35 protein-coding genes and 5 pseudogenes are annotated in these 46,570 nt (G+C 59.6%); 19 read left to right on the top strand and 21 right to left on the bottom strand.

What is annotated here, in order from left to right:
• Positions 1–359: 359 nt before the first annotated feature.
• Positions 360–2,939 (bottom strand): non-homologous end-joining DNA ligase, encoded by a 2,580-nt coding sequence (ligD, locus tag NKJ17_RS29235; protein WP_352691211.1) that lies wholly within the window; start codon positions 2,937–2,939, stop codon positions 360–362.
• Positions 2,940–3,332: 393 nt separating this feature from the next.
• Between ligD and NKJ17_RS29230 the strand changes: the two genes are divergently transcribed.
• Complete coding sequence (locus NKJ17_RS29230) at positions 3,333–3,989, top strand: Crp/Fnr family transcriptional regulator (protein ID WP_352691209.1); 657 nt, start codon at positions 3,333–3,335, stop codon at positions 3,987–3,989.
• Positions 3,990–4,551: 562 nt separating this feature from the next.
• The gene (locus NKJ17_RS29225; RefSeq protein ID WP_352507591.1) at positions 4,552–5,310 is read left to right on the top strand and encodes a LuxR C-terminal-related transcriptional regulator; all 759 of its coding nucleotides are present in this window, start codon (positions 4,552–4,554) and stop codon (positions 5,308–5,310) included.
• A 139-nt stretch (positions 5,311–5,449) separates the two neighbouring features.
• On the opposite strand, the gene NKJ17_RS29220 is transcribed toward NKJ17_RS29225, so the two are convergent.
• The 4 genes from NKJ17_RS29220 to NKJ17_RS29205 all read right to left on the bottom strand — a co-directional run bounded on the left by NKJ17_RS29220 (position 5,450) and on the right by NKJ17_RS29205 (position 8,630).
• Positions 5,450–5,716 carry a hypothetical protein gene (locus NKJ17_RS29220; RefSeq protein ID WP_352507555.1) on the bottom strand — a complete coding sequence of 89 codons (267 nt, stop codon included), beginning with the start codon at positions 5,714–5,716 and terminating at the stop codon, positions 5,450–5,452.
• A gap of 156 nt (positions 5,717–5,872) precedes the next feature.
• On the bottom strand, positions 5,873–6,526 hold the full coding sequence (locus NKJ17_RS29215) for a PIG-L deacetylase family protein (protein ID WP_352507554.1): 654 nt from the start codon (positions 6,524–6,526) through the stop codon (positions 5,873–5,875).
• Positions 6,523–7,338 (bottom strand): sugar phosphate nucleotidyltransferase, encoded by an 816-nt coding sequence (locus NKJ17_RS29210; RefSeq protein WP_352691208.1) that lies wholly within the window; start codon positions 7,336–7,338, stop codon positions 6,523–6,525. The genes NKJ17_RS29215 and NKJ17_RS29210 overlap by 4 nt, the downstream gene beginning before the upstream one ends.
• Positions 7,335–8,630, bottom strand: a complete 1,296-nt coding sequence (locus NKJ17_RS29205; protein ID WP_352691206.1) for a methyltransferase domain-containing protein — start codon at positions 8,628–8,630, stop codon at positions 7,335–7,337. Before NKJ17_RS29205 ends, NKJ17_RS29210 begins: the two co-directional genes overlap by 4 nt.
• Positions 8,631–8,969: 339 nt before the next feature.
• Here NKJ17_RS29205 and rfbC point away from each other — a divergent pair, with 339 nt between their 5' ends.
• Positions 8,970–9,509, top strand: a complete 540-nt coding sequence (gene rfbC / locus NKJ17_RS29200) for a dTDP-4-dehydrorhamnose 3,5-epimerase (protein WP_352691204.1) — start codon at positions 8,970–8,972, stop codon at positions 9,507–9,509.
• Positions 9,510–9,546: 37 nt separating this feature from the next.
• Here rfbC and NKJ17_RS29195 read toward each other — a convergent pair whose 3' ends face one another.
• Both NKJ17_RS29195 and NKJ17_RS29190 read right to left on the bottom strand, forming a co-directional pair.
• Positions 9,547–10,869, bottom strand: coding sequence for a DUF4910 domain-containing protein (locus tag NKJ17_RS29195; RefSeq protein WP_352691203.1), 1,323 nt, complete (start codon positions 10,867–10,869; stop codon positions 9,547–9,549).
• A gap of 5 nt (positions 10,870–10,874) precedes the next feature.
• Positions 10,875–11,936, bottom strand: coding sequence for an NAD-dependent epimerase/dehydratase family protein (locus tag NKJ17_RS29190; RefSeq protein WP_352507549.1), 1,062 nt, complete (start codon positions 11,934–11,936; stop codon positions 10,875–10,877).
• Between the two features lie 190 nt (positions 11,937–12,126).
• On the opposite strand from NKJ17_RS29190, the gene NKJ17_RS29185 reads away from it, so the two are divergent.
• Positions 12,127–12,264, top strand: coding sequence for a hypothetical protein (locus NKJ17_RS29185; protein WP_352691201.1), 138 nt, complete (start codon positions 12,127–12,129; stop codon positions 12,262–12,264).
• Between the two features lie 295 nt (positions 12,265–12,559).
• Here the strand turns inward: NKJ17_RS29185 and NKJ17_RS29180 are convergent, their stop codons facing one another.
• The 3 genes from NKJ17_RS29180 to NKJ17_RS29170 all read right to left on the bottom strand — a co-directional run bounded on the left by NKJ17_RS29180 (position 12,560) and on the right by NKJ17_RS29170 (position 16,165).
• Positions 12,560–13,144: a polysaccharide pyruvyl transferase family protein gene (locus NKJ17_RS29180; RefSeq protein WP_352691218.1), complete on the bottom strand. Its 585-nt coding sequence runs from the start codon at positions 13,142–13,144 to the stop codon at positions 12,560–12,562.
• Positions 13,145–13,359: 215 nt separating this feature from the next.
• Positions 13,360–14,790 (bottom strand): DUF4214 domain-containing protein, encoded by a 1,431-nt coding sequence (locus NKJ17_RS29175; protein WP_352691200.1) that lies wholly within the window; start codon positions 14,788–14,790, stop codon positions 13,360–13,362.
• Between the two features lie 307 nt (positions 14,791–15,097).
• The gene (locus NKJ17_RS29170; protein WP_352691199.1) at positions 15,098–16,165 is read right to left on the bottom strand and encodes a glycosyltransferase family 2 protein; all 1,068 of its coding nucleotides are present in this window, start codon (positions 16,163–16,165) and stop codon (positions 15,098–15,100) included.
• A 269-nt stretch (positions 16,166–16,434) separates the two neighbouring features.
• On the opposite strand from NKJ17_RS29170, the gene NKJ17_RS29165 reads away from it, so the two are divergent.
• The 5 genes from NKJ17_RS29165 to NKJ17_RS29145 all read left to right on the top strand — a co-directional run bounded on the left by NKJ17_RS29165 (position 16,435) and on the right by NKJ17_RS29145 (position 23,460).
• Positions 16,435–17,544 carry a hypothetical protein gene (locus NKJ17_RS29165; protein WP_352691197.1) on the top strand — a complete coding sequence of 370 codons (1,110 nt, stop codon included), beginning with the start codon at positions 16,435–16,437 and terminating at the stop codon, positions 17,542–17,544.
• Positions 17,541–19,034 carry a lipopolysaccharide biosynthesis protein gene (locus NKJ17_RS29160; RefSeq protein ID WP_352691195.1) on the top strand — a complete coding sequence of 498 codons (1,494 nt, stop codon included), beginning with the start codon at positions 17,541–17,543 and terminating at the stop codon, positions 19,032–19,034. The genes NKJ17_RS29165 and NKJ17_RS29160 overlap by 4 nt, the downstream gene beginning before the upstream one ends.
• A gap of 485 nt (positions 19,035–19,519) precedes the next feature.
• On the top strand, positions 19,520–20,416 hold the full coding sequence (locus NKJ17_RS29155) for a glycosyltransferase (RefSeq protein WP_352691193.1): 897 nt from the start codon (positions 19,520–19,522) through the stop codon (positions 20,414–20,416).
• A 1,017-nt stretch (positions 20,417–21,433) separates the two neighbouring features.
• Positions 21,434–22,387, top strand: a complete 954-nt coding sequence (locus tag NKJ17_RS29150) for an oligosaccharide flippase family protein (RefSeq protein WP_502906578.1) — start codon at positions 21,434–21,436, stop codon at positions 22,385–22,387.
• A gap of 80 nt (positions 22,388–22,467) precedes the next feature.
• Complete coding sequence (locus tag NKJ17_RS29145; RefSeq protein ID WP_352691216.1) at positions 22,468–23,460, top strand: glycosyltransferase family 8 protein; 993 nt, start codon at positions 22,468–22,470, stop codon at positions 23,458–23,460.
• Here NKJ17_RS29145 and NKJ17_RS29140 read toward each other — a convergent pair.
• Positions 23,411–23,747, bottom strand: a pseudogene (locus NKJ17_RS29140) (glycosyltransferase family 2 protein). The gene NKJ17_RS29145 and the pseudogene NKJ17_RS29140 overlap by 50 nt on opposite strands.
• Before the next feature lie 137 nt (positions 23,748–23,884).
• A complete protein-coding gene (locus NKJ17_RS29135) occupies positions 23,885–24,922 on the bottom strand; it encodes a glycosyltransferase family 4 protein (RefSeq protein ID WP_352507542.1) in 1,038 nt (345 codons plus the stop codon).
• A 429-nt stretch (positions 24,923–25,351) separates the two neighbouring features.
• On the opposite strand from NKJ17_RS29135, the gene NKJ17_RS29130 reads away from it, so the two are divergent.
• The gene (locus tag NKJ17_RS29130; protein WP_352691191.1) at positions 25,352–26,482 is read left to right on the top strand and encodes a glycosyltransferase family 4 protein; all 1,131 of its coding nucleotides are present in this window, start codon (positions 25,352–25,354) and stop codon (positions 26,480–26,482) included.
• Here the strand turns inward: NKJ17_RS29130 and NKJ17_RS29125 are convergent.
• Positions 26,475–27,707, bottom strand: coding sequence for a glycosyltransferase (locus tag NKJ17_RS29125; RefSeq protein WP_502906577.1), 1,233 nt, complete (start codon positions 27,705–27,707; stop codon positions 26,475–26,477). The two genes, NKJ17_RS29130 and NKJ17_RS29125, sit on opposite strands and share 8 nt — an antisense overlap.
• A gap of 246 nt (positions 27,708–27,953) precedes the next feature.
• Between NKJ17_RS29125 and NKJ17_RS29120 the strand changes: the two genes are divergently transcribed.
• Both NKJ17_RS29120 and NKJ17_RS29115 read left to right on the top strand, forming a co-directional pair.
• Positions 27,954–28,826: a glycosyltransferase family 2 protein gene (locus NKJ17_RS29120; protein ID WP_352691213.1), complete on the top strand. Its 873-nt coding sequence runs from the start codon at positions 27,954–27,956 to the stop codon at positions 28,824–28,826.
• A gap of 13 nt (positions 28,827–28,839) precedes the next feature.
• The gene (locus NKJ17_RS29115; protein WP_352691189.1) at positions 28,840–30,147 is read left to right on the top strand and encodes a polysaccharide biosynthesis/export family protein; all 1,308 of its coding nucleotides are present in this window, start codon (positions 28,840–28,842) and stop codon (positions 30,145–30,147) included.
• Positions 30,148–30,608: 461 nt separating this feature from the next.
• Here NKJ17_RS29115 and NKJ17_RS29110 read toward each other — a convergent pair whose 3' ends face one another.
• Entirely contained in the window at positions 30,609–31,409 is an 801-nt protein-coding gene (locus NKJ17_RS29110) for a sugar transferase (protein ID WP_352691187.1), read from the bottom strand.
• Positions 31,410–31,588: 179 nt separating this feature from the next.
• Positions 31,589–33,406, bottom strand: coding sequence for a GumC family protein (locus tag NKJ17_RS29105; protein ID WP_352691186.1), 1,818 nt, complete (start codon positions 33,404–33,406; stop codon positions 31,589–31,591).
• Between the two features lie 823 nt (positions 33,407–34,229).
• On the opposite strand from NKJ17_RS29105, the gene NKJ17_RS29100 reads away from it, so the two are divergent.
• From NKJ17_RS29100 to NKJ17_RS29090, 3 genes are all read left to right on the top strand, one after another.
• On the top strand, positions 34,230–36,536 hold the full coding sequence (locus NKJ17_RS29100; protein ID WP_352691184.1) for an AGE family epimerase/isomerase: 2,307 nt from the start codon (positions 34,230–34,232) through the stop codon (positions 36,534–36,536).
• A 278-nt stretch (positions 36,537–36,814) separates the two neighbouring features.
• Entirely contained in the window at positions 36,815–37,069 is a 255-nt protein-coding gene (locus tag NKJ17_RS29095; RefSeq protein ID WP_352507536.1) for a DUF982 domain-containing protein, read from the top strand.
• Positions 37,070–37,619: 550 nt separating this feature from the next.
• The gene (locus NKJ17_RS29090; RefSeq protein WP_352691182.1) at positions 37,620–37,847 is read left to right on the top strand and encodes a hypothetical protein; all 228 of its coding nucleotides are present in this window, start codon (positions 37,620–37,622) and stop codon (positions 37,845–37,847) included.
• Positions 37,848–38,349: 502 nt separating this feature from the next.
• On the opposite strand, the gene NKJ17_RS29085 is transcribed toward NKJ17_RS29090, so the two are convergent.
• The 3 genes and pseudogenes from NKJ17_RS29085 to NKJ17_RS29075 form a co-directional block, all read right to left on the bottom strand.
• Positions 38,350–38,625 carry a hypothetical protein gene (locus NKJ17_RS29085; RefSeq protein WP_502896123.1) on the bottom strand — a complete coding sequence of 92 codons (276 nt, stop codon included), beginning with the start codon at positions 38,623–38,625 and terminating at the stop codon, positions 38,350–38,352.
• Positions 38,626–38,788: 163 nt separating this feature from the next.
• Positions 38,789–39,456: pseudogene (locus NKJ17_RS29080) on the bottom strand (ATP-binding protein); the annotation flags it as partial.
• Between the two features lie 107 nt (positions 39,457–39,563).
• Positions 39,564–40,339, bottom strand: a pseudogene (locus NKJ17_RS29075) (Mu transposase domain-containing protein); the annotation flags it as partial.
• Positions 40,340–40,365: 26 nt separating this feature from the next.
• On the opposite strand from NKJ17_RS29075, the gene NKJ17_RS29070 reads away from it, so the two are divergent.
• The 3 genes from NKJ17_RS29070 to NKJ17_RS29060 all read left to right on the top strand — a co-directional run bounded on the left by NKJ17_RS29070 (position 40,366) and on the right by NKJ17_RS29060 (position 43,637).
• Positions 40,366–40,653 (top strand): DUF5372 family protein, encoded by a 288-nt coding sequence (locus tag NKJ17_RS29070; RefSeq protein WP_352507533.1) that lies wholly within the window; start codon positions 40,366–40,368, stop codon positions 40,651–40,653.
• A 167-nt stretch (positions 40,654–40,820) separates the two neighbouring features.
• Complete coding sequence (locus NKJ17_RS29065; RefSeq protein WP_352691180.1) at positions 40,821–41,300, top strand: helix-turn-helix domain-containing protein; 480 nt, start codon at positions 40,821–40,823, stop codon at positions 41,298–41,300.
• Positions 41,301–41,558: 258 nt separating this feature from the next.
• The gene (locus NKJ17_RS29060; RefSeq protein ID WP_352691178.1) at positions 41,559–43,637 is read left to right on the top strand and encodes a recombinase family protein; all 2,079 of its coding nucleotides are present in this window, start codon (positions 41,559–41,561) and stop codon (positions 43,635–43,637) included.
• Here the strand turns inward: NKJ17_RS29060 and istA are convergent.
• From istA to NKJ17_RS29045, 3 genes and pseudogenes are all read right to left on the bottom strand, one after another.
• Positions 43,638–44,341 (bottom strand): annotated as a pseudogene (gene istA, locus NKJ17_RS29055) (IS21 family transposase); the annotation flags it as partial. It abuts the gene before it with no gap.
• A gap of 66 nt (positions 44,342–44,407) precedes the next feature.
• Positions 44,408–44,722: pseudogene (locus NKJ17_RS29050) on the bottom strand (tyrosine-type recombinase/integrase); the annotation flags it as partial.
• Between the two features lie 32 nt (positions 44,723–44,754).
• Positions 44,755–44,922, bottom strand: coding sequence for a phage integrase N-terminal SAM-like domain-containing protein (locus NKJ17_RS29045; RefSeq protein ID WP_352691176.1), 168 nt, complete (start codon positions 44,920–44,922; stop codon positions 44,755–44,757).
• Positions 44,923–45,294: 372 nt separating this feature from the next.
• Here NKJ17_RS29045 and NKJ17_RS29040 point away from each other — a divergent pair.
• Positions 45,295–46,570: family 16 glycosylhydrolase (locus tag NKJ17_RS29040; protein ID WP_352691174.1), on the top strand; the 1,276-nt coding region annotated here is incomplete at its 3' end.

Below are 46,570 nucleotides of genomic sequence, written 5' to 3'. Positions count from 1 at the left end.
AGCGCCCGTCGCTTCACCCGCCCAGCAGGGCACAACCCACGCCGGAAACGAACTCAAAACTGGATAGAAACTGGGGGCAACGTCAGTTGTCAGCGGCCTTAGTATAGAGGCAATGACTACGCTCTCAAGTTGGAGCGCCCAAACAGAGCCACGGAAAAGCCGTTCATCGGAACCCGGATCTCATGAGATCCGGAGCGTCCACTCTCCGCCACCGCAATCGAAATCCGTTGTTTGTGAATATCCAAACCAACAAATCAGGTATCTTCCATGAGGCTCGTCTCCTATGCATGAGGCCCTGTGCCGGCCAGCCGGCTTAACTACTTGCCTTTTTTGAGGGTTCGGCGCCTCGATGTTCCGGCCTAGGCGGGGCGTTCGGCTCCCAGGTCTTTTGCTGACTTGTCGTCGCGCAAACCTTTGAACGCAGCCTGCCTAACATTGCCACCGCGTGTCCAGCCCGCCATTTCGATTTCTGCAACAAGTTCCGGTCTGGTCCAAAATATGGCCGGATCTTCTTTTGGGGCTCCATTGCCGGCGAAGGGCGACGTCTTAGCCTCGGCAGCCTTTAGACGTGGGAGAAGCTGCTTGACCTTCGCCTTACTGTAGCCCGTCCCTACCCGGCCAATGTAGGCGAAATGGTCACCGCGATTGACGCCAACCAACAACGACCGAAACTTGCCGTTGGTGGATGACCACCCCCCGATAATCACTTCATGGCCAGACCGACATTTTGATTTCGCCCAGCCATCGCTTCTGCCCGACACGTACACCGCATCGATCTTCTTCGAGATGATGCCCGCAACTCGCAGGGCCGCATGACCGCTATTTGCGAAGTGTTCCACATAACGGACGAGCTGACTGCCCTCCCCATGATGAACATTGCTTAGCATCTGTTTCAGGCGCTCCTTCCGGGCGCAGAGCGGCATTTGCCGCAACTCGCCAGCGTCATCGAACAATATGTCAAAGGCAAAGAAGACAAGGTCATTGGTTCTCCTCAGCGACAAAGCGGCCTGTAGGGCGGAAAAATCCGGCGCTCCGTTTTCGCCATGCGCCACGATCTCGCCATCGATGATGACATCGGGAAGGCTTGACGCCTCTTTTGCAATTGCCGCAAACTTGTAGGTCCAATCCAGGCCTTTGCGCGTCTTCAGCGTGACGGCGCCGGCTTGAACACGCAGCTGGATTCGATAGCCGTCGAGCTTAATCTCGTGGACCCACTCGCGCCCACCAGGGGGTCGGGACAGGGTCTCGCACATTTGAGGGGCGATGAACTCCGGCATTCTTGCCTCGGCAGTGCGCGAGGCAGCTTTCCGGTGGGGCTGGGACGGCTTTGCTTTTTTGGTAGCACGCTTGTCCCTGGGGGCGCCCGGGTTACTGTCCCACACGACGCCGCCATTGCCTGCTGCGAAGCCGCTCATCGCAAAAGGTTTTGTGCCTGCACGCTTTCCGGCGCCCATCGTCGCCACAGTTCGGCCGGAGGCCTCCGCCAAGACCGCTTCGCCATCACCGTCGCGAGCTTGTTGATCGCTATGCTTGATCAGTAGCCAGTTTGATCGTTTTACTGCCATGGTGCGCCGAGCATGCGTCCTCGTGGCGGCAACGACGGCAAATGCGGTGAAGAAGAGAATGCCTGGATCGGCGCCGCCACCTGACACTGAGCCGGCAACTATGCTGGCGAGGGAAGCGTTTCTGACGCTCGTCACGACTGCATCGGTCTCCGGGTCCACCCATTTGCGTACCCGGCCCATTCCGCGGACGACGACACCGAGCATGATGGTCATCAGGAGCGATCCGAAGACGCCAAGCTGGGACAGAACTGCGATCGGCCAGCTCGATGCCCTCGAACTGCCGAAACCGACGCCAAGGCCACTGGTGTCCAGGAAGGATTGCAGGCTCTTGATGTTCCAGTAGGTGCGCTCCTCGCCGGAGGCAGAATCCGCCTTGTTGATAATGGTGGCGTTTATTAGCTTGACGAACGGTTCTAGGACCTCGGCATTGTAGAGGCTGATGCCTATTATGGCCACCACGCCTGTGGCCATTAGCGCGGTTATCAGTATCTCCTCGCGCTGAACCTTCCCCCTGAGGACCGAAAGCAACGTCGAGAAGGCGACCGGAATGCACAGGAGAATCAGACCAGCGTAGGCGGTCGATGATGTCGACAGAATGGTCAGGAAGAGCAGGACGCCTGCCAGCCACTGGGCAAGGCGTGATTTAGTCTTTCTCCAGTACGTGTAGCAGAATGCCAAGCAGGCGAGGGAAACGCCAGCGAAGGAAGAGGCCTCCGAAAAAGGTCCCGTGATCCGAACGAATCCTGCCTCGACCGCCTCCGTTATAAGGGCGTAGTTCGCGGTTCTGATCGGGGAGAGCAAATCTCCCGCCCCAGCGTTCTTGCCAATGAAATCGACCAGCCCCATGCCTGTGTGCAGACCGCACCACAGAAAGAAGCCGCGGCGGACCTGATCGATCCTGTTGGAGTGCAGCAGCAGCGCACAAAGCGCGATGGCGGTGAGCCCGCCAAGAATGAAGTAGCCCGTCTGGGAAACGTTGCCCGAAACCGGCGCGAGAGAAGCTTCGACGACGGCGCCGCGGGTTTTCGACTGTACGAAGACGGCGGTCTGTCCTGCGAAGAATCTTGGAAACAGCCATGCTCCGATGATTGCGTACGCTATGAGGCTCGTGAGAACCCAAACAGGGCGGATGCTTCCGAATACGCTGCCAAGGTCGAACCAGATGCGACGCCTTGCAGTAACCGCCATGACGAGCAGGGCCGCAAACATGGTGTAGATCAGTGGAGATGATCCACCTAAAAAGGTCAGGGTCATGAGGGCCGTCGCGCCGAACGCCTGGGAAGCTATCAGGCCTATGATCAGCATTCCCCTGGAATAGTAGGCAACGACCAAAATAGCCGCGCACACCAGCAAGCCCGGTAAAGAGACCTGCATTGTTGATCGGCCCTCCCGCTTGGTTTGGCCCTGGTGTGCGCACGCAGGACGCTGTCCGACGGCTCATCTTTCGGCAGGTGGGTATTCCGGGCAAGAGAGCCAAAGGGCGTAGCCTAAGATCCCGCAACTGCAGGACGCGGCAGGCACTCCTCCTTACGGTGGATACTCGGAGGCTTAACCGCCCTTGCAGCACCCCTAGCTAGACGCAGTTTACCTCATTCAAACAGACGAGGACAGTGGGCCAGCCTGCCCCTAGGGTAAGAGGTCGTTCTGTCGAAATTATCCGGGAGATAATGGAGATTACATTGAAGGTGATGGGAAATAGAAGCAACCTCGTGATACTCCATGCAAACATTATTGCAGTTCATAAGCTCTCATCCCATAGGGGGGACATTGTCAAAGAACGAGTGGGGCAACGACGATTTTCTCGGTGTTACCGCAAAAATCTACAAACCCCATTCGGTGATATGCCGCCAGGATGACGACAACAGCGAGATATTCATCGTAAAATCGGGTTGGGCCATCCTTTACCAGGGATTACTGGACGGAGAACGGCAGATCATCGACACTCCTCTTAGGGGGGACATTGTCGGTTTCCGTGGTGCGGACGGACCCCGTCTAGCGTCACTGGCGGCCCTAACCGAACTAGCCGTTTATGAAATTTCCAGTAAGGAACTGGTAGAGGCGATCTTGTCGGACGGCCGCCTCGGCAAGAAGATCGCCTACTCCCTGGCCCGCCTGAACGCCATCCTTGCCGAACATCTTATGAATACCGGGCGGCGGAACGCGATGAGGCGCACGGCCCATTTCCTGCTCGAGTTGGAGGAGAGGCTCTCCATGGTTGGGCTGTCGGCCCATGGAAGATATGATTGTCCCCTTACCCAAAATGAACTGGCCGACATTCTTGGAATGACCACCGTTCACGTCAACCGAACATTAAGGGAACTTCGCAAGGCCGATCTCGTCTCTTTCAAGTCAGGCCATGTAGAGGTGATCAACCGCAAGAAGCTGGTTGAAACAGCCGGATTCGATAAAGAGTATCTCAGGTAACGGGTATCTCTGTTCGAGCGGCAGCGCATCGGCCATCAGTAAATTTTCCGCTGGGAGACACGACGTTTGCGGACAACTGGTCGTGCGCCGCATACCTGGCAGGGCCGCGTATGTCTCGACGGCGGCAGCCGCGACGGCAACACGGTCTGTCGCGAGGACCGGCGCACTGCCGAAATATCTGCAAGTGCCCACATAGTACGGGTAGACCAAGCGTTCTCGAGCTAAAGCGTTGGGCCGCTTGGCCATCGCCAGCAGGCAGTCGAACGTCGATCGCTAGTGCCTGCGGCGGTCCATGCCTGCGTCTTCAGCCAGATTGCAGTCCAGCTCGGCATGGGATTGTCTGAAAATTATGAAAAGACAACCTATGTTAGAGACTGCTTAATAATAAACCTTACACTTCCCAAGCTGGTCTCGCTGAGGGCGGAGAACTGCAAAAGGGTTTAGTGGGGTAATCGAGCCTCGACCTTTCACAAGGCGTGGTATCAAACCTTCAATGCTAGGGAATGAGGATACTATATCGGCCGCCGCAAGGCGGCTTGTTCGGGAAAGAGTGGGTATTGATATGGATTCCACAGCAGAACTGCATAACTACACTTCGGCCAATCGGTCAGGAGTTCCGTCCGACGGAACGGAAAGCGTCCGCGGGCAAGCAGGCAGGGAATGTCTCCTCATCCTAGACGGAAGAGCCTTAGACCGCGAGTGTCTCGCATCGGCTCTCGTGGACCACGATCTCGGCATGCAGGTCGTCGCCATGGGTTCGATCGGCGAATGGCGCGTGAAGAAGGGTTCGGCCCTTCCCCTTGCAGCCATACTCTTCAACCTTGGCGGCCGGAAGGTCACCGATCATGGCATCGCAGACGAGATCAGTCATATTTCGTCCGAGTTCAAATCAGTTCCTGTGGTCATCCTGGCCGACACCGAAGAGCTTGCACAGATACTGACCGCTCTCGAATGCGGCGCACGCGGCTACATTCCGACCTCAGTCGGTATCGACGTCTGTGTCGAGGCTATCAACCTTGCGGCAGCGGGCGGCATCTTCGTGCCAGCGAGCAGTGTCCTTTCCATGCGGCACCTGATAGATTCGGGCAGTCGCGACACGCAGCCTTTGACAGGCATGTTCACGCTCAGGCAGGCCGAGGTTGCCCAAGCGCTTCGGCGCGGCAAGGCGAACAAGATCATCGCCTACGAACTGAATCTGCGCGAAAGCACCGTGAAGGTCCACATCCGAAATATCATGAAGAAGCTGAAGGCGACCAACCGCACGGAAGTCGCCTACAAGGTCAACGATCTCCTCGCGGAAGGAACTCTGGCTCAAGAGTGACCCAGGCATAATGCTGCCTGCCTTGGGTCCCGGAAGTCGAAGGGCCTCCGTCATGGGTCTTCGGCACGATCGTCAGTTTGCCCAGTTGAGCGTAAGTCGGGTTAATTGCTGCCGCGGAATCGGCCGCTCAATCTGCAGTCTAAGCAGGCTCGGGATAGGTGTGTCTGCCAACCCATCGTATGGCCTCCTCGATCGTGTCGAAATTCTTGTGCTGCCCGCTCAGCAGCCCGAACCCCGTCTCGAGAAACCATTTGCCTTTCGTGGAGTAGACTTCCTCGTCGATCTGGGTAAGGACCGCCACCAGTTGGTCGCGTTTCCACACCAGAACTCCGGCTTCTCCGCCCTCGACCGTTCCGATCCGGACTTCGCTGAACGACAATCCAGAAGCTATTTTTGCTTTGCCCATTTTGATGTGAACCCCTCAAATTCAAAATGGTAGTAAAAATTCGGTATATTTAATGTATGTATTCTTTTTCTTATCAACTCAGGCGGTGAATACAAGCTGTTTCACTCGATCAATTCGTTGATCCACCCTTATTCACAGGAGAATATGGGCCAACTGCTAAAGAATTTTGATCTTCCGGAGCGTGAAGGCCTCGGCGAAATGCTCTGGTGCTCGGCATTCCATTCCGCGCAACCTCGCAAGCCCGGCGAATGTCTCGCGGTCGAACCAGTCCTTGGAGCGCTGCGTCCCGAAATGTTCGTAGAGGAGCTCGATCTTGCGCTTCAGCACGTCGGCCGTGAGCGGCACGTAGGCATTGGGCTGGCAAAGGTCGCCATCCCATTTCGGGATCTCGTACTCGAGCACTAGATGATCGCGGAAGACGTTCCAGGTCAGTTGGTTAACCTCCCGGTGGTCCTGATGGGCGTCGAACCTAGCGTGGGTTAACACCACGTCGGGATCAACCCGTGATCTTACATCCGTCAGCCACTGCTTGATCGATCGGCTATGGGCAGGGAAGTAGCTGTCTTCGAAATCCGCAACGTCGACCGTGGACGAGCTCGATCCTTCGAGGAACGCTTCGGCCGAAGCCCTGGCTTCCGCGACCCGTCGACCGCCTGCGCTCAGCACGCACCAGCGGACGTCTAGTTTGACGCCCGACGCGATCAGGCCGAGTATCGTGCCTCCCGCACCGATTTCGATGTCGTCGGAATGGGCACCAAGGCAGAGGATCGAGAGTTCCTCCCCGCGACGTGCGAGGCCAAGCCCCCTCATGATACGGCCAGCAGCACATTGCGCCTGTTTTTCTCGGCGGTGACCTTCATATTCCAGGGCATGTCGCCCTTTTCGACCATGTCTTCAAGTGATTGCCAATCGCGCAGCGTGTCCATCGAACGCCAGAACCCTTCGTGCTTGTACGCCATCAGCTTGTTGTCAGCGATGAGTCGTCCGAAGGGTTCGAGAACAAGTTCCTCGCCGTCGCGTATGTAGTCGAAGATTTCGGGGCGGAATATGAAGTAGCCGCCATTGATCCAGACCTCCGACGTTTCCGTCGTGCGGAACTCGCGCACGCGGCCGTCTTCCGCGATGTCGGCCAAGTGGTATGTCAGCGGCGCGTGCACGGCAAGGAAGCAGCCGATCTTGCCGCTGGCCTCGAACTTCGCGATCATATCGTCGAGGTCGACATCGGTCAGGCCGTCGGAGTAGTTGGCCAGGAACATCCTCTCGTTCCTGACGTGATCCCGCGCGGCCCAGAGGCGCTCTCCGATGTTGCGCCAGATGCCCGTGTCGAGCAGGGTAATGCTCCAGTCCTTGACGATGTCGCCAAGCAGCTTCACGTCCTGGCCACCATGCGTGACCACGCAATCGGAAAAGGTCTGTGGCCGGGTGTTCAGAAAGAAATCCTTAATGACGGTTGCCTTGTAGCCCAGGCACAAGACGAATTCGTCGTGTCCGTAATCGCTGTACCACTGCATGACGTGGCGCAGGATCGGCTGCTGGCCGAGCGGAATCATCGGCTTCGGTATGCTTTCGGAATAGTCCCGGATCCGGGTCCCGCGGCCTCCGCAGAAAAGGATGACTTTCATCTTGGTAACTCCGATGAATCGATCACTGTCACGAAAGGAATTGGCACCACGAATTTCGCGCCCCAAGCGGCGACATGGTGCATCTGCTGGACGATCTCGTCCTTCAGGTTCCACGGAAGGATTAGGATGTAATCTGGCTTGGCCTGATCGATCGCGTCGATGGGCTTGATTGGGATGTGCATGCCCGGCGTGAAGCGGCCGTGCTTATATGGATTGCGGTCCACCGTGAAATCGAGGAAGTCGGTGCCGATAGCGCAGTAGTTGAGCAGCGTGTTGCCCTTGCCAGGCGCGCCGTACCCGCAGATCCTCTTGCCTTCGTTTTTAGCCGAAATCAGGAACGCTAGGAGATCTCGCTTCGCGCGCTGCGCCTTGTAGCCGAAGGAGGTGTAGGTCGTCATTACAGTCAGCCCGTGCCTCTTTTCACGGTCGAGGAGTTCGCCGACATTGTGATCCACGGCCCAGCTGCTGACCTCGTTGGCGAGATAAACACGCAGCGAGCCGCCATGGGTGGGCAGTTCCTCGACATCAATGAGCCGCAACCGGTGGCGGGCCGCCATCAGATCGATCGTCAGCAGCGAGAAATATGAAAAATGCTCGTGGTAGATGGTATCGAACTGGTTCTCGGCCATCAGCCGCTCGATGTGCGGGAACTCGAGAGTGATTACGCCCTCTGGTTTGAGAAGGATTTTCATTCCCGCGACGAAGTCGTTGAGGTTCGGCACTTGCGCCAGGACGTTGTTGCCAATGATGAGATCGGCGTGAAGCCCTTCGGCCGCCATTTCATTTGCCAGCCGCGCTCCAAAAAAGTCGACTCGGGTAGGCACGCCCTTCTCGACTGCAGCGCGCGCAACGTTGGCCGCCGGCTCGACGCCAAGCACGGGAACGCCGAGCGGCAGGAAGTGCTGCAGCAGGTAACCGTCGTTGCTTGCCAGTTCCACCGCAAAGCTGTGAGTTCCAAGCCCAAGCCGCTTCGTGATCGCCTCGCAATAGGCTTTCGAGTGGGCTACCCAACTTGTCGAGAAGGAAGAGAAGTAGGCATATTCGCTGAAGATGGTCTCGGGGCTCATGTACTCCTTGAGTTGCACCAGGTAGCAGCTGTCGCAGACCAGTACTTTGAGCGGGTAATAGAGTTCCATCTGGTCGAGCTGGTCGGCCCGCAGGAAGCCCTCGCAAGGAGGCGACATGCCTAGATCAACTAGCGTGTGGCACAGGCGCGATCCGCAAAGTCTGCAGCTGGCAGTCCGGCGTGCCCCGTTATGCTCGCGAACGATTTCGACAGCCTGAATGTTCATTCCGTGCTCCTGTCCCGCCGGTTTGAAAAGACGGAGACCCATTGGCCTGACCAAGAACCTTTGCCGCCGCGCTCCGCAGGAGGTGCTTCTTTTATGGCAGCGGCAGCTTAGGACGGTGCGCGCGCGGGTTCGATTTGCCAATCCGTTGGGTTGCCTTAATCCTAATAGGCAAACCGTAGGGGCAGTGAAGCCGCCAAGACCCTCGATCGGGTAAGCGACCGGCCCGGCATACCGCCATCGGAGAAGCCACCTAAGACTTAGGTAGCTCTTCCAGCCCGAGCGGGCGATGCCAACAATTGGACTGCCGGTCCTTACCCGGCAACTGGGGCTAAGGTTGACATGCAGTTTACCGAAACGGAGCTGAAGGGTGTCTGGCTGATCGAACCGACGCCGGTGATTGACGACCGCGGTTCCTTCACCCGCCTGTTCTGCGAAAAAGAAATGGCTGATTGCGGGCTGGCGACGCGCTTTGTCCAGCACAGCCGCGCTCATTCGGTCGAAAAGGGAACCCTCCGGGGGCTGCATTATCAAGAGGATCCGTATGCCGAGGTAAAGCTTGTCTCCTGTGTCCGCGGCGCGATTTTTGATGTCGTCGTGGACTTGCGCCTGAACTCGCCGACGCGCTACAGCTGGCTGAGTTTCGAGTTGACGCCCGAAAACATGAAACAGGTCTACATCCCTGCCGGGTTCGCCCACGGGCTCCAGACCCTGACGAACGATGCCGAGGTCTCGTATCTCATATCGCAGTTCTATACACCCCACGCATCGAAAGGCGTCCGCTACAGCGACCCCGCCATTTCGATAAACTGGCCTTTGATGCCGACCTCCATGTCGGAGAAAGACAGGACGTGGCCGCTGGTCAAGAAGCCGGTCCCCTAATGAACCGAAAGACTGGAAGCGAAAGGTTCAACAGCGCTCATGGAGGCCCCTCGGCCAGGAGACCGTGATCTGACAGTAATCTCGCGGCGGCGGCCAATTCCCTGAATGGCAGACCCGAGCACTCCGCCATGGAAAGAAGCGAATGCTGTCCGTCGGCGAGATTGAGCACCCAAAGCAGGGACATCGAGGTTGCTCCCGAAGACTTCTGCCCTCCCAGGGCTGCGTAGAGGCCGCGTCTGCCGAGCTGTGGTTCGCCCTTGGGAAAAAGGTTCGAAGGCGTCCAGTCCCCTTCGACGATGTCGATCACATCCGTCAGAATCCGGAAGGAGTCTTCCAGGTGCTCCGGGCCGATGAAGTCGAGATTGTCCGCCGACGTGTGGTATTCGGGGAAGGTGCCGTGGACGCTTCGCTGAAACATGCCGACTGGAAGATTGAAGCCCGGCGAACAATATTGCCTCTCATCATAGCCGTAAGGGGAGAAATCCATCAACGTTGCCCCTGCTTCCTGCCCGAGCACATGGGCCATGGCACGGTCGATGAAGGCGTCGCCCTGACGACTGCGCTTATATGCCGGGCTAGCGGCATCGCCAACGCATGACAGCACCAGACCGTGGTCGATCAGATGTGTCCGGTCCTCGTTGAGCGACAGCCATGCGATCGAGCCGATCGTGCCCGGAGCGAACAGGAAGCGGTAGCTGTATCTTGTTTTCCTTGCCTTCAGGCGTCTAGCAAGGGTTGCCAGCAGGGCCAGGCCTGAACAGTTGTCGTTGGCCAGTGAGGGGTGGCAGATGTGTGCCGAAAGAAGGAATTCCCGCTCCGTCTGCCCGCAGTGCAGGTATTCGCCGTAAGTGAGACTGCCGTCCTTGAGTTCGGCATCGATCTCCACGCGATAGAGCCCGTCGGGCATCTTGGCGACACGTTCGTAGGCAACGCAGAAGCCCCATGCCGGGGCGTAATAGCAGGTGCGGTAGGGGATCACCTCTGGCTGTTCAGGCAGCGTATGGATGTGCGGCCGCAGTTCGTCGAGCGGCAGGACTCCCTTGAAGGGTACGCTGTAGTTGACGACGTGCAAGTTGGAGTCGGCGAAATCCACGACCGTTTTCCCGTCCGGGCCGGTGATGCTCGCCGAGCGGATGTTCCACTCCCTCGGAACAGTCCAGTCGAGCACCTGCGTCCCGGTGGGCACTTCGTGCCTTTCCAATTCAACGTGTCCCGATAGGATATCCAGCGTTTGTCGCACCCCGTCTCCGGTGATGCTCCTGCAGATCGGAAAGAGACGTTCGACCAAGGCATAGATTTCCTGGCCAACGCCGAAAGAAGACGGCGGCGGCCCGAGTCCGTAGGGGTTCAGGTGTTCCATTCCGATTACTCGGCTGCGACATCCAGCGTTGTCGAACGTTCAGCGACCCGCATGCGCCCGACTAAAAGTCCGTTGGCCAAAAGGTACCGGATATGGCCGATGCGCTGGAAGCGGGGCCCCTCGAATTCCTCGAGAGTAACATTCGACTTGCGGTAAGCTTGGTAAAGCTGCTCGGCACCCTTACGCGCATCCCATTGCGGTTTGAAGGCAGGCAGGGTACGCGCAATTTTGTCGAAGCTGACGCGATAGGATCGTTTGTCGGGTCCAGCATCGGACGCGAATTCGAGTCGGCAGCCCGGCACGACCTCGGCGACGATCTTGGCTATATCGCGGATCCTGTAATTGTGATCCGTCCGACCCACATTGAAGGCTTCGTTGTGAATGATCTCGCGCGGTGCTTCCAGTCCGGCAATAAACGCCCTGGAAATGTCCTCGATGTGGACGATCGGCCGCCACGGTGTCCCGTCGGATTTCAGGAGGATCACCCCTCTGGTAACGGCCCAGGCGACAAGATTGTTCAGCACAATGTCGAAGCGGAGCCGGGGCGACAGCCCGTAGGCCGTGGCGGGCCGGAAATAGGTCGGAGAGAAGCTGCTGTCGGCCAGTTCGGAAATATCCCGTTCGGAAAGCACCTTGGACCAGCCGTAGGGCGTAACCGGCTTGAGCTCGCCCGTTTCGTCGACCATTCCGTCGCCCGCCTGTCCGTAATTGCTGCACGATGACGCGAAGAGGAAGCGCGACACGCCCGCCTCCTTGGCCGCCTTCGCGAAGCGGACGCTACCCTTGTGATTGATCTCGTAGGTGATGTCTGGATCGAAGTCGGACAGCGGGTCGTTGGAAAGAGCCGCCAGGTGAATGACGGCGTCGAATCCTTCGAGGTCGCGCGCTTGCACGTCCCTGACGTCCTTTTGGATGGACGGGACGGAAGCCTGCTCTCCTCCCCAAGCAAAGGTGCAGCGCCGGTACAGGTCGCTATCGTAGCCTGTTACCGAATGCCCAGCACGGAGCAGCATCGTCACCATCACCGAGCCGATATAGCCTTGATGACCGGTTACTATGACTTTCATCGCACACCTCTTCTCGGGCGGATATGATCACGCAGAGGCTACGTGGGCTGAGAGGAGTGGGGGAGAACGCCAATGGGCGATCAGGATGCCCCGTTGGACGAAGCCTTACCGTCGGCTACCTCTTTCGGGCGGTGAGCCCCTAGTCCTTTCGACGGCTTTTCCGTCAAAGGATGGTCGAGAGCAGGAATTCGTGCTGGACTTCGAGGCTCTCCCTGAATTTTTCGACGCTGTTACGGACCCTGCGCGCATGTTCTTTCCCGATCGCCACAAGCCACTGCCTGATCAAGATTTCGACATCGAAGCTTTCGACGCGCTGGCAAAATTCTGACGGAACCGCTCTGACCGGGCAATTGGTCGTTCTTCAGCGCATAGCCCAGTGATATCCCGGGCTTTCCCGCCATCAGGGCGGCCACAATACTGGAAGCGGATCGCCACCACGAGATCGGTCAGGGCGAGTTGGCCGAAGACGTCGCGAAGGGAATGGACGGGTGGGCACGAAAGCCCTTGGGTATCAGTTTCGCCCAGGGCCGCCAGGACCGCCTCGACCGCGGGAGTATCACCTTCGTCGCCTGTGCGAGGGCGGACATTGTAGCCGCTGGCCAGGAGGTAGGTGACGAATATCGCTACTTTGGCAAATAAGATTCAGAGATGCCCAGCCCGCGCTCCTCGAAACCGCACCAGCCGCGGTAGTTCATTACGCCGACACCGACCGTGAGCGGGTGTGAAGGGTCGGCATTGGCAGATTGCGGAACGGGCAGCGTGAAAGCGAGATCGGGATCCATCGACTCCCGGCTGGTGTCGACGCCGACGCTTGCCATGAATTCCCTCGAGGCAGTGTCCCTGTAGCTCCGGTAGTCCGCCATGCGGGCCGCGCTTGTTATCAGCCATCGGCTGAGGCGATGTCCCACCGGCCCGGCACCTACACTGACAAAAGCAATGCGCGTTCCCGCGAGATGCGCTGCAAGGCACCATTTGAAGACGTCGAAGGGCATGCCCAACGGGCGGTCGCCGAAATAGTCAAGGATTCCCGTTCCAGGCACGACTATGACTTTCGCCTTGCGGATGTGCCGGACTGCACGGAGGAAATCCATCACCTTGCGGGGGATTTTCAGGAAAATGCAGTCGAGAAGGCCGGCGATCCCCTCTCCTCTCGCGATCCGGATCGGGAGCGTTTCGATGCCGAAAGTTTTGGCTACGGCTTCGGGGATCTGGCAGATGCAGAAGAGCCGCGCGTTGGGTCGCTTCTCCTTGAGGAACAGAGCATGGATTCGGGCGAGCCGTCATTGCCAAGGTTGCCGCAGCCGAACAGGCCCAAGATGGCGATGCCCGGTTCCCTGCCGCCGGCGGTTGCCGCTGCCTCGCCTTGCGGTCGTGGCAAGGCCGCGACCTCCCGTGGCTCACGTATGGCGCTCATTGGCTCTGCTCACTCAGGGTTCGGCACCGTGGAGGTTTCGCGGATGGCGGCGTGCCTGGATTTGAACTCCGCCGAAGTGATGATTCCGAAGGCCACGGCCTCACGCGTCATGGAGCCCGCACGCAACTGGCGGGCGTAGCTTTCCAGTCCGTAACCGTCCGCGGGATGGTTCAGAAGCAGCAAATACAAAAAACCGACATAGTCGCGGTCCGTTAGGCCGATCGTGGCATATCTGGTTTCGTATTCGTCCGAGCGCATCATTTCCATGATCATGTCGGCGAGTTTGGTGTCTCCGCTTTCAAGTGCCGCCGACCATTGATTCACGCTGGCCGTGTCGCCCTTGTGGCCAAGGATGAGGCAGTAGACGAAACTTGCCTGCCGCACCTGCGTGGACTGGTCTGCAGCCATGGTCTCGGTGTCGCAGTCCCGATGCGGCTTGGTCATCGGCAAAGGACCGCGGGTGAAGTCCCGTACCGTCTTGTAGGCAGGCTTCGGTTCACCGGTCACCCATTTGCCATCGGAGGGACCCACGAGCCTCACCAACCCCATATTGGCTTCGAAGCTCGGGGCCCAGTAGGTCTCATCGAGCAGTTCGTAGATGTGTGCGGCCTCGACCTTGTACTTCTCCTTGAGTTCGCGAAGCCGCGTCATTGCCTGCTTGATACCGTCGGCCTGCTGCCGCTCGCTGCGCTGACTTCCGGAAGGATTGTTGAATTCGGTGACCCAGATCGGCTTGCCATAACCAGAAATTTCGCGGAAAGCCCATTCTGGATCTTCGCCGTACATGTGCCAGACCGAGATATCCCAGGCGATCCCGTCGTGCTTCATCCGCGCGAACGCGCCGGTGTGGCCCCATCCGGCGGTGCCCAAAGCCTTCCTGATCCCCGGGTCGACCTCTGTCATGCCGTCGGACAGGCCTTTGAGGACGGCGCTCACCTTCACCCAGCGCGGGCCGAAGTAGTCGAGCGTTCCCGTTCCTCCTGCCGGCCCCCATCCACATGGATATTGCGAGCCGTCGTCGCGTTTCTCACAGGGCTTGATGATGGCATAGTTCTCCATCTCGTTACCGAGTTCCCAAACCCGAATGTCGTTCTTGAACCTGGTGCCGAGGGTGACCGCCAGTCTCCGGGCATTCCCGTAGAGCTCGTCCGGGTTGTCCTTGTCCAGGTCGACTCCGGGCGTGATGAGGGGCAGGATCTCGATCCCTCTCGTCTTTCCCGCTTCGACAAGGTGGGCAAGGCTATCTACCTGGTCCTCTGCCGTGACGTTGACCCGGTACGATTTGAGGCCGAGATCCTTGATGAAATCGAGTTGCCTTTCGACCGGGATGCCCGGATAGGAAACTATTGGATGGCCATTGATGCCCCAGAGGAAATCGGCGGATGCAGGCGCAGCTGTTGCGAGCAGGCAGGCCGCAGCGATTGCAAGACGAAACGACACGGCACACGGGCCTCCCTACCCCACTTCGAAATTCGGGATAGTGGGGATTGCGTACGCTGGGCGCAATTTGCTCATACGGTTGAGTGGAAGCTCTCGTTACCGCTTTAGACGGTGTTCATTCTCTAGCCTATTTGGACGGCATGACCTTTAGACGGTGTTCATTCCCTAGCCTATTGGACGGCATGACCTTCACCCGGTTTGTCAGACTATCCGAGCGGGACGCAGAGGAAGTGAAAGATTCTCCGATTTCTGTCTGCCGGATCTCTTTAAAAGCGCGTTGCGCCTGGCAAGATTCACGCGGGGTACTTCAAGTCTCTGTTTTTGTGCAATGCTTGCGGTTGGCACTCTGGTCCGCTGCACTAATACTTGGTCCATACGAGGCGGCACGACCTCTCTTATCAGCCCGTTCAAATACCTCGGAGAATACCACTCGGATCCGAGAGAGAACATCCTTTCTCCTGAAAAGATGAGCAACGGGAGGGAGGACTGCCAAATGCGGCGACAGGCTGAAGGCGAACTTGAACAGACCAAAGGCCTCACGATACCTACCCCGGATCAGATGTGATACGGCCGACCAGTAGGCATCACAGGCCAAACTCACTCGCGCGAGCATAAGCAACTTGCCTGATTGGTTTTTGACCATGCTGTAGGACGATAAGAAGGTCTCGATGGCCATATACACGGAATCCAGTCTAAGCTTGAAGTCCTGCCAGTAAGCGCTCGAAATATTGCTCCTGTGCTCCCTTCGAATTCCCTGAATAGTATTTGTCTCAGCAACATCCCCGATACTGGCCAGCCGCATCAGCATCTCAAGGTCATTGGTGAACGGCAATTCCCTGATGTAATAGCCTGCACGTTTCTGCGCGACCGTTCGTACCAATATGAACCCGACCGGCCGTTGCAAGGGGCGGCGGCAGACATCCTCTATATATTCTGATCCAGAAATAATTGTCCAAGCCGGCGGCTCTGCAGCGGTCAACTCGGTCGGCAGAGCACTCTCGACATTAAGGATTTGTGCCCCCCCTTGCGCGACGGTCAGTGTAGGATGTTTCTCCATTATAGAGATGGCACGTGACAGACTGTCGGGCACAAGAATATCGTCGGAACAAAGTATCATAAAGTAATCCGCTCTCGCCTGGTCGATGCCTTCGTTCATGGAGGCCATAAGCCCGACATTGACCGGATGGGCGATAACTTGGATCCGCGGATCGGCGGCCGCTAAAGCACGGGCTACCTCGAGGCTGTTATCAGTCGACGCGTTGTCTATGACGAGCACGCGCAAATTCTCTACATCCTGCGACAGCACACTTTTGATACAGCCGGGCAGGAAGCGCCCGAACTGATAGTTCGGAATGACTACGTCGACGCTGGGCATGAGCACACTCCAGATTATTGCACAGCGTCGGGAAACCGCTCCGCACTAGCGATCCGACATCTTCGCACCGAGCCGCTTTCGGTGGTCAGGAAGCTTCTGCGTGGGCCCACGTTTGCATCGTAACAATAGGATAGCTACTGGTCCACTCAATCAAAAGTGGAGGGTAGCTACCGCTAATTCGGGGCCGGCTGTCAGAGTCTAGAGATGGTATGGTTTTGACACTAGGCAAATGACATTGTTCCGGACCGCGCTGTGAACGGGGGTGCTGCATGTCACTGAGGGTCGGAGACTGGGTCGAGGTGCGGTCTAAGGAAGAAATCCTTCGTACACTCGACAAAAATGGTCGGCTTGAGAAGCTCCCTTTTATGCCACAAATGTTTCGATATTGTGGCCTCCGCTTTCGTGTTTACAAGCGCGCGCACAAGACATGTGACACGATCAACTTTGCTGGCGGACGTAAGTTATCCGGCGTCATCCATCTTGAAAAACTGAGGTGCGACGGCAACGCGTTTGGAGGCTGTCAGGCGGCGTGCCTGGTTTTCTGGAAGGAGGCATGGCTTAAGCCTGTGGACTCGCCGTCCTCGAATGGGGCTGTCTCGCTTCCGACTAAGATGGCGGACGGAAAGGGTTGCACAGAAAGCGATGTGCTGGCTGGTGCGCGCGCCAAGAATCAGCCTTTGTCGGGTGGTCCGAGATACTCATGCCAAGCCACAGAACTTCTGGAGGCGACTACCCCTCTTCCTTGGTGGGATGTTCGGCAATATGCGGAAGACTATGCATCGGGAAATGCCGGCGCATGGCGCCTCTTCGCCGGGTTCGTCTATGCAACGATATTCAGTTGCTATCATTACACGCGCCGTTTAGGCCTCACCAGGTTGTCCTTGGGTGTCAGCTGGGTTTATGACAAGGTGCAGCGCCTCTATGGTGGCGTTCCTTTCCCGCGATATCGGGGATCAATCCCTGCCGGCCAGCCGGTTCCGACTGTCAAGCTTGATCTCCAACCCGGCGAGTTGATCAGGGTTAGATCCTATGAAGAAATCCTCGCGACCTTGGATGCCGACAACAAGAGCCAGGGTCTTACTTTCGATGCGGAGATGGTTCCCTATTGCGGTCATATCTTCAAAGTCAGATCACGCGTGACAACGTTCGTTAATGAAAAGACCGGACTTCTTACCAATCTCAGAGGGCCGGCCGTTATCTTGGAGAAAGTCTGGTGCAACTCGCGGTATAGCGATTGCCGGATGCAGTGCCCAAGAGCCATCTATCCTTGGTGGCGAGAGATATGGCTCGAGAGGGCCTCTGGCGACATGACTGATCAGAGAAGGCACGCGCAGACCGCTCAAACGGAGCCAAGCGCACATGCAGCCAGTGATACATGACCGACAAGACCCCGACCGCGAAAGGCGAGCGCCGTAACCTTAAGAGCGAAGCCATTCAAAGTGGCGTTGCCAGGATGGTGAGCCAGGGCGCGAACCTGATGCTCAGGGTGGGCTACATTGCCATATTGGCACGCCTGCTCAGCCCTAACGATTTTGGTCTGGTCGCGATGGTGGTGGCACTCACAGGCATTTTGGATGTCTTCACCACCGCCGGGCTTTCCTCCGCGACCATCCAAAGGCATGAGATTTCGTTCGAGCAGGTCTCGGCCCTGTTCTGGATCAATGTACTGGTAGGGATCCTCCTCACACTGGTCTGCGCCGCAAGTGCCTACCTCATCTCCACCTTCTACCATGAGCCGCGCCTGCTCTGGATCACCATCGCGATCGCTCCAGGTTTCCTGCTTAACGCGGCCGGTGTGCAGCATGCCGCTCTGCTGGAGCGCAATCTGCGTTATGTCACCCTGAGCGGAATCGATACAGGCGCCCTGTGCCTGGGCATCATGGCCGGTGTGCTGCTGGCGTTCCGTGGCGATGGGTACTGGGCACTGATCGCCCCGACCCTTATCTCACCGGCGGTCAGCAGCCTGGGCTACTGGATCGCCACTGGGTGGATTCCTGGACTCCCTCGGCGCGGCGCCAATATCGGCTCGCTCTTGCATTTCGGTGGAATTGTCACGCTGAACGGCCTTGTCGTCTATATTGGCTACAATGCCGAGAAAGTCCTTCTCGGGCGGTTCTGGGGCGCCGGATCACTTGGATTATATGCCCGGGCCTTCCAGTTGATCGGCATTCCCACGGCGACCATCAACAGCGCCGTCGGTGCGGTACTGTTCTCGGCGTTATCGCGGATGCAGCATGATCCCGCGCGGTTACGGAACTTCTACCTCAAGGGATACTCGATCGTCATCGCGGTAACGGTTCCCATCACAATGTTCTCGTTCCTGTTCGCACACGAAATCATCACCGTGGTGCTAGGCTCGCAGTGGACGGAGGCGGCGACTATCTTCCGGCTGCTCACCCCTACCATCTTGGTGTTCGGGATCATCAACCCCACATATTGGCTGCTCATCTCGACCGGCAGGCAGAAGCGCAGCCTGTATCTGGCCTTTGCCATCGCCCCTCTCGTCATCGTTTCCTACTGCGTCGGGATTTCCTTCGGCCCCGAGGGAGTGGCTCTGAGCTACTCGACGGCGCTGCTGCTCTGGCTCTATCCCCACCTGGCGTGGAGCCTGCATCGTACGCCGGTTTCAGTCGGGGATCTGTTGCGGACGATCATGAGGCCGTGGATGTCCGGCATCGTGGCCTCGGCGGGTGCGCTGGCAGTCCAGCGCTATCTCGGCCCGGAGGTTCCTTCGCTTCTGCGGCTCGTGGCGGGAGGGGTGGTCCTGACCAGTATCTACGGATTCGTCTTGCTGTTCGTGTTGGGGCAGATCAAGCTGTTCCAGGATGTGCTGCTGAGCTTCCGAGGCGAGGCGCGGGCCGGCGCTTGAGGCAGTTGGCAATGGCGAGGCTTGGCGCGCAGGATGAATGTCTTGGCTGTGGAAACACGCCTTCGGATCGCCTGACGTTTTGGATAGATTGGCGCCGGGCGGCGAAACTCTTACTGCCCGAGAGAAGCCCCTAGGGGTAGGACATGGCTGCTATAGCAATCGTCCATAGCTATCCGTACGACGCTTTCTTCGGCGGGGACGGTGCCTATATTCAGGCCTTCGGCCAACATCTTTTGAAGTCCGGGCACGAGGTACACGGGTATGTATCCGACATAGCGCGCGGACGAAGGAGCCCAATCTGCAGGAGTGCATATGAAATAGAAGAATATTTTTCGTGGCAGGTTCGTAAAAGCATCAGGTTGGGCCGGAGGACATTTCTATCCACAGAACTGCTTGGCCTCAGAAATCTGGCCGGATCGTTCCTCGGACGGAGAGCCGCACCGGTTCCCCCAGGGACGGAATGTCCCGAGGGAGAAATTCAGTGGGTGCTGGAACGTATCGATGCACTGAGACCGGACGCAGTCATACTGTTCCATGAGGCGGTACATTTCGCTCCCTCTCTCTCTCGCAACGGTCACAGGATTTTCTCGCTCGTTGGCCATCTTCAGCACCGCAGTGGGGCGTCGCACTGGGAGGCTGGAGGAAACCATGGCGCGGGCAAAATCTTGGCTGAGGAGCAGAGACTGTCCCACTCGCTGAACGCGGCGGAGTGCGTCGGTTTCAACAGCAATGATGACGCTTCCTACGCCCGCGACCGACTCGGGGTAAGACACGTGATCCCTCTCGGCATGGGCTTCAGCAATCACGAAAAGCCGCCGGAAAGCAATGAGCCCGTCGTCCTCTTTGTTGGGAATGCCACAGACCCGAATCGTGCCGCGCTCTCGTGGTTCCTGTCGGAGATCTGGCCAGCGGTTCGAACCTTCTGCCCCACGGCAAGGTTTCGGATCGTCGGAACCATTGCCTCCACGCGTGAGGCTACGCCGGAGGCGGACGGCCTCGAGCGTGTGGGGCCGCTCCCGGACCTTGGTCCCGAATATCGACGCGCCCAGCTTGTCGTGGCTCCGCTCGTATCCGGTACTGCCGGCGTCAAGATCAAGGTGGCCGAAGCCATGTCTTACGGCCGCCCCCTCGTGACGACCTCAATAGGGGTGGACGCCGGTGACGCCCATCAACTCGATGAGGGAGCGATCGTCGCTAACGGCGCTGCAGACTTCGCGCAGGCGGTCATCGCGCTGTTGAGCAATACGGAACTCCGGCGTCAGAAATCCGAAGGTACTGCCCGTGTCTTCGCCAATCTCTTTTCTTACGATGCGTGCTATGGCCCGTTCCTGTCCTGGCTCGGCAAGGTAGGCCAGGTGGCTGAAAACAAGCCGCCTTCATAGATGGCGTAGGGAGGCAGGGCCTTCTCGAGCCTTAGTTGGATTGACGGAGCGATGTGACTCGGAGCGGGCAGGCAAAGAACACACGACTGATAGGGTGGCCGGCAGGCCCGCGGCGTCTGGTCCGTGCGGGTCGGTCCATTCGTTCATCGTGCTCTCCTGGAGATCAATCCGCGGACTGGCAGCCGCTTAACTGTCGAACTCCCCGAAATCGCCTTGGAGTGAAGAAGGGCAAGCATGCTTTCCGAGGCATGGCTTTTCGACAGCGTCTGCCTTGGCCAGCTCTCAAGCACGCAACCGCTATGTTGCCGGAGGGTGGCGGGCTGGTGCAAAACTCAATCATAATGTTGGTCCGCTACTCGGCTTCCCTGCCTTTCCTCACTCAATCCCCTTTCTGGCCATCTCGCGATCGGTGTCGTCGGCTACGCACTTGTCGTCGGATCGGGAAAAGCAGGTCCGCGTGTTGGGGGCATCGCGGCCTCCGGGGGAAATCGGCCGTCCACTCGACGACTGCAGATAGGGGGCTGCGTTTTGCACCGCTACTCCTTTAGACGGGGGCCTTCCCTAGCCTTTTAGACGGCATGACCTTCCAACCGGTGTGTCGGACTATCCGTGCCGCATCCAGGCGGCCGCGCCCGGCCTGTTGGGGAAGAAGGGCACGCATGCTTTCTGTAAAACGCGACTCCTTATGAGCACAGGTGAACGCTACGTCCTGCTCGTTACGAATTTTGTCACTGCAGCCGTAGTCTCGCGAATATTGACGCCCGAGGAGATCAGGTCTCGGTGATCGGCATGGCCATCCTGGCGATTGTCATGTCCATTTAGGGAGTTCTCCAGTTCGAACTTCCTCATCCAGCGCGACCCGTTCTTGTCGCCGTTCCCCTGGCGTGGCGTCGCTTTACGGGGAGCCGAATCTTGTTTCCTACTTACGGGTCATCTCGATCTGCCTTTTCCTCGACGCCTCATTCATCCTGATCAACGCTCTCCTGCGGCGGGAAATCCTTCGGCAAGGTAGCGGCCATCAACATAACAGGGACCACGACGGGTTCCGCGGCAACAATCGCGCTGGCGTTGGTGGGCTTCACCTACATGAGCTTCGCCTGGGGCTGGTTGATCGGCAGCGGTCTTGCCGCAGGCGTCGCCCTCGCCTTGCGACCCCATTTCTGGATGTTCAAGCCGTCCCTGGTCAACTGGCGCGGAATGACCTCGTTCGGTGGATACAACGGCGTTGTCGCCATACTTTACGGCATCTTTGACGCCCTGCCCCTACTCCTGTTGGGGCGCCTCGTGTCACCGCATACGGCAGCCTTGTTCAGCAGAACCCTCTTGATCGGCCAGATACCCGACAAACTGGTCCTCGGAGGTGCCATGACGGTCGTGCTGCCCGCCTTCTCCGCCGAGGTTAGGCAAGGCAGGGATTTGAAGGGCCCGTATCTCGCCGCCCTTTCTCTTGTCACCGCACTCCGCTGGCCCGCTCTCCTCGTGCTTTCGGTTCTGGCTTACCCCGTCGTGGTCGTGCTCAGTCATCAATGGATCGAGGTCGCTCCGCTCGTGCAAGTCGTCGCAGTCGCGCTCCTCTTCTCCTTCAGTTTCGAACTCAATTACCCGGTGTGGTTGCGGTGGATGCGACTTGTTTATCCGCGCACTGATCGTCTTCCCGCTTTCCGGCATTCTCCTGTCCATAGCCGTGATCTTCGGCGGACTGCAGGCGGCCGCCTGGTGCATGCTGGTGACCTTCCTTTCCAGGCATACGTTGCCTTGAGCTTCGTTCGGCGCAGGCTGGGACTGGGACATCGCTGCAGCGCTATGGAGAAGCGCTGTCGTGGCCATGGCGAGCGCGGCTGCTCCGCTGTCCGTGATCGCTTTGTCAGGCTCCGGCTTCGCCCTTTTGTTCGGGCAGGCATTCGGGGCGGGATTGTTTGCGTTGAGCGGATGGGCAACAGCATTGATTCTTACCCGACATCCGCTCTTTGACGAGATAATGAAGACCATCCCGGTATTCCGGCGAGCCAAGCTCCGCCCGGGTGAATGAGGCTTGCGCATAGGAGAATGTTCTGTCAGCAACTCCTTCGGAAACAAAAGGCTCTGCGATAGTCCTTATTTGTAACGAGAACTATTTGCTGCCGACCTTCTCGGCGGCTCTTTCGGCTGATCACCACACAGCGGCTGATGTGCCGGTCTATATATTCGTGGTCAATTCCGATCCCGGATGGGCCAGCCAGTTCGACCATGCGGTGGCGGGCACCAAGATCAGGATAGAGGCGGCTCATCTATCTCAGCTCGAGGAAGCAACCCGGTTCCACCGCGACAGATATCTGCCCGCGATCGCACTGGCTCGGCTCTGGTTCGACGGGTTGCTCGACCAGGAAATAGACAGATTCTTCTACATCGACGGAGACACGATGGTCGACGGAGAGTTGGACAGCCTCTTGGCTGTGCGGCCTTCCCCCGGAAGGATCATGGCGGCCCCGGATGTAATGCGCATGTTCATGGACGAGAAAAGCCGGGGCAAGAAGCACGAGCTCGCCTACCTGAACGGCTTGGACTGCGATGCAGACAGCTACTTCAATTCGGGTGTGATCTACACGTCGCGCGAGGCTTGGAACAGCATCGTTCCGGAGGCGCTGGAATTCCTATTCGAGCACCCTGAACGCTGCCGCTCGTCAGATCAGAGCGCGCTGAATCACGCCGCCTACGGCCGCGTTGATATGCTGCCGCTCACATACAACTACCAGAGCGAGCACATGATGGTCCTCGACCCGCGTAGGAACGGGTTCGCGCCGGCAATTTGGCACTTCACCGGCGGGCCAAAGCCTTGGGATAGGCCGGGATGGCCTTGGGACGAGTATTTTAACAGATTCCACCGGATGGCAGAGCTGCTGCTCGTAGACTGCGATGTGAAAACGCCGAAGCCGCCTGAGGCTCAGATGCGCGCGGGAATTTCGCATAGGCGGCGGACAAAAAACAGGCTCAACTGGATCCACCCATGGCGCAAGATCACGAGGAAGGCAAAAATCCTGCGACTCTTATCTGCCGGATCCCTTTAATTCCGACTTTTTCCGGAAGGGCCGCTGTTGCGCGTTTGAGCGCCTTCGCTCCGTGGCCGAGCGTGTCTGCTGCGAGAATGTCGTCGGCGCAAAGGTTCATGAAGTAGTCGGCCTCGGCCCTGTCGATGGGTTCGTTGAAGGAGACGTTGCGCCCAAGGTTTTTCTCGTGGCAAACGACTTCAACCCTCGGGTCCTGTGCCGCAAGACCTTGCCACCCCGATGCTATCGTCCGTCGAAGCGTTGTCGATGATGATCTCCCTGAGGCGTTCGACATCCTGGGACAGCACGCTGCCGACACACTCGGACAGAAAATGCTCGTAGTTGTAGCACGGTATAACGACGTCGAGGCTTGCCAATTGGCTCTCCCGCTAGCCCTTCACTGTTTTCGGCTTCCTGGCTCTGCTTGCCGCAGATTGCCAGCCGGTCAATTGCGGAACTCCCCAAAATCAGCGTCGACCTGTATCATGAGTTCGAGGTATTTCCACGCAATCCATCGCCAGGAATAACTGCTCGCCCTGGCGTATCCCTTGGTGATGAACCGCTCCCGCAACGCTGGGTCGAGCATCAGCAGGCGGACGGTTTCGGCCCACAAATGGACGTCGTCGGGATCGGCATAGAGAGCCGAATCCTCACAGATTTCGGGAAGACACGGCGAGGTCGAGGCCACGACCGGGCAGCCCGACGCCATCGCTTCGACGGCGGGTAGCCCGAAACCCTCGATCCGTGACGGGAACAGGAAGCACAGGGCGCCTTCGAGCGCCTTCTTAAAGTCGTCGTCCCCTATGCGGCCAAGGAGGACGATGTTCCCGGGCATTTCCGGGACGTACCGCAGGACCGTGTTCTCATTGACATCGCCGGGCATCCAGAGATCGAGACCCATCCCATCGAGGAGCGGGGCCAGCTTGGCGAGAAGCCCCATGTTCTTGTATTCTTGGTCCCGCCTTCCAAGACAGAGGACGTACGGCCTGCCGCGGTCCACGGTCAGTGACGATCTTGCTGCATTCCATCTCTTGGCATGGTCGCTGCCGTTGTAAGTGACGACGATGTTTTCCGCTGGCGCGATCCCGAATTTGACAAGATGGCTGCGCGAGAGTTGCGAGACCGTCGTAATGCGGGCGGCTCGCCTGCCAAGTGCCGGCAAGATCAGTCGGTGCGCCCACCTGAAACCCCGCCCGTAGCTCGACGGCATGAGCCTAGTGTGCATATCATGGATGCACGCGATCTGGCGCTTCAGCACGATGGGAGCGAGGTTGCAAAAGCTTAGCAATCCTCCGGGCACGTGCCAGGGCAACTGCGCCTGCACCCACAATTGGGGAAGTCGCGGCAAGTTGAATTCGGGAACGACTCGGGTGGAGATGGCGTTGAGGCGGAAAGGTTCGGAAAGCGGACGCGGCACCACGAGATCGATCTCCAGATCGCGACCAAGCGGGTGCCCTTCCGAAATGAGGGCGTCGAGAGCCATGGTCACCTCGCTGGCGTAGCGAGCTATTCCGGTCGGCCTGAGCGTGGTGAAGTCGCCGTTTATCGTCCAACGCCGCCTCGCAGTTTCGCTGTCCGCCCACGTCCTGCCGGGATGCGCGACCAGATATTCGGGATGTTCGGCAAGCGATCTCGCCAGCACTGTGTCGGCGCTGTTTCTGTTCACCTGTTTGGGCCGTCTTGGTGGCCACTTTGTCGTATCGGTTTCGAGATTGCCCATGTCGCTCCCCCGCCCTTTCGGCGTCGCGAGCCAGACTAGCATTCTCGGGGGTGCAAGGGTCCTCAGACGTTTGAGGTAGGCACACTATCCCCCTCGCCTATCTGGATGATTCCCGGTCAGCCCCGATGACCCAATGGCCGTGATGACCGCCCGTCTTCGCGGCTGCACACTGAGGGTTAAAAAGGGGAACGCATGGCACGGCGTTGGACGATAAATGGGCGTTTTCTTTCCCAACCGACGACAGGCGTCCAGCGCTATGCGCGCGAGGTCGTCCGTTCGCTCGACGCTTTGATCGCGGAACAGGAGCCTCTCGCGCGCGGTCTCGAAGTCGGACTACATTGTCCACCGGGGTCGGGCGACATCCCCCTCGTTTCCATCGAACGCCGCGAGATCGGCAGCAGGAGGGGGCATGTCTGGGAGCAGGTGCAGCTCCCGTCATCGCTAGACGGCAGCGGACTGCTCAGCCTCTGTAACACCGGACCGCTGCTTTCCCACAAGCACATCGTCTGCATTCATGACGCAAACGTCTGGAACGCTCCGCAGAGCTATTCCATCGCCTTTAGAATAGTGTACAGGAATCTGTTGCCATGCCTCGGCAAGACGGCGTGGGGTATTTCGACGGTTTCCGATTACTCGTTGGGCGAACTGGTCCGCCGCCGCATCATCCGGGAGCAACAGGCTTTCGTAGCGCCAAACGGCCACGAGCATGCTTTGCGGTGGAAGCCTGAACACTCGGCAGAGACACGCCTGGCGGCCTCGCGGGAAACCATCGTTATGATCGGCAGTGCCGCACCCCACAAGAATGTGGAGCTCATCCTGAACATGGCTGACCATCTTGGCGAGGCCGGACTCAGGATCGCGATTGTCGGGATGTCGGATTCCCGTGTTTTTAGATCACCATCAGCCCGGGCCGAAGCCCGAAACATCCACTGGCTAGGGCGCATTTCCGATGGCGAGTTGGCGGCCCTCCTTAGGGACTCACTGTGTCTAGCTTTCCCCTCCCTTTCAGAGGGCTTCGGCCTCCCGGTCCTCGAGGCGATGGCGGTCGGCTGCCCTGTGGTGGTTTCCGACCGCGCCAGCCTGCCGGAAGTCTGCGGGAGCGCAGCCCTGTTTGCACCTCCCGACGACCCGGAAGCATGGTTCGAAAGCTTCGTGCAGCTTCACGGTTCTCAGGCCTTGCGACTCCAGTTGATAGGCAAGGGCAGGGCGAGAGCCTCGGCATACAGTTGGAGGGCTACGGCCTTACGCTATCTCGAGGTAATGGCTGCCGCCGACGGTATCGATACGGAAACGAAGGTCGTCAGAGCGCGCGAACTTACGTGATCTCGTGAAGTGCCTGGACAGCTCCGAGCGATTCCAGGATCGCGCGGTCGAAGTTCTCTTCGGAGAAGCGTCCTGCATTCCTGGCGCAGGCGCGGGGCGTGATCGCATAGCTGTTCTCTTCGAACCATTCGACTGCCTCCTTGAGGTGATCGACAGTTTGAGCCTTGAACAGCACTCCTGTCGGTTCGAGGGATGATCCAAGGCGCTGCACGATGTCTGCCGCCCCACCGCGGCCGAAGGCAATCAGTGGCGTTCCGCAGGCCTGCGCCTCGGCCAGCGCTATGCCGAAATCCTCGCAGCCCGCAAAGACCATGGCCTTTGCCCGCGCCAAGGTGTCCACATAGTCTTTCCGAGGCAGATAACCCGAGAAGGTGACGTTCGAGCCGGCAAGCGCTCGCAGACTGGATGATTGCTGCCCTTCGCCAACGATGATTAGCCGCCGCGACGGCATTTCGTTGAAGGCCCGGATGACGAGGTCGGTGCGCTTGTAAGGGGCGAGGAAGGACGCCGAAACGTAGTAGTCGTCCTTGTCCTCCACGCAGGGCAGTTCTCCCAGAGAGACCGGCGGGAAAACGACGCGTGCCTGGCGCCCATAAATGTGCTGGATTCGGGAGCGGACGTAGTTCGAATTCGCGAGCATCATATCCGGGCCGTGCGCGGTTCTCGTGTCCCATGTCCTCAGCCGATGGAGCATGTACCGATAGAGCATTCCCTTGGGACCGAAACCAAGCCGCGCTTGCTGAAGATAAGAAAACTGCTCGTCCCAGGCGTAGCGGACGGGGCTGTGCACATAACAAAGGTGCGGTTGGTCCGGCCTGGTGATCACGCCGCGCGAAAATGCGGCTGACGACGAGATCACCGCGTCGTAACCTGTCACATCGAACTGTTCGATCAGGAAGGGACAAAAGAAGAAGAGAGACCTATAGAATTTGTGCACCATTGGTATGCGGTTGGCTGCGGACGTATGGAATTCTACATCCCGGAAATATTGCTCCTTTACATCGGCTGGCAAGAAATCGAAGAGCGTGAAGACTTCGGCATTAGGAAACTGCTTGCAGATTTGCGCCAGAACCCGTTCACCTCCCCGGAAGTTCGGGCACCAGTCATGAACGACCGCGATCTTCGCGTACCTGTCGACGCCAAGCCCCGGCGCGGCGGGCAACTCCTCGATGGGCACGTTGACCTTGGCCGCGATGGCCAAATCGGAAGAGCGTTCGTGGAGCATGGTTCGCCTAGCCTCAGCAGGCCAGCAGTTTCCATTCCGTGTTATGGCTCCGGCAAGTTGTCCGATCGGTTACAGGCTGATCCGGGTGCATGCCTACCTAATACATTTGGCTGTGGGGCATTCACCCGCAGTACTCACAAAGCCTGTGTCCGGAGGTAGGCCAAGCTCCTGCCGTCTCCTTTTATGCAGGCTGTCTCGGTCCTCTCGTCGGCTTACGGTCCGCGGGAATCGAAAACGGGATCCAGCATGAGACTCACCGTAATCATCCCCACTCTTGGCCGCAGCGGACAGGTCGCGCGCCTGCTCAGATATTTGGGTGGCCAGACGAGACTTCCCGACGAGGTCATAGTGTCGGCGCCCGACGCCGCGCATGTCGAGCTGCCGGAAAGCTGTCCTTTCCTTTTGTCGCTCGTTTTCGGGCCGATAGGATCGTCTGCCCAGCGGAACACGGCTCTTATACCTTCCCTGGAGCGCTTCGATATCATCACATTCTTCGACGACGATTTCGTTCCGTCCGCCGAATACCTGGAGCAGGTCGAGAAAGCTTTCGTGGAAAATGACGGATGGGCGGTGGTGATGGGCATAGTCGTCAAGGACGGGGCCATGAATGCCGGCCTGACCTGGGAAGATGCTGAAGCCGCCCTGCGGGCAAGCGAGGGCAAAAAACATGATGGACCATCGGTGGTAGATCATGTCGGTGCATACGGATGTAACATGTCCCTCCGTTCCTCCTTGGTGGGCGGTTTGCGCTTCGACGAGCGCCTCGTCTTGTACGGCTGGCAGGAAGACATCGACTTCACCAGCCAAATGAGATCCAAAGGCCGAGTGGTCTGCGTGACTTCAATCAGGGGCGTCCATCTCGGCATCAAGACAGGGCGTGTCAGCGGAGAGCGGTTCGGATACTCCCAGGTTGCGAATGCGATCTACCTGATCAAGAAGGGGACTGTTCCGGCCTCTTTCGCACTTCCCCTGATGTTCAGGAACATAGCGGCCAACCTCGCAAAGAGCCTGTGGCCTGAGCCGTTTGTCGATCGGAGGGGCAGGCTCAGGGGCAACATGCTCGCGATCCGGCACGTGGCCACAGGACGGATCGAACCCGAATACATCCTGAAAATCTGATGTGGGGAAGACAATGCGAAAATGGCTGGTCAGGGTGGTGGCGGCTTCACACGTGGCCGCGGCCTGCCCCTTGCCGACGGTGGCTGCCGAGTATCTCCTGGGACCTCAGGATAAGGTCAGGCTCAAAATTTACGAGTGGCGCGCATCACGCGATGTGATCTTCGAATGGACGGCTCTCAACGACGAGTTCGTTGTCGGCGCCGACGGCACGCTCTTCCTTCCATTTGCGGGCCAGATACGCGCGCAAGGCACCGCCCCCGGCGACCTCGCCCGTGCGATCAGCGACCGCCTGATGCAGCATATGGGCCTCGGCCGCCAGCCGGATGTCGCCGTCGAAATCGTCCAGTACAGACCGTTCTACATAGTCGGCCACGTCGCGCAGCCCGGCGAGTTTCCCTATAGGCCCGGACTGACGGTGCTGCAGGCGGTGGGGATCGCGGGCGGCCTGCGGACACGCGAGGAAGACGTCTTGAGACTCGAGCGTGAAGTGATCGCGGGCCAAGGTGACGTGGGATTGCTGGCGCTGACCAACGTCAGCTTGCTTGCCCGCAAGGCGCGACTGGAATCCGAACTGGCTGGCAGCAACGACATCTCTTTCCCTGCAGAACTGAAGAACAGGGCTTCGAATGGAACGGTGGGATTGACGATGGAGCAGGAGCGCAAGATCTTCGCTGTTCGCAAGGACGCGCTGACGACGCAACTCCGTGCACTTCACGAACTCAGGGAGTTCCTGGAAAACGAACTGGTCTCGCTCGAGAAGCAGCTGACCTTCCACGACAAACGGGTCGAACTCGTCCAGAAGGAGCTTGCGGGCGTTTCGACCCTTGTCGAGAAAGGGCTTGCGGTTGCTCCGCGGGAATTCTCTCTGGCGGGAATGGTCGCCCAGATGCAAAGCGACCGGTTGGCTGCCGAGACCTCGCTCTTGCGGGTCAGGCAGGAGATAAGCAAGACTGACATCGAGATCCTCGACCTCAGCAATCGCCATACCAGCGAGGTCGCCGAGACGTTGAGGGAGACGCAGCTACAGCTCAATGAAGTCGGCAGTAAAGTCGACACCGCAGTACAGTTGCTGCACGAAACCGAGGTCACGGCCCCTGCTCTGCTCGCCCTCAGGGAACGCTCCGAAAGGGCCAAGCCGATCTTCAAGATCGTGAGGACGTCCGACAGCGGCACGGAAGAACTCACGGTTGAGGAAACGACGCCGGTCGAGCCCGGCGATACCGTGAAGATCGAGATCCCACTGCCGCAGTCAGGCTTGGCTGCGCTGCCTGCAGGCGGCAGCTCTCAGGCGGAGCCGATAGCGGTTCTGGGCGCCAACTGATCAAGTTGTATGGTCCAGCGCGGCCTTCGCCTCGTTCGCTCGTTGATCGGTCACCCACAGAATTGACGCGTTGGCGTGAACCGGGGCAGTTGCCATGTACTTTGAGGCACCCTATCAGGGAGCCGCCAAACGTGACAGAAATCACACCCTGACTGAACCTTCCCTGCCGCAAAGAGCCAATTGGTCCCGCGGGATACCAGTGGAGATATCGTGCTCATAAGTGTAGTGGCCGTATCGGCGGTCGGCGTTATGTTGGGAGTGCGGTTCAAGGCTCCCGCCCTTATCGCGGCCACCGGCCTGCTACTGATCGGGAGTTTTGTCTGGAATACTCTAGGGCTGCCGGGCTACGTGACCGTCACCAAGTTCCTGATCCTGGCATTCGCATTGGCCTGCGCTTATATCGTAGGTCTGTTCCTTTCCGTGCACCGGAGGCGGAACAAACGGTGATCGCCTTGCGGACTTCAGCAAGCTCTGTCGATGCGAATGACCGCAAAGACGGTTCTGAACAGGATCACGACGTCGACCCAGACCGACCAGTTCCGCACGTACTGGCTGTCCAGCGCTACGCGGTTGGCGTAGTCCATGCTGCTTCTTCCGCTCACCTGCCACAGGCCAGTGAGTCCCGGCCGCGTCCGAAGGTATTCCCCCAGGTGGTCGCCGTACCGTTTGAGTTCGTCATTCACGATGGGCCTTGGACCCACACAGCTCATGTCGCCGCGGATGATGTTGAAGAGCTGGGGGAGTTCGTCCAGGCTTGACTTACGAAGCATCCACCCAAGGAATGTGACGCGAGGATCGTCCCGGATCTTGTGGGTTTCCTCCCATTCCAAGATGACTTCCGGATTGGCTTTGAGATATGCTTTTAGAACTTCTTCCGAATTGGCAACCATCGAGCGGAACTTGTAACAATTGAACGGTTTCCCGCCGAAGCCAACTCGGCTGTGCGAAAACACTGCCGGGCCTCCCGCCGTCACCCTGATCAGCAGGGCGACGACGATCATCACTGGCGCGGCGATCACAAGTGCCATGACCGCTACGAGCAGATCCATGATCCGCTTCAGGAGACCTCCCAAGGGAGGTTCCGTCGCTCCTGTACTGGTGGCGGGCGACAGGTCTGTCAACACTGTCCCGGCACTGTCCTGGTCGGGCGCGGGAATAACGTGCAGTGCTATTGTTCGGCTGTCGGTCGCCGCCAGTCGAGATGACTCAACCCAGATCGGGGTTCCCTGATGCGACGGCTTCTCGACGGCATTCGTTGTCATGGGAGGGTCGCTGTTTCGAATTGTTCTCCACACTTTTCCAAGGTCGGAGCTCGTCGGCAAGAAAGGCAAAGGAGGTACCGTGGCGGTCCTGAACTATCCCCCTAATCCCGCGCTAATCCCAAGGAATGATCCCCCACACGCTTTTTGCGACTTTCGAAGGCGAATACCTCGCCATCCGTTCATGCTTTGCGGTGCTTGGCGCGCGCCTTCGTCAGAAGCACGCCAAGGACGGGCGTCCTGCTGGCCTGCAGCGTTCTGACTAGTCCTCGCAACGTTTCGACGTGTACCTTACCCCACTCGGCGAGGATGACCACGCCGTCCAGGACGGATCCGACCATCAGCATGTCGGCTCCCGAGGCAAGTGTCGGCAAGTCGAAGATGACAATGTCGTAGGGGGTAATGTCGCAGGCGGCAAGGTCCGAGAGAAACGCCTCCATATTACGTGGTGCCAGCAGGTTCTTGGCCTGGACGACCGAACTTGGAAGCAGGTCGAACGACCGCCCCGGAGCGCAGACGATGTTGAGCCAGACAGGATCTTGGAACGGTTTGTCCAGGGCGCCCGATGGGCCGAGTAGCCGCTTGGTCATAGCCGGCCGCCAGACGTCGGCGTCGATCACCAATGTCTTCAGGCCGGACATCGCGTAAAGGGTGGCAAGATTGCTGGCAACGGAACTCTTCGAACTGTCATTGGATACAGCGGTTAACCCAAGGAATTTGATCGGGTGGTTGGTTTCCGCAAGGCTGATTTCGGTCCTCGCTTTCCTGAGGCTCTGGCTGTATCGGGAGTGCGGATATCTTGCCACTTCGTCGACGTGGCCTGATGCCCTCCTCCTGCTGATGGCCGGCAGTTCTCCGACGCATTCCACACCTAGATTCTCCCGGATGTGTCGGGGCGACCTTACGGTCCAGTCGAGCGTATGCCTTGCTAACGAAACGCCGATACCGAGAATGAACCCGGAAACCGCCGCGAAAGCCAGCATCAGCTTCGGCCTTGGAGCGCTCGGCTGGAGCGGCGCCGTCGCAGCTGTAATCACCCTTGCGTCTGCAACCGGGTATGACTGCTGGCTCACCGAGTTGGTGTATGCCTGCAGGAAGCTTTCATACATCTTCTGGTAGGTTTCGGCAGTTACCTCAAGCTCCTCAAGCGTCGGGACGGTGTTTGCCCCGTCCTCCGCTTCGCCTTCTTCGCCGACGCTGTAATCGTGCCGTGAACGGAACTCCTGCGCTTTCGCCATGGCCCTGTTCATCTGGGTGCGCAATTGGCGAAGGCGCTTCTCCAGCCATGCGCCGCCTTCCCTTGCTGCCTCGGCCTTTGTTTCGATCTGCTCACGCACGAAAGCATCGGCAGTGGCGTTCGCAATCCTGGCTGCGCCTTCGGGATCAAGTGAGGTGAAGGATATGTTGATGGCGTAGGAAACGCCGACTCTGCGGATGTCGAGGCCTTGGCGGAAAATCAACATGGTGCGCCGGGACTTCTGGTAATCGGTCAGCATCACAGGCGTCTCAGGCACGTCCAAGCCAGAAAACTCCCAAAGCGAGGTGAGCCAAGCGCTTTTCTGGAGCTCGAAAGCTTCAACCAGGATCGCTTTTATTTTCCTGATTCTCTCCACCAAAATCGGAACCTGTGGACGGTTGAACTTGGGATCGTCAACGAGTTTCAACTGATCGAGGACCATGACCGCAATCTTTTCCGACTGCATGACTGCGATCTGGCTTTCCACTTGGGCAGTGTCCAATGACAGATTGACTTCGCCCCCCTCCTGCAGGTGTTGCGGCAGTTTCGGCTCGATCAGGATTTGCGTGCTGGCAGTGAAAGCTGGGTCGGTGGTCAAATTGTGAAACCAGGCCACCAAGACAGCTGCGGCCACACAGGCAATGATCGTTCCGAAATAGCGCCTCAGAAATCCGGCTATATCGGCGAGGCTGATAAACTCCTGACTAGCGGAAGGCTGCAAGTCAGTTGTCGAGGCCCATTGGTGGGGGGATATGCGATCCAATCACGTTCTCCAGCACGCGTGCGGAAAAATCCTGCGCGCACGCCGTCTCGACGCAAGCGGTCCATGGCATTCGGCCGATGTTTTCATGAAAGCGAAGGCCCGGCGTTCCCAGAGTGCCGCAAAAGGCTATCCCTGCGCCAGGAAACGTAAACGCCGCCAATGGGCGTATAGCCTACGCCCTATGGGAGGGGAGAATGCGCGGCAGGCCTCGTTCTCGATCTGTCGACAAATGATATTGCGGTTCCAACGAGACCCGCCGTCCGCGGTTGATCGCTACATCCCGCGTGAGCGTATCGATCTTCGTGCACATCCGTTCCGGGTCTCGCCGTTTTCGATCGCCTCCAGTGCGAACGGCGCACAGTCCGTCATCCTTCTTCGCACGGGGGGCGGAGTTCCGCGGATGCCGTTGGATTTCCTTGAATGCCCTCGAGAAGGCGAGCCAAGCGTCAGAAACACCTTTCGCCGACATTCTCGCGGACAAGGAACCCGCGGGCCGCGGCATCTTGCAACGCATCCTTGTCGTCGGCGCCCGAGCAGAGTGCAGCTTCAGGAATACACTACCACGCCTGGACGCGTCATCATTTCGGCCATCGGCATGGATGCTCCCATTGGATGAGGGGGCGCGAACCAGCGTGTTAGGACTACTCGAATTCATGAGGGGGCCTGCGCCCGGCAGCGTGCTAGGGCTGTTCCGTGCCAGGGCGGAGCAAGATGGTGCTGGTCTCCGGCGCGACGTGGCGTGATGTTCGAGGCTCTCGATGCCGTGCTACCCTGCAATCCAGAGGTCGGAACCTACAATCAGACATTTTGAGAGGACTGGACCATGCCGGAGCGGATCGTAAGTTTTGTCATGAGCGGGGGCGTCGGCTCACGGCTGTGGCCGCTCTCGCGCGAAGACAATCCCAAGCAATTCCACAACCTTTCGGGCGACGGCTCCATGCTTGCGAAGACTGTCCGGCGCCTCAAGGCGCGGAGGGACGGCGAGACGCCGATCTACCTGATAGCTTCCGAGCGGCATGCCGACCGTGTTATCTCGGACATCGGTCCGCTTGGCCTAAATGGCGGCAGACCGATTTTCGAACCCGTCGGCCGCAATACCGCCGCGGCGGTGGCCATAGCCACTTTGCAGACGATCTCCGGATATGGCGGTGACGCGCTTGTGCTCGTGGTCCCCTCCGACCATCAGATATCGACCGAAACGCAATTCTGGGAAACCGTCGAGGCGGGCATACCCGCCGCCGATTCAGGAAGCATTGTCATTTTCGGCATCAGGCCGACGCATCCCGAAACCGGGTACGGCTACATCGAGGTTACGGCAAATAGTGACGGCGGGGCCGCCGTTTCCGTTTTGCACTTTGTCGAAAAGCCCAATGCCGAGACGGCCCGCAAATATGTGTCTTCGGGAAGATTCTACTGGAACGCCGGCATCTTCCTGTTTCGTGCCGACACGATGCGGAAGGCATTTCTCGACTTCCGGCCGGACATCTGGGACACCGCGGAACGGGCCTATAAAACTGCACGGACCGACGTCTCGGGCATCTACCTGCCCCAGGACTTCTATTCGGCTGTCCCATCGACGTCGATCGACTACGCAGTCATGGAGCATGCACGCGGTATTGCGATGGTCACGGCTTCCTTCCGCTGGAACGACCTTGGATCGTGGCAATCGCTGCTGGAAGCCAGCCCGACGGACCGCGACGGCAATGTCGTAATCGGCGACGTTGTCGCCCTGGATTGCGGCAACTCCTATCTCCGGAGCCAGGGCAGACTGCTGACAGTCATCGGAATGAAAAATGTGGCGGTGGTGACGACACCGGACGCGGTTTTCGTCGCTCCTGTCAGCCACAGCCAGAATGTCAAGAAAGTCGTCGAACAACTCGAGAAGAGCGGACGACTCGAGACGAAGTTCACGGCGTCGGAAGACCGGGTCATCATCAGCGGGTCATGGCGCAAGCGCGTCGAGCACTGGCTCTTCAACGAAACCCTGCCGCTGTGGTCCACTGCAGGTGTCGACGATGTGTATGGCGGCTTCCACGAGGCTCTCGGTTTCGATGCAAGGCCGCTGGGGAAACGCAAGCGCATGCGCACGATGGCTCGCCAGATTTACGCGTTCGCGGTGGCCAAAGAACGCGGCTGGGTCGGTCCGGCCGACAAGCTCATCGACCACGGCATCGACTTCATCGCGAGACACGGCCGCACCGATCGCGGTGGCTGGGTGCGCACCCTTAATTCCGACGGTAGCGTGGCTGACCCGGCGGAGGACGCCTACGATCATTCCTGCGTTCTCCTGGCGCTTGCCCATGCTCATCGATGCGGCCATCAGGACGCCCTACGGCTGGCACAAGAGACGTTCCATTTCATCGACACCCATCTCGAGGACGATAGCCTCAACGGCTTTCTCGGACCCTCCGGCCGGGACGGGGTGCGGTTCTCGAACCCGCATATGCACATGCTGGAATCCTTCCTTGCTTGGCATGGGGTCACCGGCGACCGTGCATATCTCCGTCGGGCGGCACGCATCGTCGATCTCTTTCGGTGCCATTTCTTCGACCAGGAGAGCTGGACGCTTGGGGAACATTTCGATGTCGAGTGGCTACCGTTGCCGGGAGACGAGGGACAGTGGACCGAACCAGGGCACCATTTCGAATGGGCCTCGCTCCTCGTCGATTTCGCGCGGGCGAGCGGGCAGAGAGACTTGGCAGCGTACGCAAGGAAGCTCTATTCGTCGGCGATCGCCAGCGGATTGAACCGGGCCACGGGGCTGGCTTATGCAGCCGTGTCGCGGCAGGGAATGCCCTTTGACCGGCTCTCCCGCAGCTGGCCGCAATGCGAAGCCATCAAGGCGTCCATCGCCCTGGACGGAATTGGCGGGCCCGATCTGAAACCAGAGATCGAAGCTCGTGTCGCCCGCCTCTTCAAATGGCATATCGATCCCGCACCGCTTGGCTTGTGGGTCGACAGGATTGACGAGCGCGGAAGGTCACTGGCGACTGAGGTCCCCGCGAGCATTTTCTACCATCTCGTGACGGCCTTGATGCAGTATCTGGACAACACCGGAGGACAAGTCGAACCATTCCCGCTACCAGCTTTGGATATGAGCAAGGCCGTTCCGAAGCAGGTTTACGGCTGACCCAACTGTCCGCCATGTGCGAAAAGAGATACCGCGCATGGCGGCGCGACTGGGGTCAGGGAAAACCGCGCCCGACTTCGGCCCAAGCACTGTTAGCCGTCGATTCGGCATGCCGCGGCAAGCGTATACCGGCTTCGTACCGACCGCTCGGACAACCGTCGATAAACGTTTGGAAACAGCCCGTCACGGACTCAGACATGCCTAACAAACGGTTAACCGTCCTCATCGCTGAGCCGGTTAGTAAAGACGAAACCCGCTAGCCGCCCTGAGGTCCCTTCATGGCCCCCCACTGGTTCAACCCTCCGGTCCCCGTCAAGACCGAGCGTCTCGGGATCATCCGCAACGTCAACAACGCCGAGGCAGCCGGCGAGGAGCTGATGAAGTGGACCAAGCGTGGCACTTGCTGGGACCTCGCGGTGCGCGTTTGCATCGCAGTAATTTTCGACGAGATGGAACCTGAGGAGGCCCGCAAGGCATTCCTGGCTGCTGCAAAAGAGGAAGGGACGTTACTCCCCCCAAGGACAACTAGCTAAATTGGATTGCGGTATGAGGTTCTATGTGTCTCTGACCAACACCGCCTCGCGAAAGGAGCCCGGTGAGGGAGAGGCGATGGCCCCCCCACAGTGGCTGCACATCCACGAAGAATCGACCGCTGCGAGCTCTAAACCCGCGAGGGCCTACATCGTTCCCTCATCCGCGCCTACGCGAGTTGCGGCTGACTGGGAAGGGACGCCCCGAACATGACAAAGAGAAACAATGAAGGTCATGCGTCTGTCTCCAAAGCAGTTCGGAAATTGATCCATTCGGAAGACAATCGTCGTCACATACACAAGCTGTTAAGGCTAGAAGTCGAACCAGAACTGCCGCCGACCCTAGCGTCATTACTCGCGGCTATTGATCGGGCCAAACAGGGGCCGACCGAAGAAGGTACCTAGCGGGCTAGCTAAGCGTTAAACAGAGGCTCGCTCCGTGCTGGTTTCTCTGATCCCCTCTTAGAAAATTTCCTACAAACCTTCCCCTTGATTTTTCCCGACACAGGATCATCAATGTTCCCTTGGGTTATCGCTGAGGTGGAGGCCTCGGATGAACGTTCGGACGAACTGTCGACCCAGCAAAATGACTGCCCATGAGCTTGTTGAAGAGCTGATCTTACAATCCCGTCGCGGCCAAATCATCTCCGTCAAAGAGACTATCGCAGCGGTGCGCCGAGACGGGCCACATCTGGTGGTAAGTGACTGTGAGCTGGTGAAGCTTATTGTCGATGTTGCCCCAGCCTTTGGCCTGTTCGTCGCGTTCGACCTTCGCGAATAGCCTCGTGGCAACCCATTGGTTCTCCCCTCCGGTGTACGTCGGACGACCGAACCAGGTTGTGGGACGAAATGCGGATCGAGGCGCGCTCTATAGGGTCGAGAGGGGCATGGGAGGTCTTCGCGCGAGCCAGTTATCCGATCCCCGCCACAGAAATTCTATCCAAAATTCCCGACTGTTGCGGCCCAGCACCGTACCAATGTACGATTCGTACATGGCATTGATGTCGGTCAGGGAGGGAGTAGAGTCCCCTTCGGCGTGTCCCTGGGGAGGGTTGGATGAGCGTCGCGCAAAGGGTCAGTCCGGTTCTTATGCAAGCAATCTCCACACTCCTAAACAGGGCGGACCGTCGCGACACCGTCTCGATCAAAGCGGCACTACACGAAGCATCGCCTGCATTGCCGACGAGATGGAACCTGAGGAGGCACGGAAGGCATTCCTGGCCGCTGCCGAGGAGGAGGGGTTGTTCCTTTCCTCATGACCAAGTCTCCTGACCGGCCGACCGTCACTCTATGTCCGGCACGTCGCCACCAACAAAGAGTGTCGTCGGCTCGCCGTATTCGCCCAGCGCTGGGTGAGCATCACGCGACCACGCAATGACACCCGCGTGTTTCGTCGCCAGAGCTTTGGCAGTCCTTATTGCCCGGTCTTCGGTCTTTTGCTCGGCTGGCCCATAGACAGGCTGAAGGTCGCCGGTCTCGTCACGGTCGGACGCGGTGACTTGTGCTGCGGTAGGATGCTCTCTGCCATGCTGACTGCCTTCCTGTGACGCGAGCCTTATTCGGTGTCGCTGGCGTACCATCTTCGGCGTGCCATCCCCTGTTTGCGCATTTCGCTGATTGTGAGCGGCCATTTCACGCGATGGTGAGCGCTCATTTCATTTGATCGTGAGCAGGTATTTCACGCGATCATGAGCAGCCGCTTCGACCGACCTGTTCATTGATTCAGGTGTTTGCGGCTGCGTCAAGAGCGTGGGCGCGGGCGTTGTGTTTTCGCATGCTTTCTCCGGTGAGTTGAAGGCGGTGAGCGTTGTGGACGAGGCGATCCAGAATCGCGTCGCCGAGGGTGGGATCGCCGATGACGTCGTGCCAGTGCTGCACGGGGATTTGGCTGGTGACGATTGTGGATGCACGGCCATGGCGATCGTCGAGGGATCTCCAGCAGGTCGCGGCGCTCGGCGGCACTGAGAACCGACAGGCCCCAGTCGTCGAGGATGACGAGTTGAACGCGCCCAGCGTCTTGAGCAGCCGTCCATAGCGCCCGTCGCCGCGCGCCAGGGCGAGCGCCTCGAACAGGCGCGGGACGCGATGATAGAGCACCGATCGATTGTCGCGGCAAGCCTTGTGGCCGAGCGCGCAGGCAAGCCAACTCTTGCCCAGGCCGGTTGCGCCTGTGACCAGCAGGTTTTCATGGCGGTCGATCCAGTCGCCGCCGACGAGCCTGGCGAAGACGGCGCGGTCGATGCCGCTCGGCGTGCGCAAATCGACATCTTCCGGCAGGCGCTCTGGCGCAGCGCGGCGAATTTGAGCCGCGTCGTGAGCCGTTTGGTGTCGCGCTCGGCGGCTTCGCGATCGACAAGAAGTCCGATGCGCTCCTCGAACGACAGGGCCTCGAGATCCGGTGATCGTCGCTGCTCCTCGAAGGCTTGGCCATTCCGGTCAAGCCGAGTGCGATCAGCCGTTCATGGGTGGGATGGGTGAGCATTGAGATCTCCATGGTTCAGTGGAAATAGCCCTGACCGCGGATGTTGCCGTGGCGTAGGGGTTGATGGTCGGGCGTCTCGTCGAGGAAAGCGCGATCAAGGCCGTTCTTAAGGATCGAACGGATCGAGGCGACGGAGCGTGCCTGGATGAGGATGCCGCGTTGGCAGGCTGCGTCGACGCGCGCGTTGCCGTAGCTCTTGGTCAGAGAAAGAATGCCGAGACAGGTGCGAAAGCCCTGTTCGGGATGCGGCCGGTCAGCGATGACAGTCTGGAAGAAGGCGGCGGTGGAAAGCCCGATCCTCTCGCCGGCCGCGATCAGTTCCCCCGGCGTCCACTTGCCGTAGCGGCGATGCGCGCTCGGCATGTGATCGGCAACGGTCGTATGGCCGCGCCGGTTGGGCGCACGGGCGTGGCTGGCGATCCGCTGCCCCTTGTGGAAGACTTCGACGGTCTTGTCGGCGACCCGCACATCGACGAGCTCGCGGATCAGGCGGTAGGGCGTGGAATACCAATGCCCGTCAACCTCGACGTGATAGTCGGGCGCGACGCGGCAACGCTTCCAGCGCGCAAAGACGTATGGCTGGTCCGGCAGTTCTCCCAGCTTCGGCCTGTCGATCTCGGCGAAGAGTTCGGCGGGCTGGAGCCGAAGCCGCGCATCTGGCGGGCGTTGAGTTCGGCGACGAGCAGGCGGATGGCGGCGTTCAGCTCCGCCAGACAAAAGAAGCGCTGATTGCGTAGCCGCGCCAGGACCCAGCGCTGGGCAATTTGCACGGCAACCTCGACCTTTGCCTTGGATAAAGCCGTCAACTGCAGCCCGTGTGGGGACGACCGGCCTCACGGTCCGCATTACTCACCCATTCCACCCGCTTAAAGGCCAGAGCTTCGAGATGATCAGCCGCAGCCCGCATTGGGGCGAGGACCGGGTGATTTACCGGGCGGCGGACGGGACCTTACCCACGATTGCCGCCGCAATGACGGACATGGAGCAGCCTGACGCATTCCGGCGCGTCGCCGCCGGGCGCGCGGCCTTCCGGACATCCGACCTATTGGATCTGCTGACGCTTCTGGATCGGATCTCTGCGCCGGCGGAGGCGGAGGATGCGTAAGGTTAAATACGCCGCTTGTGTAAGGCAAATTACGCCGCACCGCTTGCTTGCGCACCGGAGCTATGCCCGCAATTGCAGGACTTATCCCGGGCATCGCGGATCTTCCTTGTTTGACGTCTCATCAAGTAAGGCGTATTTATATTTACGAATCAGTTTGGACGATGGGCATGGCGAATCCAAAGCTAAGACGACGCGACCCAAAGGCCGAGGCCTTGGCCCGCGACGGCGCGCTCAACCCCCACCCCGAGGCCGTGCGCGACACGCTGTTCGCCGGCAATCCCTTCTTCGATGCCAAGGATCTTGTGCAGGTCCGCTACGAGATGGTGCGCCGCCATCACGCCGATCGCGTGCCGATCAGCGACGTCGCCAGCGCCTTCGGGGTGTCGCGGCCGACCTTCTACAAAGCGCAGAGCGCCCTGGCCGAGCACGGCCTCGCCGGGCTGGTGCCCCAGCAGCGGGGGCCAAAGGGCGGCCACAAGATCTCTGCCGAGGTCCTCACCTACATCGACCAACTCAGGGCGACGCGGCCCGACCTCACCGTGCCGCAATGTATCGACGCGATCGCCACACGCTTTGGCGTCAGGGTGCACCGGCGAAGTCTGGAGCGGGCCATGGCGCCCAAAAAAAAACGACTCGATCTGCCCTAACCGTCCGCGCGACCAGCCTCGTCGGCACATACGAACAACTGCGCACCGCGGTGCTCAGCGCCCAGCTGATTACTGGATCAGGGCTGCTCACGCTGCGCCGTCAGGGCATGGTCGCCTGGATCAAGGCCGCATCGACAGCACCCAACTTTACGCCGCCTTGCCCGGTACATCGCCCCCCGTCGGCAGGCGCGATCGACACCAGCGAGCTCACCCTCATCCTTGCCAGCCTTGTTGTCACGCTAACCGCGGAGCCAGCACATGCCTGACCTCAAAGTCACCGCCGATCACCTGCGGCGCGACGCTTACCTCTACATCCGTCAGTCTACGCTTCGACAGGTCGCCGAGAACGGCGAGAGCACGCAGCGACAGTATGGGCTGCGTGACCGCGCCATTGCCGCCGGTTGGCCGGCCGAACGCATCCACGTTATCGACTGCGACCTGGGCAAATCGGGATCCAGCGCCGTTGCCCGCGACGGCTTCCAGGAACTGGTCAGCGAAGTAGCCCTCGCCAAGGCCGGCGTCGTCATGGGGCTGGAGGTCTCGCGCCTGGCCCGCAACTCCGCCGACTGGCACCGGCTGCTTGAGCTGTGCGCCCTGACCAGCACCCTCATCCTCGACGAGGACGGCATCTACGATCCGGCCAGCTTCAACGACAGGCTGCTGTTGGGCTTAAAAGGAACGATGTCTGAGGCAGAGTTGCACTTCCTCAAGGCGCGCATGCGCGGCGGCCAACTCAACAAGGCAAGCCGCGGCGATCGGAAGATAGGGCCGCCCGTCGGCCTGGTCTACTTGTCCGACGGCATCATCGCGCTCGACCCGGACGCCGAGGTGCAGGCCGCGCTCTGCATGGTGTTCACGACCTTCGAGCGCCTGGGCAGCGCAACCAGAACCGTCAAGTTTTTCCTCGACGAAGGTATTTTGTTCCCGCGGCGATTGCGCAAGGGACCGCACAAAGGCGAGCTGATGTGGGCGCCGCCGCGGCATGCCCGCATCCTCCAGGTCTTGCATAATCCGAGATATGCCGGCGCCTTCGTCTACGGTCGAACGCGTGGTCGGCCGCGGCCGGGCGGCGGCGTCTCGCAGATCAAGGTTGGTATGGCCGAGTGGCGGTTCGTGATCCCCGACATGCATCCGGGCTATATTGACTGGGAGCGCTTCAAGGCCAAGCAGCAGCGTCTCGCCGACAATGCGCAAGCCTACCGAATGCAGCGCCACGCCGGACCGGTTCGCGAAGGATCTGCCTTGCTCCAGGGCAGAGTTCTCTGCGGCCTGTGTGGCGGGCGCATGGGCGTCCATTACAGCCAAGAGCATGGTCAGCCTGTCCCGACCTATATCTGCCAGGAGACCGCCACCCGCCGAGGCGGCAAGGTCTGCCAGTCCGTGCCCGGCAAAGTCGTCGACCCGGCAGTGGGTGCATTGCTTGTCGAGCTGATGACGCCGATGACGCTTGAGGTCACCTTGGCGGTGCAGCGCGAGCTTGAGGCACGCGCCGCCGAGCCGGACACTTTGCGCCGACAACATATCGAGCGAACGCGTCATGACGCCGAGCTCGCCCGGCGCCGCTACATGAAGGTCGATCCCGACAATCGCCTCGTTGCCGACACCCTCGAGGCCGAGTGGAACGAGAAGCTGCGGCTCCACACCGACGTCCTCGAGGACTATGAACGACGCGCGCCCGAGGAAGCCGCCGCCCTCGATGCCGAGACGCAGCAACGCGTCCGCGATCTTGCCGAGCAGTTCCCCCGGATCTGGAGCGATCCTCGAGTCGACATGCGCGAGCGCAAGCGCATCTTCCGTCTGCTGGTCGCCGACGTCACCTTGGTCAAGGCCGAGACGATTACCGCAAACGTGCGACTCTCCGGCGGGGCGACCCGCACCTTGACGCTCGACCGGCCTTTGCCGATCGCCCAGATCCGCAAGCTCAAGCCCGAGCTCGTCGCCGAGGTCGACCGCTTGCTCGACCGTCATTGCGATCGCGAGATCGCCGATATCTTCAATGAACGCGGTCTGCGGACCTGGGAAGGCAAGCCGTTCAATCTCAAGAAGATCGGCTTCATCCGCGGAGCCTATAACCTGTCCAGCCGCCGCCAGCGCCTGCGGGATTGTGGTATGCTCACCACCCAGGAAGTGGCCGAGCGCTTCGCTATCGCCGAGACCACCGTGCATCAATGGGGGCGCCAGGGCCTCATCACCAAAGTCTACAGCGACAATCTCAACCGTGGTCTGTGGGACATTCCTCATGACCTCGAGATCGTCAAAGGCCGCCCGGGCCGAAACGCCGTTCCCGCCCGCCGTACCTCAATTACCGTGCCGTCAACCGAACAGGACTCATTATGAAACAATTGCCTTATCCTTCGGGCGTCTCGGCCTCGCCGCGAGCACTGCGGTGCCGTAATGGCTTGCCATCTCGGCATAGGTTCGGTTGAGGCCGGGGTCGTAGCGATCGGGGTTGGTGACGGCAGCCTTGAGATTTGTCGCAGATCACGAACTTCGGCACGCCGCCCAGAAAGGCAAAAAGGTTCGTGTGCACGCCGATCCAGTCGGACAGGCTCTCGCTCGGGCACGCCTCGGCGTAGGTGTAGTTCGAGGCGCCCATCGCCGCGACGAACAGCTTCATGGAATGCGCTTCGCCGGTGACGGGGTCGAAGATGTCGATAGTGTCGCCAGCGAAATCGACAAACACCTTCTCGCCGCCCAGATGCGTCTGGCGCATCGTCAGGCGCGCGTGCCCTTTCCAGGCCTCGAAGGTCGTGCAAAACCACGTATAGCCAAAGCCATCAGGGTTGGCAGCGCAACTCCTTCTCCACATAGCTCCAATCGGGCACCGGCCGCCGAGGGCTTTGCGAAGCCGCCTTCGGCGCCGGGAAGAGCAGCAGCTCAAGCCCTTCGTCATCCATCCCCTCGGGCAGCGGCCAGCTCAGCCCGGCAAGACGGGCACGCCGCAGGTAACCATGCACGACCCCATTGCTCACCCCGAGCGTGCGCGCGATGGCGCGCTCGGTCAGGCCTTGGGTTGCGGCTCGGGAATAGCTCGGCAGCATCACGCCGCGGCGCTTGCCCACTCGCCACCAGGCGCGCAACAGATGGAGCAGTTGCGGCGACAGCATGGCGTGACGATCCTTGCGCCCCTTGCCCTGCTCGACACGGATCAGCATGCGCGTCGAGTCGATGTCACTCACCTTGAGCGCCACGATCTCCGACACCCGCAACCCCGCCCCGTAGGCCGTGCCGAGGGCGGCCTTGTACTTCGGACCTGGTGCGGCTTCGAGCAGCCGCGCCACCTCCTCGACGCTCAGCACCAGCGGCAGCTTGCGCGGCTGGCGGATGACGGTGAGACGGCGCGCGAGATCGGGCCGGTCGAGCGTCACGGTGAAGAAGAAGCGCAGCGCCGAGACCGCGCTGTTGATCCCCGGCGGCCGCATGCCGCTCTCGGTCTGGTGCAGTTGGAAACGGCTCAGGTCCTCAGCGTCGCGGTATCAGGCGAGCGCCCGATGAAGGCTGCAAACGCCTTCACGCAATGGATATAGTCACGGCGCGTATCCTCGGTGAAGCCGCGCATGGACATGTCTTCGATCATGCGCTCGCGAAGCGGGCTGCCGGATGGATGCGTAGGGACGGTCATCGGATGCTCCTCTCAAGCTGAAGGTTGACACTTCATGCTCGGAGGCCGATGGCCGTCCGTCACCCCTGATCGATTAAAGCCTCACCGATGCTGCCGATAAAGCGCAAGCCTCGAAGCCCGCGCCATCCCGCGAGCGGGTCGTTCACTGACCCCTAATGGTCATTCCGGAGGCGAGATTGCAGGTCCGAATCGGATTGAGAAAACGGACGTTCGGCCATCCTATCTGCGCCGACCGTCGCGCCACCCCGCTGGCGAGACGCCCGTGAGCCTCTTGAAACCCCGACTGAAGGCCGCCTCCGCCGGCCTACAAGCCTACGGTGAAGGCCGCCTTGTCGCCTTAGGACGAACATTGCAAGTCCGGGGAATAATCCTATGACGATTCCGCGCGTGGAAGTGATCACCTCGGTGCAGCGCCGGCGGCGCTGGTCGCGGGCGGTGAAGGAGCGGCTGGTTGCGGCGCGTTCGAGCCCGGCGTTACGGTATCGGAGGATACGCAGTATCGTGTGCCGGCTACGTCAACCGATTTGCGACATCTCCCAAATTTCTCGTGAAATGTTGGGGATAACCGTACTGGCCGCATTGCGAATGGGTGTCCACTACACGATTAGGCCTTGGTGGGGTAACCACAAGAATGTTGAGAGAACGAGGTGCCCATCAATGGCTGCGACGGATCTTCCTGGCGATTGGACCGGACAGTACAAGGGATCGAAACTGAACCTCTCGGGGTTCAAGCTTTCCTTTTCTGACGAGTTCAACACGCTTGATGTCGTGCCGAACAACGGCATCGGCAAGTGGTTCGCGCCTGTTCACGCCCCCGCTGGGGCCGCAAAGTACATGCCGCCGGTCGGAGAAACCAACCCGTTCTCCGTCTCTGACGGGCTTCTGACGATAACCATGAAGCAGGTGGACGGCGCCTGGCAGTCGGGAACGATGCAAACGGTTAACAGCGCCGGCGAGGGTTTCGCGCAAGAGTACGGGTACTTCGAGATGCGCGCCGCCTTTCACGGCGGGGCGGGAGCCTGGCCGGCCTTCTGGATGCTGCCGCAGGATACTTCTGTAACGCGTCCGGAAGTCGACATCGTTGAAGCGTATGGGGGCGATCCCGATGGTCATCACCGGGCGGTGCACTTGAGCAATAAGGAAAGCCACGCTTGGGAAAGCGACTATACGCGCCTGGCCGATTCGATGTTCGACGGGGCGTTTCACACCTACGGCGCGAGGATCACGACGGACTGGATCACCATGTACTATGACGGCAAGGAGCTGAGCCGCTTTCCAATGAGCGACTTTTTCCGCACGCCGCTCTATATGCTGGTCACGCTAAGCATGTATTCCTCCGGGGTCGAGCAGGCTTCCGGCACGTACAAGATGGTCGTCGACTACGTCCGCGCCTATGCCGCGCCGAACGTGATGGAGCAGCACCTGACCGGGACGGATGCGGCGGATATCCTGAAGGGCGGCAATTTTGACGACGTTCTGGACGGCAGAGGTGGTGCTGACAGAATGTCCGGCGGTCTGGGCAACGATACCTACCGCGTCGATAACGCATTCGACGTCGTCATTGAGGCGGTGGGCGGTGGCACCGACAAAGTACTGGCCTCGGTAAGCCATGCCCTTGCGGCCGGCTCGCAGATCGAGCTTCTCGCCA

Source organism: Mesorhizobium sp. M0208 (assembly GCF_040322015.1).
GTDB lineage: Bacteria > Pseudomonadota > Alphaproteobacteria > Rhizobiales > Rhizobiaceae > Mesorhizobium.
This window is presented reverse-complemented; position numbering and strand designations above follow the sequence as displayed.

What these genes read in the sequence shown, in the direction of transcription:
- ligD (WP_352691211.1), bottom strand. Translation starts at nt 2,939, where the DNA reads ATGCAGGTCTCTTTACCGGGCTTGCTGGTGTGCGCGGCTATTTTGGTC.
- NKJ17_RS29225 (WP_352507591.1), top strand. Translation starts at nt 4,552, where the DNA reads ATGGATTCCACAGCAGAACTGCATAACTACACTTCGGCCAATCGGTCA.
- NKJ17_RS29220 (WP_352507555.1), bottom strand. Translation starts at nt 5,716, where the DNA reads ATGGGCAAAGCAAAAATAGCTTCTGGATTGTCGTTCAGCGAAGTCCGG.
- NKJ17_RS29215 (WP_352507554.1), bottom strand. Translation starts at nt 6,526, where the DNA reads ATGAGGGGGCTTGGCCTCGCACGTCGCGGGGAGGAACTCTCGATCCTC.
- NKJ17_RS29210 (WP_352691208.1), bottom strand. Translation starts at nt 7,338, where the DNA reads ATGAAAGTCATCCTTTTCTGCGGAGGCCGCGGGACCCGGATCCGGGAC.
- NKJ17_RS29205 (WP_352691206.1), bottom strand. Translation starts at nt 8,630, where the DNA reads ATGAACATTCAGGCTGTCGAAATCGTTCGCGAGCATAACGGGGCACGC.
- rfbC (WP_352691204.1), top strand. Translation starts at nt 8,970, where the DNA reads ATGCAGTTTACCGAAACGGAGCTGAAGGGTGTCTGGCTGATCGAACCG.
- NKJ17_RS29195 (WP_352691203.1), bottom strand. Translation starts at nt 10,869, where the DNA reads ATGGAACACCTGAACCCCTACGGACTCGGGCCGCCGCCGTCTTCTTTC.
- NKJ17_RS29190 (WP_352507549.1), bottom strand. Translation starts at nt 11,936, where the DNA reads ATGAAAGTCATAGTAACCGGTCATCAAGGCTATATCGGCTCGGTGATG.
- NKJ17_RS29170 (WP_352691199.1), bottom strand. Translation starts at nt 16,165, where the DNA reads ATGCCCAGCGTCGACGTAGTCATTCCGAACTATCAGTTCGGGCGCTTC.
- NKJ17_RS29165 (WP_352691197.1), top strand. Translation starts at nt 16,435, where the DNA reads ATGTCACTGAGGGTCGGAGACTGGGTCGAGGTGCGGTCTAAGGAAGAA.
- NKJ17_RS29160 (WP_352691195.1), top strand. Translation starts at nt 17,541, where the DNA reads ATGACCGACAAGACCCCGACCGCGAAAGGCGAGCGCCGTAACCTTAAG.
- NKJ17_RS29135 (WP_352507542.1), bottom strand. Translation starts at nt 24,922, where the DNA reads ATGGCTCTCGACGCCCTCATTTCGGAAGGGCACCCGCTTGGTCGCGAT.
- NKJ17_RS29130 (WP_352691191.1), top strand. Translation starts at nt 25,352, where the DNA reads ATGGCACGGCGTTGGACGATAAATGGGCGTTTTCTTTCCCAACCGACG.
- NKJ17_RS29125 (WP_502906577.1), bottom strand. Translation starts at nt 27,707, where the DNA reads ATGCTCCACGAACGCTCTTCCGATTTGGCCATCGCGGCCAAGGTCAAC.
- NKJ17_RS29120 (WP_352691213.1), top strand. Translation starts at nt 27,954, where the DNA reads ATGAGACTCACCGTAATCATCCCCACTCTTGGCCGCAGCGGACAGGTC.
- NKJ17_RS29115 (WP_352691189.1), top strand. Translation starts at nt 28,840, where the DNA reads ATGCGAAAATGGCTGGTCAGGGTGGTGGCGGCTTCACACGTGGCCGCG.
- NKJ17_RS29110 (WP_352691187.1), bottom strand. Translation starts at nt 31,409, where the DNA reads ATGACAACGAATGCCGTCGAGAAGCCGTCGCATCAGGGAACCCCGATC.
- NKJ17_RS29100 (WP_352691184.1), top strand. Translation starts at nt 34,230, where the DNA reads ATGCCGGAGCGGATCGTAAGTTTTGTCATGAGCGGGGGCGTCGGCTCA.
- NKJ17_RS29095 (WP_352507536.1), top strand. Translation starts at nt 36,815, where the DNA reads ATGGCCCCCCACTGGTTCAACCCTCCGGTCCCCGTCAAGACCGAGCGT.
- NKJ17_RS29090 (WP_352691182.1), top strand. Translation starts at nt 37,620, where the DNA reads ATGAACGTTCGGACGAACTGTCGACCCAGCAAAATGACTGCCCATGAG.
- NKJ17_RS29065 (WP_352691180.1), top strand. Translation starts at nt 40,821, where the DNA reads ATGGCGAATCCAAAGCTAAGACGACGCGACCCAAAGGCCGAGGCCTTG.
- NKJ17_RS29060 (WP_352691178.1), top strand. Translation starts at nt 41,559, where the DNA reads ATGCCTGACCTCAAAGTCACCGCCGATCACCTGCGGCGCGACGCTTAC.
- NKJ17_RS29045 (WP_352691176.1), bottom strand. Translation starts at nt 44,922, where the DNA reads ATGACCGTCCCTACGCATCCATCCGGCAGCCCGCTTCGCGAGCGCATG.